Genomic DNA, 55589 nt, shown 5'->3' with positions numbered 1-55589 from the left:
GACCGTCGAGTCCGTCAAGCCGGCAACCGCCCCGACCGCGGAGCAGCACGAGCCGCCCCGGGCGGGCGGCGGAGTCCCCGTCCTCGGCCACGGCTGGCGACTGGCGCGCGACCCGCTGGGGTTCATGTCCCGGCTGCGCGAGCACGGCGACGTGGTCCGCCTCAAGCTCGGCCCGAAGACCATCTACGCCGTCACCACACCGGACCTGACCGGCGCCCTCGCGCTGAGCAACGACTTCATCATCTCCGGGCCGCTGTGGGAGTCCCTGGAGGGCCTGCTCGGCAAGGAGGGCGTGGCCACGGCGAACGGTCCGCTCCACCGCCGCCAGCGGCGCACCATCCAGCCCGCGTTCCGGCTCGACGCGATACCCGCCTACGGGCCCATCATGGAGGAGGAGGCGCACGCCCTCACCGAGCGCTGGAAGCCCGGGGAGACCGTCGACTGCACCTCGGAGTCCTTCCGGGTGGCCGTGCGCATCGCGGCCCGCTGCCTGCTGCGCGGCGACTTCATGGACGAACGGGCGGAGCGGCTGTGCGTCGCCCTCGCCACCGTCTTCCGCGGCATGTACCGGCGGATGGTCATTCCGCTCGGGCCGCTCTACCGGCTGCCGCTGCCGGCCAACCGGGAATTCAACCGCGCCTTGGCCGATTTGCATCTCCTGGTCGACGAGATCATCGCCGAGCGCCGCGCAAGCGGTCAAAAGCCGGACGATTTGCTGACGGCATTGCTGGAGGCGAAGGACGAGAATGGCGACCCCATCGGGGAACAGGAGATCCACGATCAGGTCGTCGCGATCCTCACTCCGGGCAGCGAAACCATCGCCTCCACGATCATGTGGCTGCTGCACGTGCTCGCGGAACACCCGGAACACGCGGACCGGGTGCACGACGAAGTGCAAGAGGTCACCGGTGGGAGGCCCGTGGCATTCGCCGACGTCCGTGCTCTGCGGCACACCAACAATGTCGTGGTCGAGTCCATGCGTTTGAGTCCGGCCGTCTGGATTCTGACCCGGCGGGCGGTACGGGACACACATCTCGGCGAATACCGCATTCCGGCCGGGGCGGACATCATCTACAGTCCCTACGCGATCCAGCGGGACGCCAGGTCCTACGAACGGAATCTGGAGTTCGACCCCGACCGCTGGCTTCCGGAGCGGGCGAAGGCCGTGCCCAAGCACGCCATGAGCCCGTTCAGCGTCGGCAACCGCAAGTGCCCCAGCGACCACTTCTCGATGGCCCAACTGACCCTGGTGACGGCCGCGCTGGCCGCGAAGTACCGCTTCGAGCAGGTGGCCGGCTCGAACGCCAGTCCGCGCGTCGGCATCACCCTGCGGCCGCACGAGCTGAAGGTGCGGCCGGTGGCGAGGTGACCGCCGGGTCGGCCGTCAGGCCGCCTCGGGGCCCCTGAACGTCCGCCGGTAGGCGTTCGGTGTGGTCCCGACGGCCCGGACGAAGTGGTGGCGCAGCGTGGCCGCGTTGCCGAACCCCGTCCGGCCGGCGATCGCGTCCATGGTCTCGTCCGTCGCCTCCAGCAGCCGCTGGGCCTGCAGCACGCGCTGACGCAGGACCCAGCGGTAGGGCGTCGTCCCGGTCTCCTGGTGGAAGCGGCGGGCGAACGTACGCGGGGACATCAGCGCCCGGGCGGCGAGCTGCTCGACCGTGACCTCCTCGTCGAGGTGCCGCTCCATCCAGGCCAGCACGTCGCCGATGGAGTCGGCCTCGGAGTGCGGCAGCGGACGCTCGATGTACTGCGCCTGGCCGCCGTCCCGGTGCGGCGGCACCACCATCCGCCGGGCGATCTTGTTGGCGACCTCGGTGCCCTGCTCCTTGCGGACCAGGTGCAGGCAGGCGTCGATGCCGGCGGCCGTGCCGGCCGAGGTGATCACCGGGTCCTCGTCGACGTAGAGCACGTCCGGCTCGACGGCCACCCGGGGGTAGCGCCGGGCGAGGTCCCGCGCGTGCTTCCAGTGCACCGTGCAGCGGCGGTCGTCCAGCAGGCCGGCCGCGGCCAGGACGAAGACGCCGGAGCAGACGCTGAGCACCCGGGCGCCGCGGTCGACACCGCGGCGCAGGGCGTCGAGCAGCTCCGGCGGGAAGGCGCGGGTGGAGTAGCCGTCCCCGGCCGGGACGGCGATGAGGTCGGCCGTCTCCAGCCGCTCCAGGCCGTGCTCGACCTGCAGCGACAAGCCCGAGCTCATGCGCAGGGCGGGGCCCTCGGCCGAGGCGACGGCGAAGTCGTACACGGGCAGGCCGTCGTCACTGCGGTCGGTGCCGAAGACCTCGCACACCACGCCGAGTTCGAAGGGGGTCACACCGTCGAGCAGGGCGACGGCCACGTTCTGCAGCATGCGTCCAGTGTGCCTCGCCGTTGGCAGGAATTCGAGGGTTCACGGCAGTACTGCCACTGACGGTAAGGAGCATCCGGAGCGACAGTGGTGTCCATGGACACGAACCAGACGCAGACACTCATCGCCATGATCTTCGTACTCGGGACGCTGGTCCTCCTGGTCCTCCCGTCCGTGATCGGCCTGATGCACGACAGGCGCATCGACCGGCAGATCCGGGAGGCCCAGGAGGCCGGCGGGAACGCGCCGGCTCAGAAGTCCTCGTCCAGGTCGACGGTGCCCTCCACCGCCACCTGGTACGCGGAGGGCCGGCGCTCGAAGAAGTTGGTCAACTCCTGAACCCCCTGGAGCTCCATGAAGGAGAAGGGGTTCTCGGAGCCGTAGACCGGAGCGAAGCCCAGGCGGGTCAGCCGCTGGTCGGCGACGCACTCCAGGTACTGCCGCATCGACTCGGTGTTCATGCCCGGGAGACCGTCACCGCACAGGTCGCGCGCGAACTGCAGCTCGGCCTCGACGGCTTCCCGGAGCATGTCCGTCACCTCCTGCCGCAGGCGGTCGTCGAACAGCTCCGGCTCCTCCTTGCGGACGGTGTCGACCACGTCGAACGCGAACGACATGTGCATCGTCTCGTCGCGGAACACCCAGTTGGTGCCGGTCGCCAGGCCGTGCAGCAGGCCGCGGCTGCGGAACCAGTACACGTAGGCGAAGGCACCGTAGAAGAACAGGCCCTCGATGCAGGCCGCGAAGCAGATCAGGTTGAGCAGGAAGCGGCGCCGGTCCGCCTGTGACTCCAGCCGGTCCAGCTTCTCGACCGAGTCCATCCACCTGAAGCAGAACTCCGCCTTCTCGCGGATGGACGGGATGTTCTCCACCGCCGCGAAGGCCGCCGCACGGTCCTCCGGGTCGGGCAGGTAGGTGTCGAGCAGCGTCAGATAGAACTGGACGTGCACGGCCTCCTCGAACAGCTGGCGGCTCAGGTACAGCCGCGCCTCGGGGGAGTTGATGTGCTTGTACAGCGTGAGCACCAGGTTGTTCGCGACGATCGAGTCGCCCGTGGCGAAGAACGCCACCAGCCGGCCGATGAGGTGCTGCTCCGCGGGGGAGAGCTTGGCGAGGTCGGCGACGTCGGAGTGGAGGTCGACCTCCTCCACGGTCCAGGTGTTCTTGATGGCGTCCCGGTAGCGCTCGTAGAAGTCCGGGTAGCGCATGGGGCGCAGCGTCAGCTCGAAGCCGGGGTCGAGAAGGTTCTGGTTGCTGGGCATTACTGGCAGGCCTCGCAGGACTCGGGGTTCTCCAGGGAGCAGGCGACCGCGTCGGGGTCCGGGGCGGCCTGCACGGGGACGGCGGCGCGGGCGGCCCGGGCGATGCGGGTGGCCGGGCGCGAGCGCAGGTAGTAGGTGGTCTTCAGCCCGGACTTCCAGGCGTAGGCGTACATCGAGGAGAGCTTGCCGATGGTCGGCGTCTCCAGGAACAGGTTCAGGGACTGGGACTGGTCCAGGAACGGGGTCCTGGCCGCCGCCATGTCGATCAGGCCGCGCTGCGGGATCTCCCAGGCCGTGCGGTACAGGGCGCGGACGTCCTCGGGGATCCAGGTGAAGTCCTGCACCGAGCCGTTCGCCTCCCGCAGGGCCTCCCGGGTGCGGGCGTCCCACACGCCGAGCCGCTTCAGCTCCTCGACGAGGTAGGAGTTGACCTGGAGGAACTCGCCCGACAGCGTCTCGCGCTTGAACAGGTTGGACACCTGCGGCTCGATGCACTCGTACACGCCCGCGATCGAGGCGATGGTGGCCGTGGGCGCGATGGCGAGGAGCAGGGAGTTGCGCAGGCCGGTCGTGGCGATCCGCCGGCGCAGGGCCGCCCAGCGCTCCGGCCAGGTCAGGTCCACGTCGTAGTGGTCGGGGTGCAGCACGCCCCGGGCCGTACGGGTCTTCTCCCAGGCGGGCAGCGGGCCGCTGCGCTCGGCGAGGTCGGCGGAGGCCTCGTAGGCGGCGAGCATGATGCGTTCGGCGATCCGGGTGGACAGGGCCTTCGCCTCGGGCGAGTCGAAGGGCAGGCGCAGCCGGAAGAAGACGTCCTGCAGGCCCATCGCGCCGAGGCCGACCGGGCGCCAGCGGGCGTTGGAGCGGCCCGCCTGCTCGGTGGGGTAGAAGTTGATGTCGACGACCCGGTCGAGGAACGTCACGGCCGTGCGGACGGTCTCGTCCAGGCGCTCCCAGTCGATGTCCCCGCCGGTCACGAACGCGCCGAGGTTGACCGAGCCGAGGTTGCAGACCGCCGTCTCGCCGTCGCTGGTGACCTCGAGGATCTCCGTGCAGAGGTTGGACGAGTGGACGACGTGGCCCGGCTCGGCGGTCTGGTTGGCGGTGCGGTTGGCGGCGTCCTTGAAGGTCATCCAGCCGTTGCCGGTCTGTGCCAGGGTGCGCATCATGCGGCCGTACAGCTCGCGGGCGGGCAGGGTCCTCCGGGCGAGCCCCGCCGCCTCCGCCCTGCGGTACGCGGCGTCGAACTCCTCGCCCCACAGGTCGACCAGCTCCGGTACGTCCGAGGGCGAGAAGAGCGACCACTGCGCGTCGGCGTTCACGCGGCGCATGAACTCGTCCGGGATCCAGTGCGCCAGATTCAGGTTGTGCGTGCGCCGGGCGTCCTCGCCGGTGTTGTCCCGCAGCTCCAGGAACTCCTCGATGTCCGCGTGCCAGGTCTCCAGGTAGACCGCGGCGGCTCCCTTGCGGCGCCCGCCCTGGTTCACGGCGGCGACCGAGGCGTCGAGGGTCTTCAGGAACGGGACGATGCCGTTGGAGTGGCCGTTGGTGCCGCGGATCAGCGAACCGCGGGCGCGGATGCGGGAGTAGGCGAGGCCGATGCCGCCGGCGTGCTTGGACAGGCGCGCGACCTGGTGGTAGCGGTCGTAGATGGAGTCCAGCTCGTCCCGGGGGGAGTCGAGCAGGTAGCAGGACGACATCTGGGGATGCCGGGTGCCGGAGTTGAACAGGGTGGGGGAGGAGGGGAGGTAGTCGAGGCGGCTCATCAGCCGGTAGAGCGCCGCGACCTCGTCCACGGCCCGTGCGGTGTCGTCCTCGGCGAGGCCGCTCGCCACGCGCAGCAGGAAGTGCTGGGGTGTCTCGATCACCTTGCGGGTGATCGGGTGCCGCAGCAGGTAGCGGCTGTGCAGCGTGCGCAGGCCGAAGTAGCCGAAGCGGTCGTCGGCGGCGGTGTCGACCAGCGCGTCGAGCCGGTCCCCGTGCAGTTCGACGAACGCGGCGGTGCGGTCGGCGATGAGCCCTTCCCGGTGCCCGGCGGCGACGGACCCGGTGAAGGAGGTGACCCCCTGCGAGGCGGCCTCGTCGCGGATGCCGACGGTCAGCAGGCGCGCGGCCAGCCGGGAGTAGGCGGGGTCCTCCGAGATGAGGCCGGCCGCGGCCTCCGTCGCCAGGTCCCGCAGCTCCCGCTCGTCCGCCCGCGCGGACCGGCCGCGCAGCGCGGCGGCCGCGACCCGGCCGGGGTCGGCGTCGGGGAGGTCGGCGGTCAGTTCGCTCAGGGTCCGCAGCAGAGCGGCACCGGGCCCGTCCTGCTCCTGTTCGGCGGCTGAGACCGGATCCGCTGGCGCGATGGTCACGTGGGGGCTCTCCCTCGCTCGGCACGGGGCCTCGCCGAGGGCAGGGGGCAGCACACGGACGCACACGGCGTCGCGCGTCCACCGGCCCATTCCACGAGGCCCGGACGTCAGGGCACACCGGCCGGCGGCCGGGTGCACTGTCGGCAGGTCCTCGGACTGACGCCCATGCGCACACAGGGGCATGGGTACACCGTTGCGGGACAGTTCCGGATTCGCACCGGATTCCCCTGCGGCGACAGCGAGCACGAGCATACATCTTGTGCCGGGTCCGGGTGGCACCCCCAGATGTAGTGTCGCGGTGGTGCCGGAGCGTCGGTTCCCCATGACGGCGGGCCGCCGTGACGAGTGGTCACGGCGGCCCGCTGCGGGTGGTTCACGGCTGGTCGCGTCCACGCGGCGGGGCCGCACGTCGGTGCGGCCCCGCGCCCCGGGTCAGTGCGACGAACCGGCGGTCGCAGGCGGGAGTTCCACCTGGACCCCGGGGTCGCCCGCGTCGGCCGTGTAGTCCTCCGGCTTGGTCTCGTCGACGCCGTCGGGGGCCTTCACGGCCTTGAGGACGAAGGTCAGGACGACTGTCACGATCACGTTCAGCACGAACGCCGTCAGGCCGATGTAGCCGATCTCGCCGATGCCGGGGATCTCCTTCGACGAGCCGCCGAAGTGCTTCTGCGTCGGGGAGGCCACACCGTAGGCGGCGGCCGTGCCGTAGATCATGCCGACCGCCCAGCCCGCGAGCAGGGCCCAGCGGTGGAACCAGCGTGTGAACAGGCCGCCGACCAGGGCCGGGAAGGTCTGCAGGATCCAGATGCCGCCCAGCAGCTGGAAGTTGATGGCGACCGTCTTGTCCATGGTGAGGACGAAGACCAGCGCGCCCACCTTCACCAGCAGCGAGACCACCTTGGAGACCTTGGTCTCCTGCGCGGGGGTGGCGTCCGGCTTGATGAAGTCCTTGTAGATGTTGCGGGTGAACAGGTTCGCGGCCGCGATGGACATGATGGCCGCGGGCACGAGCGCGCCGATGCCGATGGCCGCGAACGCCACACCGGCGAACCAGTCCGGGAACATCGTCTCGAACAGCTGCGGGATCGCCAGCTGGCCGTTCTGCACCTTGATGCCGGCCGCGATGGCCATGAAGCCGAGCAGCGCCAGCAGGCCCAGCATCAGCGAGTACAGCGGCAGGATCGTGGTGTTGCGGCGGATCACCTCACGGCTCTTGGAGGACAGCGTCGCCGTGATGGAGTGCGGGTACATGAACAGCGCCAGGGCGGAGCCCAGCGCCAGCGTGGCGTACGTCCACTGGCCCGTCTCCGGCGGCGTCAGCGCGCCGCGCGGCGCGCCGGTGGCCGGGTTGGTCTGGCTGAACGCGTCGCCGGCCTTGGCGAAGATGTCGTCGAAGCCACCCAGCTTGATCGGGATGTAGATGATCGCCACCGCGATCACGAGGTAGATCAGCGTGTCCTTCACGAACGCGATCAGCGCCGGCGCCCGCAGGCCCGAGGAATAGGTGTACGCCGCCAGCACGCCGAACGCGATGAGCAGCGGCAGGTCCTTGATGAACCAGTTGGTGTCCTCGCCGCCACCGACGCCCATCACGTCCAGCACGGCCTGGATGCCGACCAGCTGCAGCGCGATGTACGGCATCGTCGCCAGGATGCCGGTGAGGGCCACGGCCAGGGACAGGCCCTTGGAGCCGAAGCGTCCGCGCACGAAGTCGGAGGTCGTCACGTACCCGTGCTTGTGCGACACCGACCACAGGCGGGGGAGGAAGGTGAAGATCAGCGGGTACACCAGGATCGTGTACGGCACGGCGAAGAAGCCGGCCGCGCCGGCCGCGTAGATCGCCGCGGGCACCGCGACGAACGTGTACGCCGTGTACAGGTCGCCGCCGAGCAGGAACCAGGTGACCCAGGTGCCGAACGAGCGGCCACCCAGGCCCCATTCGTCCAGGCTGTGCTCGTTCTCGGCCTTGCGCCAGCGCGCGGCCAGGAAGCCCATGACCGTCACGAGCAGGAAGAAGAAGATGAAGACGGCGAGCGCGACGCCGTTCACGCCGTCCTTCACCGCGACGCACCGCCCTTCGCGGCCGAGCGGGAGCGCTGGTCACGCTGCCACAGCTTGTAGGCGACCATCGTCAGGATGGTGGAGATCAGCACCCACGCCATCTGGTACCAGTAGAAGAACGGGATCCCGATGAAGGCCGGGTCGGTCTTCGCGTACGAGCCGACCCACAGCATGGCCACGAAGGGTGCGACGAGGCAGAGGCCGATGACGACGCGCACAGGCGTCACCACCGGACCTCTGCTGGATTCTGGGGCTTGCGACATCAGGCGGCTCCGTCCCCTCAGTGATCACCTGTGCGATGCGCAGGCAATCTAGGTCAGGGCGCGGCGCAAGCGGAACCCCTCGTCCGCAATGCGGTACCCAAAAGAAACCGGGTCCCGGCCGCCGCCGCGTCAGTCCTGGGGCCGCTTGAGACGGGCCACGAACTTGTACCGGTCGCCCCGGTAGACCGAGCGCACCCACTCCACCGGCTGGCCGTCCCGGTCCAGCGAGTGCCGGGACAGCATCAGCATCGGCAGACCGACGTCCGTGCCGAGCAGTCCCGCCTCGCGCGGGGTCGCCAGCGACGTCTCGATGGTCTCCTCCGCCTCCGCGAGGTGGACGTCGTAGACCTCGGCGAGCGCGGTGTAGAGGGAGGTGTACTTCACCAGCGACCGGCGCAGCGCAGGGAAGCGCTTGGCGCTCAGGTGGGTGGTCTCGATGGCCATCGGCTCGCCGTTGGCCATGCGCAGCCGCTCGATGCGCAGCACCCGTCCGCCCGGGGTGATGTCGAGCAGTCCGGCGAGGCGGTCGTCGGCGGTGATGTAGCCGATGTCGAGCAGTTGCGAGGTGGGCTCGAGCCCCTGCGCGCGCATGTCCTCGGTGTACGAGGTGAGCTGCAGGGCCTGCGAGACCTTCGGCTTGGCCACGAACGTGCCCTTGCCCTGGATGCGTTCCAGCCGGCCCTCGACCACCAGTTCCTGCAGCGCCTGGCGCACGGTGGTGCGCGAGGTGTCGAACTCCGCCGCCAGGGTGCGCTCCGGCGGGACCGGGGTGCCGGGCGCCTGGGTCTCGGTCATGTCGAGCAGGTGCTTCTTCAGGCGGTAGTACTTGGGCACGCGTGCGGTACGGACGGGTGCCCCTGTCTCGTTCTCCGCACTGCTGACGTCGGTGCTCATGCTCCGCCTTCCCGGCTCGGTCCGCCGACACGATCTCACTTGTATACCGTCGGCGCCTCTTTTGGTCTAGTCCAGCCAATGCTGTGGTCTACCCGCAGTATGCCGTGTCCACCAGGGTTTTCGCTGGCTTCTTACTTAAAGGTTCCTGCATATGTAGGTCGCATAACGGCTGGTCAGGGCCATCTCGGGACCCTTGACAGGCCTGCTGGTCTGGTCCAAGCTCCCCGTACTGGTCTACACCATTGGTCCAGGTCCTGGCGCCCCACGTCTCACCGCGGGGAGCAGGGGGGTTTGTGGCATCCCTGAGGAGGGTGGCGTGAAGCGCAAGCTGATATCCGCGATCGGTATCGCGGGCATGATGGTCTCCATCGCGGCGTGCGGGGGCGAGGGTGACGGGGGTTCCGACAAGGGTGCGGACGCCAAGGAGCTGACGGTCTGGCTCACCGTCGACGCCCAGAACAACTGGCCGGAGCTGGTGAAGGCCGCCGACGCCGCGGTGAAGAAGAAGCACCCCGGCGTCAAGATCAACCACGAGTACTACGGCTGGCCCGACAAGAACGCCAAACTCGACGCCGTCCTCGCCACGGACAAGGTCCCCGACGTGGTCGAGATGGGCAACACCGAGATGCTCGGCTACATGGTCAAGGGCGCCTTCGCCCCCCTCGACCAGGGCAAGTTCGACAACTCGGACGCCTGGCTGGACGGCCTCAAGGCCTCGGTGACCTACGAGGGCAAGACCTACGGCGTCCCCTACTACGCAGGCGGCCGCGTCGCCAACTGGCGCAAGGACGTGGCGGCCTCGGTCGGCCTGAAGACGCCCCCGAAGACCTACGACGAGCTGACCGACGCCCTGGACAAGATCCAGAGCAAGCAGGGCGACAAGTTCAGCGCCTGGTACCAGCCCACCCGTGACTGGTACGCGGCGATGTCCTTCGTCTACGACGCCGGCGGCGCCATCGCCACCGAGTCCGGCGGCAAGTGGAAGGCCTCCCTCTCCTCGCCCGAGTCGCTCAAGGGCCTCAAGGAGTTCAAGAACGTCGTCGACAAGTACATGCACGGCGACAAGACCAAGGACGAGTCCGACCGCTACATCGTCTACGGCCAGGGCAAGTCCGCCATGATCTTCGCGGCGGCCTGGGAGGGCGCGACCGCCGAGGACCCGAAGAACGACAAGTCCGGCAAGCTCAAGGGCAACCTCGAGAACTTCGTGATGCCCGGCCCGTCCGGCAAGAACATGCCCGTTTTCCTGGGCGGCTCCGACCTCGCCGTGCCGGTGAAGTCCGACGCCCAGGCCCTGGCCGCCGAGTGGATCAACGCGTTCACCGGCTCCTCCGGCCAGAAGGGCCTGATGGCCAAGGGCAACCTGCCCAACAACAAGACGGACCTCGCGACGCTGAAGAACGACCCGAAGACCGCCGTGCCCGCCACCGCGGCCGAGTCCAGCTGGTTCGTCCCGATGGCCCCCGGCTGGGGCCAGGTCGAGAAGGCGCAGGTCCTGCAGACGATGCTGCAGAGCATCGGCACCGGCAAGAAGTCCGTCGAGGCCGCCGCCAAGGAGGCGGACGCCGCGATCGACAAGGTCATCAACACCAAGTGACCTGCGGGTCCGTCGTCCGGGCCGAACCACGCCACGGTGCCTCCCCGCGTCCGCGGCGCGACCCGGACGACAGACCCACGGGCGGGGCTCCCGGCAGCGGAGCCCCGCCGTTCGTCAGAGCTGAGGGACCGCCGAGGAGCGCGCGATGAGTGCCGCAGACACCCACATTCCCGCCAAGGTGCCGCCACCGCGGCAGGTACCACCGCCGCCTCCGGAGGTGCGGCGGCGCCCGCGCGGCCGGCGCACCTCGGGCGGGGCCGCCGCTCCCTGGCTGCTCCTCGCGCCCTGCCTGGTCATCCTGGCCCTGGTCATGGGCTATCCGCTGGCCCGCCTGGTCACCCTGTCCTTCCAGAAGTTCGGCCAGTCCCAGCTGTGGGGCTTCCAGCCCGCGGAGTCGGTCGGCTTCGACAACTTCGCCAAGGTGCTGGGCGACGGCGAGTTCTGGGCCGTCGTCGTGCGGACGATCGTCTTCGCGGCCGGCGCCGTCGTCCTGACCATGGTCATCGGCATGGCGCTCGCCCTGCTGCTCCAGCGGGTCTCGGGCTGGCTGAAGGTGCTCATCAACATCGTGCTGGTGGCCAGCTGGGGCATGCCGGTCATCGTGGCGACCACCGTCTTCAAGTGGCTCTTCGACTCCGACTACGGCGTCTTCAACGCGCTGCTCAGCAAACTGCCGGGCGTCGACATGATCGGCCACAACTGGTTCGCCAGCGGACCCGAGGGCCTCGCCGTGATCATGCTGCTGGTCATCTGGGGCGCCGTGCCCTTCGTGGTCATCACCCTCAGCGCCGGCCTCACCCAGGTCCCCAAGGAGCTGGAGGAGGCCGCCCGGCTGGACGGCGCCAGCTCCTGGGGCGTCTTCCGCTTCGTCACCCTGCCCGTCCTGAAGCCGATCATCGTGATGCTCACGACCCTGTCGGTCATCTGGGACATGGGCGTCTTCCCCCAGGTGTTCGTCATGCGCAACGGCCATCCCGAGCCGGAGTTCCAGGTCCTCAACACCTACTCCTACGACCGCGCCTTCGTGGTCAACGACTACGCCCAGGGCTCGGCCATCGCGCTGATCACCGTCCTGCTGCTGCTCGGCGTCGTCGCCGTCTACATGCGGCAGATGCTGAAGATCGGAGAGGTCGAATGAGCACGCTCGCCGGAACCAGCCGTCGCCGCAGGAACCCGCGGCTCGGCTGGAACCTCCTCGGCCTCCTGGTCTTCCTGGTCGCGGGCTTCCCCCTCTACTGGATGCTCAACACGGCGTTCAAGCCGGCGAAGGACGCCATCGACCCCGATCCCAGCCTGCTGCCGACCGGCCTGACCTTCGACAACTTCGGCCGGGCGCTGGACATCGCCGACTTCTGGGGCCCGGTGGGCCGCAGCCTCGTGGTGTCCCTGGCGGTCGTCGTCATCGGCATGGCCGTCGGGCTGCTGGCCGCCCTCGCCATCTCCCGCTTCGCCTTCCGGGGCCGCAAGGTCGTGATCGTCGGCATCCTCGCCGTCCAGATGGTCCCGCTGGTCGCCATGATCATCCCGGTGTTCCTGCTCCTGAACGACCTGGGCCAGTACGACCGGCTCACCGGCTTGATCATCACCTACCTGACCTTCGTCCTGCCCTTCACGGTCTGGACCCTGCGGGGCTTCATCGTCAACATCCCCAGGGAGCTGGAGGAGGCCGCCATGGTCGACGGCTGCTCCCGCACCAGCGCCTTCCTGCGGGTCGTCTTCCCCCTCCTGGCCCCCGGCATGGTCGCCACCTCGGTCTACGGCTTCATCCAGGCCTGGAACGAGTACCTCTACGCCCTGATGCTCCTCAGTCAGAAGAACCAGACCGCGACCGTCTGGCTCGGCAACTTCACCACCAAGCACGGCACCGAATACGCGCCGATGATGGCCGGAGCCACGATGATGGCCGTGCCGATCGTCGCCCTCTTCCTCCTCGTCCAGCGCAAGATGGCCGCGGGCCTGACCGCGGGCGCCGTGAAGGGATGACCTCACCCGATGACGACACTCGCCAGCGGTACCGACACGCTCACCCGCGACGCCCTCACCGTCCTCCAGCCCGGCTTCACCGGCACCACCGCCCCCGACTGGCTGCTGCGACGGCTCGGTGAAGGACTCGCCTCCGTCGGGCTCTTCGGCCGCAACATCGCCTCCCCCGGCCAACTCGCCGCCCTCACCGCCCAGCTGCGCGCCGAGCGGGACGACGTCCTCGTCGCGATCGACGAGGAGGGCGGCGACGTGACCCGGCTGGAGGTGCGCAGCGGCTCCTCCTTCCCCGGCAACCACGCCCTGGGCGCGGTCGACGACGTCGAGCTGACCCGGCAGGTCGCCCGGGAACTGGGCCGTCGCCTCGCCGCCTGCGGCGTCAACCTCAACTGGGCCCCCTCCGCCGACGTCAACTCCGACCCCCGCAACCCGGTCATCGGCGTCCGCTCCTTCGGCGCCGACACGGCCCTGGCCGCCCGGCACACCGCCGCCTACGTCACCGGCCTGCAGTCCGCCGGCGTCGCCGCCTGCACCAAGCACTTCCCGGGCCACGGCGACACCGCCGTCGACTCCCACCACGCCCTGCCGCGCATCGACGTCTCCGCCGAGGTCCTGGCCGAACGGGAACTGACCCCCTTCCGCGCCGCCATCGCCGCCGGCAGCCGGGCCGTCATGAGCGCCCACATCCTCGTCCCCGCCCTGGACCCCGAGCACCCGGCCACTCTCTCCCGCCGCATCCTCACCGGCCTGCTCCGCGACGACCTCGGCTACGACGGCCTCATCGTCACCGACGGCATGGAGATGCGGGCCATCGCCGGCACCTACGGCATCGAACGCGGCAGCGTCCTCGCCATCGCCGCGGGCGCCGACGCGATCTGCGTGGGTGGCGGACTGGCCGACGACGCGATCGTCCTGCGGCTGCGCGACGCCCTGGTCTCGGCCGTGCGCACCGGCGAACTCCCCGAGGAACGCCTGGCCGACGCGGCCGAACGCGTCCGCGCCCTGGCCCGCTGGACCGGCACGGCCGACCGCTCGCCCGACGGCGCCCACGGCACCGAGATCGGTCTGCAGGCGGCCCGCCGCGCCCTGACCGTGACCGCCGCGCCCGGCCTCGGCGACCCCGCGACCTTCGAAGCCCTCACGGAACCCCCTTACGTCGCCGCCCTCACCCCAATCGCCAACATCGCCGTCGGCGACGAGACACCCTGGGGCGTCGCCGCCGAACTGATCCACCTCCTGCCCGGCACCGTCACCGGCAGCTTCACCGCCGAGGACGCCGACGGGGGAGAGGCCGGACACCACGCGGGCCGGGCCGCCCTCCAGGCCGCCGGCACGCGCCGCATCGTCGCCGTCGTCCGCGACGAACACCGCCATCCCTGGATGACCGGCGCCCTCGACGTCCTGCTGTCGGCACGTCCCGACACCGTCGTCGTGGAGATGGGCGTCCCCCAGGCCACCCCGCGCGGCGCCCTGCACATCGCCACCCACGGCGCGGCCCGCGTCTGCGGCCGGGCGGCGGCCGAGGTGATCGCCGGGGCCACGGGCCGGTAGAGCCGCCCCTGGTGGGCGGCGTCCCCGCCGGGCCTGCTCGCCGACCTCGTCGGACCGGCTGGTTGCAACGCTGTTCAGGGATGTAGTAGTTCTTATACATGAGCGAGCAGGTGCACAACAGGCTGGCCGTGGTGCGCGCCGAACGGAAGGTGTCGCGCCAGAGCCTGGCCGAGGCGGTGGGGGCCCACTACCAGACCATCGGCTACATCGAGCGGGGGCAGTACAACCCGAGCCTCGACCTGGCGCTGAAGATCTCCAAGTTCTTCGGTCTCCCGGTCGAGGCGCTGTTCTCCCTCGAACCGTTCCGGCCGCTCACGGACGAGGTCTACGGGAGGAACCAGCCATGACGGAACCGGCCATGACGACCACACGCCTCAGCCGCTACGACCGGACCATGCTGCGGCTGATGAACGACCGCCGCGGAGCGGCCTGGTACGCCACCGCGGTGCGACGCCGCCTGGCCGTCACCGCGCACATCACCCTGACCGCGGTCATCGGCGGACTGATGACCGTCTTCTTCCTCACCGAGGGCGAGCCGCTGTGGCCGGTGGCCGTGGGCGCGGCCCTGTTCCTCCCCTGGATGGTCACCACGGGCGTGATCAACGGCGCCACCCGCGGCCTGCTGGAACTGCGCGAACGGGCCCTCGACGAGCGCCAGTCCGCCGAGCGCACCCGCGTCCTGGCCCTGGCCCACCGCGCGACGACCCTGCTCCTGACCGCCGGTGCGGCCGCCCTGCTGATCAGCGGCGGTCTCGACGGCGACGCCCCCAAGGCCTATGCCGCGCCCCTGCTCATCGCCGTCCTCGTCGTGCACTGGCTGATGCCCCTGTGGATGGCCGGCTGGCGCGCACAGGACGAGCCGGGCGACGACGACGTGGTGACGGAGGCCTGAGTTCCGGGGCGGTGGGCATACGGCCACCGGGGCCGTGGCCGGCTGGGGCGGCGGGTGCTCGTCAGCGGCGGCTGGGGCGACTGGCGTGGCCCCGGCGCGTCGGGCCGCTGTGGAGGGGCGCCGGGCGCCGGGGCTCGCTCGGTTCCCGGGTCCGTCCGCGGCTGAGGGGGTCTGCCCTCGGCCGGCGAGCCGGCTGACCCCGCCCCACCAGCCTCAGGGCCTCAGATCCCCTGCCACTCCGGCTTGTTGGCGTACGTGTGGCGGAAGTAGTCCGCCAGCTTCAGCTTCGACGCCGCGGCCTCGTCGACGACCACGGTCGCGTGCGGGTGGAGCTGCAGCGCCGATGCCGGGCACACCGCCGCGACCGGCCCCTCCACCGTCGCCGCGACCGCGTCGGCCTTGCCCTCGCCCGTGGCCAGCAGCACCAGGTGCCGGGCCTCCAGGATGGTGCCGATGCCCTGCGTGATCACGTGGTGCGGCACCTGGTCGATGTCCCCGTCGAAGAAGCGCGCGTTGTCGACCCTGGTCTGCTCGGTCAGGGTCTTGATGCGCGTCCGCGAGGCCAGCGACGAGCACGGCTCGTTGAAGCCTATGTGCCCGTCGGTCCCGATCCCGAGCAGCTGGAGGTCCACACCGCCGGCCTCCGCGAGTGCCCTGTCGTATGCCTCGCACGCCCCCTGCACGTCCTCCGCCGTACCGTCCGGGCCCGTGAACTTGTCCATGCCGATGCCGAGCGGTTCCAGCACCTCACGCCGCAGCACCGAGCGGTAGGACTCCGGATGATCGGCGGGCAGCCCCACGTACTCGTCGAGCTGGGCGATGCGCGCCCGCGTCACGTCCACGGCACCGGAGCGCACCTTGCCGGCCAGGGCCTCGTACACGGGCAACGGCGTCGAGCCGGTGGCCACGCCCAGCAGGGCGTCGGGCTTGCGCCGGAGCAGCTGCGCCATGGCCTCGGCGATGAGCTCGCCGCCCGCCTTGGCGTCCGGGACGATGACAACTTCCACGCTGGGCCTGCCGATCTGAGAGGGATGCTCGACTGGGAGGGGACCCGGGGGAGGGTCGTGTGGTTTAGACCAATCTAACAGAGCGGGTGCCTCCCTCCCAGGGCGACGGACGCCCCTGCGACGCGAGGCGGCCACCCGGTACCGGGCGGGTTTCCGGCGGGGGAACGGCTGCCGGGCGTCGGTGGGTCCGGAACGGCCACGGTCGTGCGTGGGCGTGTGCGGAACTGCCACGGTCGTGCGTGGGCGTGTCCGGTCTCCGCCCAGTGAGCACGGCGCGGAAGCACCGGCCGCGGAGGTGTCCTCCTCGTGTCCAGTGAACGCCCTGCCCGAGGGGACGGCCATGCGAGCCCGGGCCTCCGCGCCGCACGGCTAGGTCAGCGATCCCCCTGTCGCGTCCACCCAGCTCCCCGTCACCCACCGCCCGGCGTCCGAGACCAGGAAGGCCACCACGTCCGCCACCTCGGCCGGCTCGCCCACGCCCCCCAACGCCGATATCGCCTCGGCCCGCCGCCGGCCGTCGGGGCTGCCCAGCAGCGGCGCCGTGTTGTCGGTGTCGATGATCCCCGGAGCCACCGAGTTCACCGTGATGCCCCGCGGCCCCAGCACCTTGGACAGGTCGCGGGAGAGGACGTCCAGCGCACCCTTGGTCATGGCGTAGGCCACGTTGTCCGGCATCGCCGCCGTCCGTGCCAGCCCCGACGAGATGTTGACGACGCGGCCACCGTCCCGCAGCCGGGTCATGCCGTGCTTGAGGATGAAGAAGGGCGCCTTCACGTTCACCGCGAAGAGCGCGTCGAACTCCCGCTCCTCCAGCTGCCCGATGGGGCGGCTGTTGCCGATCCCCGCGTTGTTCACCAGGACGTCCAGGCCTTCAGCGTGCCGGTCGAACTCCTCCCACAGCGCCTCGGCATCCCCAGGGACCCCCAGTTCGGCGCCCAGTGCGAACGCCGAGCCGCCCTCCCTCTGGATCGCCGCGACCGTCTCCTTCGCCGCCGTCTCGTTCCTGCCGTAGTGCACCGCGACCCGCGCCCCGTCGCGGGCCAGCCGCTCGGCGATGCCGCGTCCGATCCCCCGGCTCGCCCCCGTGACGAGTGCCGTCCTGCCGGTGAGCACGCCCATGGCGGCTCCCCCTCCCTATTTCCGTAGTGGTCGCTACAGAAAGACCGTACAGCAGTCCGCGGACAATTCTCTAGTGCCCGCTATAAAATGCACCCCATGGTGGACGATCAGGGATCGACGGAGGGTTCGAAGGGGACGAAGGCGCCGGGCGCCGCCGTGGACGGCCCCGGGAAGGGCAGGCCCCGTGGCCGCCCCCGGTCCTTCGACCGCGAGACCGCACTGGAGAAGGCCCTGCTGGCGTTCTGGGAGCACGGTTACGAGGCCACCTCGGTCTCCGACCTCACCCGCGTGATGGACATCGGCGCCCCGAGCCTCTATGCGGCCTTCGGCGACAAACGGTCCCTCTTCGACGAGGTCGTCCAGGTCTACGGCGCGCGGTACGGCTCCTTCGCCGACCGGGCCCTCGCCGAGGAGCCGACCGCCCGCGCCGCCGTGGAACGCACGCTGCGCGAGGCCGCTGCCGCGTACACGGAGCCGGGACGTCCGCACGGCTGCCTCGTCGTCCACGCCGCCGCCAACTGCTCCACCCCGGAGGTCGAGCAGTCGCTGCGCGAACGCCGCAACGCCGACATCGCCGCGTTCGAGCGCCGGATCGGCGCCGACGTCGCCGCGGGCGTCCTGCCCGCGGGCACCGATGCGGCCGCCCTGGCCCGCCACACCGGCGCCATGATCCAGGGCATGTCGCAACAGGCACGGGACGGGGCGAGCCGGGAGGAACTGGAAGCCGTCGCGGAAATTGCCATGACCGTCTGGCCCCGCACAGGAACCCACACGGGTTAGGCTGCCTGCTGGGCGCCGAAGCGCCCGGCACGTCGGAGAAAAAGACAACAACGAACAGCCTCCCACGCATGGACACCCGCGAGTGGTCTAGTCCACAATGCGTGACGAGAGCGCGTGTCGCAGCGCGCAGCCAGCCTCCGTCTTCCCCGCACAGGAAGACGGACCGAGGATCCGAGGCTCTCTGCCCTGACTGCCCCGGTTCCTCATCCTTCGGCCGACCGGGACCGCACACCCCACGGCCGATACAGCTCCGGGCTGCGGTGCCGGGAGGGTTGAGGGTCCCTCTCAGGCGCCGCGGCCCGCGGGTGTTTCAGGGCCGTACAAACCGCCGGGTACGCTCGCACACGTGCCCTCCATGAACGAACTCGTACGCCAGCACACCGCGCTCGACGACACCGATCTCGAGTGGCTCCATCTGCTGGTCTCGGAGTGGCAGCTGCTCTCCGACCTCTCCTTCGCCGACCTGGTCCTGTGGGTCCCCACCAGCGACGGCACCCGGTACGTGTCGGTCGCCCAGATGCGCCCCAACACCGGACCGACCTCCTACCAGGACGACATGGTCGGCCATCTCGTCCCGCGCGGCCGCCGCCCGATGCTGGACGCCGCTCTGGACGAGGGCCGCATCGTGCGCGAGGGAGACCCCGAGTGGCGTGAGGAGGTCCCCGTCCGGGTCGAGTCGATCCCCGTACGGCGGGAGGGCCGCGTCCTCGGCGTCATCGCCCGCAACACCAACCTGCTCACGGTGCGCACCCCGAGCCGTCTCGAACTGACCTACCTGCAGAGCGCCTCGGACCTCGCGCAGATGATCGCGGCGGGTTCCTTCCCGTTCGCGAACCAGCAGCTCGACATGGACGCCTCGCCCCGCGTGGGCGACGGCCTGATCCGCCTCGACGCCGACGGCCTCGTCCAGTACGCCTCCCCGAACGCCCTGTCCGCCTACCACCGGCTCGGGCTCGCCTCCGACCTCGTCGGCCAGCACCTCGGCAGGACGACCGCCGAACTCGCCCCCACCCGGGGGCCGGTGGACGAGGCGCTGGCCAAGGTCGCCAGCGGCTGGGCGCCCCGCGAGTTCGAGATCGAGGCCAGCGACGGGGTCATCCAGTTCCGCGCGATCCCGCTCAAGCCCAAAGGCACCCGCATCGGTTCCCTCGTACTGCTGCGCGACGTCACCGAACTGCGTCGGCGTGAACGCGAGTTGATCACCAAGGACGCGACGATCCGGGAGATCCACCACCGGGTCAAGAACAATCTGCAGACCGTCGCCGCCCTGCTCCGCCTGCAGGCCCGGCGCATCGAGTCCGACCGCGGGAGGGAGGCCCTGGAGGAGGCGGTGCGGCGCGTCGGATCGATCGCGATCGTGCACGAGACGCTCTCCCAGAACCTGGACGAACGCGTGGAGTTCGACGACATCGCCGACCGCGTCCTCGCGATGGTGGCGGAGATCTCCCCCGGCAAGGTCACCGGCCGGCGCACCGGACGCTTCGGCATCCTCGACGCCGAGGTCGCCACGCCACTGTCGATGGTGCTGACCGAGGTGCTGCAGAACGCCCTGGAGCACGGCTTCCGTGAGGGCGACACCGGCAGTGTCGAGGTGTCGGCGGTCCGCGGCGGCACCACCAAGGAGGCCCGGCTGCTGGTCACGGTCCAGGACGACGGGGTGGGACTCCCGGCGGGGTTCGATCCGCACACGGCCGGCAACCTGGGCCTGCAGATCGTACGCACGCTGGTGGAAGGCGAATTGGGCGGCACCTTCGACATGGTCCCGGCCCCGGAGCACGGCACCCGGGTGATCCTGGACATCCCGGTGCGCGGCGAGAAGTGACCCGCAGCGGGCACCCTCCGACGAGCCGGCCGCGCGTCCGGCGCCGTGACCCGCGCGCTGGAAAGCGGAGCTTCCGTGGCCGAGGGGACGATGGAGCGCCGCAAGCCCGGGAACGGCTCGGAAAAGCATTGAGCCCCGGGCCGTCAACCGGCCCGGGGCTAAAGCTCGTTGTCGCTTGACTAAGCGCATCGGGGGAACTGCGCGCTGCGGCTCGGGGGCGGGAGATGCGTACGCGGTGTACGCGCCGCCAAGCTCAGGCTGTCAGCAGGGGTGGGTTGTCAGGCGGAGGCCTGACGGGCCCGGTTGCGAGCGGCGCGGCGCTTCATGGCGCGGCGCTCGTCCTCGCTGAGACCACCCCAGACGCCGGAGTCCTGACCGGACTCGAGCGCCCACTGCAGACACTGCTCGATCACCGGGCAGCGACGGCAGACGGCCTTGGCTTCCTCGATCTGCAGCAGCGCAGGACCGGTGTTGCCGATGGGGAAGAAGAGCTCGGGGTCTTCCTCGCGGCAAACGGCGTTGTGACGCCAGTCCATGGCTGCTACCTCTCCTTGGTATTACGTGCAGGTGCTTGTGAATGTGAACGCTTTCACGAATCCCTCAACAAGTGAAGGGCCGACCGCCAGGTTCCCTGGCGTGGGTCCTGTGAGTTGATGAGGGGTTCTGGTGATCAGTGGAGGCCGATCCTGCGGGCCGTCCCGATCGCCACGTAGAGACTCGCAAACCTCAGCGGCGGATACAACCCCTTCTGGAAAGTTTTTTTTGATTCTTCGGTGTCGACTAGGTCACAGCCGTACTTCCATGGGGTGGATCCTGGCCTAAACGTTCGAGTGAAAGGACTTTAGCCAGTTCTGCTCACACAATCACACGCAGTGCACGGCGTACGCCTGTGAACGTCACGCTGGTTCGCAGCCCCAGGTGGTCACCGTCCATCTGGAGGGGGAGCGGGACCTTCGAATGCAAGGTGAACTGTGTCAAGTCGTGCAGCGAAGTGGCGTGCTTCCCATGGGGGCCGCGCTCGGGGGACGAAGTGAGCAACTGGGTGCCATACCGGGCAACCGCCGCGGTCGAGAGGCGGCTGAGGGCGAAGACGTCGAGGCCGGTATCGAACGAGGCCTTAGGTGCCGCGTAGACCGGGCGATTCCCCAGAAACGTCCACGGAGAGGTGTTCGAGGCTATGGACAGGACCAGATCGGTGATCGGCTCCTCGCCGGCCCGCTCCAGCGTGATCGTCCCGTGCCGGCGGTTCGGCTCGCCGAAGAGCTGGCGCACCACCTGGCGCACGTACAGCGCGTGGGTGGACTTGCGGCCCCGTTCCCGGTGCTGCTCCACCCGCCCCACCACGCCGGCGTCGAAGCCGAGCCCGGCGTTGAAGGTGAACCAGCGCGACGGCACCGACTCGTCCTCCGTGCCGGCCGTGCCCGAGGTGAGACCGAGGCCGACCGTCCTCTCCCTGCCCTCGCGCAGGGCGTCCAGCAGGACACCCGTCGCCTCCACCGCGTCGTTGGGCAGGCCCAGGGCCCGGGCGAAGACGTTCGTGGAGCCGCCCGGGACCACGGCCAGGCCGGGGAGGTGCCCGGGGTTCGGGCCCGCGTGGAGCAGGCCGTTGACCACCTCGTTGACCGTGCCGTCGCCGCCGAGAGCCACCACCAGGTCGATGTCGTCGCTGTCCGCGGCGTGCCGGCCGAGGTCGCGGGCGTGGCCGCGGTACTCGGTGGTGACCGCCTCCAGCTTCATCTCGCTGGCGAGCGCGTGGATCAGTACGTCGCGTGTGCGCGCACTTGTGGTGGTTGCCGCCGGATTGACCACGAGAAGTGCACGCATGACTGGCAGCGTACCTACTGGGTGGTACCTGGCCCAGACCGAGGTGGGGATCCGGTAAGAGAGCAGGGGCGAACCTGGCCACGGGGGGCGCGCGCGGCGAGGGCTACCCTGCAGGGGTGAGCAGTGAGCAGACCCCCACCACCGAGGAAAGCGCCGGCCCCCGCCCCAGGCGTCTGACGTACGCCGCGCTGCTGGCGGCGCTGGAAGGGCTCGCGCTGGTCGTCGGCGGCGTCTGGATCCTCGTCCTCGGCCTGGGCGGGCACCCGGACGACAGGCAGCAGGCCGTGACCGGTGGGATCACCCTGGTCATGCTCGCACTGCTGCCGCTGCTCGCGGCGCGCGGGCTGCTCGCCCGCCGCAGCTGGAGCCGCGGACCGGCCGTCATCACGCAGCTCCTGGCGCTGCCGGTGGCCTACAACCTGCTGCAGGCCGACAGCATGGCCATCCCGGGCGGCATCGCCCTGGCCGTCGTCGCCGTCGCGGCGCTCGTGCTGCTGGTGAACCCCGAGACGACCCGGGCCCTCGGGATCCGCGGGCCCGGCGACACCGGCGGGAAGTAGCCGTCACTCCTCGACGAGGAGCTTCTCCCGCAGCTGGGCCAGGGTGCGCGCCAGCAGCCGGGAGACGTGCATCTGGGAGATGCCGACCTCCTGCGCGATCTGCGACTGGGTCATGTTCCCGAAGAAACGCAGCAGCAGGATCCGCTTCTCGCGCGGCGGGAGGTCCTCCAGCAGCGGCTTGAGGGACTCCCGGTACTCGACGCCCTCCAGCGCCTCGTCCTCCGCGCCCAGGGTGTCCGCGACCGCCGGCGACTCGTCGTCGGTGTCGGGGACGTCCAGGGACAGCGTGGAGTAGGCGTTGGCCGACTCCAGGCCCTCCAGGACCTCCTCCTCCGAGATCGCCAGCTTCTCGGCGAGCTCGTGGACCGTGGGGGAGCGGCCGTGCAGCTGCGACAGCTCGGCCGTGGCGGTCGTCAGCGACAGGCGCAGCTCCTGCAGCCGGCGCGGGACGCGCACCGCCCAGCCCTTGTCGCGGAAGTGCCGCTTGATCTCGCCGACGACCGTCGGGGTCGCGTACGTGGAGAACTCCACCCCGCGGTCCGGGTCGAAGCGGTCGACCGACTTGATCAGGCCGATCGTGGCGACCTGGGTGAGGTCGTCCAGCGGCTCGCCCCGGTTGCGGAAGCGCCGGGCCAGATGCTCCACGAGCGGCAGGTGCATGCGGACCAGCTGGTTGCGCAGCTCCGCGTACTCGGGGCTGCCGCTGCCCAGGGTGCGCAGCTTGAGGAACATCTCGCGCGCCCCGCTGCGGTCCGGGGAGGCGTGCTGCGCGCGGTGCGCGTTCGGCGTCTCGTCCTCGGAGTGTCGCTCGTGCTCGCTCATCGTCCCGCCCGTCGCCCTTCCCCGAGCCCTCGCCTCCTCCGCCACCCTCGACCGCTCGGGGGTGACGGGACCCCCCTGGGCCGGGGGTGCGGTGACCTCCCCGCCCGGAGGCGCGCTCCGCACGGCACTGTCCCGCTCCGGCCCCGCACCGCCCGGGAGGACGGCCCCCGCGGCGTCGTCCTCCGGGTGCGGGCGGGCCTGCTCGGGAATGCCGTCGATACCGTCCGCCATGCGCCGGGCCCCGCTCGGACCGCTCGTGCCCGTGCCCTCGGCCGGCAGCTCTCGTGTGCTGCGCTCTTCGTCCCGCACCGGCCCGTCCCCGTTCCTCACGCCGGCCCGGGTCCCGCGCCGCGCTGTTTGTAGAGGCTGATCGAAACGGTTCTGTCCTCGTCCACGGCGGAGGAGACCTTGCCCGCGAGAGCGGACAGGACGGTCCAGGCGAAGGTGTCCCGCGAGGGGGCGTGCCCGTCCGTGGTCGGCGCCGAGACGGTGACCTCGAGTGAGTCGTCGACGAGGCGGAAGACGCAACTGAGCACCGAGCCGGGCACGGCCTGCTGCAGCAGGATCGCGCAGGCCTCGTCCACCGCGATGCGCAGGTCCTCGATCTCGTCGAGGGTGAAGTCCAAACGGGCCGCGAGACCGGCCGTGGCCGTACGCAGCACCGACAGGTAGGCACCCGCGGCCGGCAGCCGGACTTCCACGAAGTCCTGGGTCGCGGGCTCGCCTGCGATCTGGGACACCCTCACCTCCATGGTGGTACAAGCGTTATAGGGCCGAGGGTCGCTCCCCCGGAAGTAACGCGCTACGTGGTTCAGCGGTGACGCTATCGCGCTCTCAACGGTCCTGTCCCCGGGACCCCGACCCCTGCCGTCACTCACAGTAAACCTGTGGACACGCTCCGTGTCTAGAGGTCGGGCGGGCCCAAATGGGAAGAGCGTGCGCCGGGTTGACGTACCCAGACGTCAGACGGTCGAACCGTCCTGCGGCGGGGTCCTGCGGCGTCACACCAGGACATGGTCGACGAAGCACCACCGCCACGTCTCACCGGGCTCGTGGGTCCGCATCACGGGGTGGCCGGACTCCTTGTGGTGCCGCGCCGCGTGCCGCCCGGGCGAGGAGTCGCAGCAGCCGACGTGACCACAGCTGAGGCACAGCCTCAGCTGCACCGGATCCGTGCCTTCCGCCAGGCACTCCGGGCAGGTCTCGGTGAGCGGACCCGGTTCGGGGTGCGGCAGCGCGTCGGCGTGCGTGCACTGTTTCATGATTGCCAGGTTACGACGGTCGAGCCGAAGACCGCGTGGAAAAAGAGGGCGGGCGAGAACGATGGACGTGATGCCACTGCTGCTCCTGGTGGCGGGCAGCGCCGCGATCGCCGCGGCCGCGCGGCGCACACCGGTGCCGGCGCCGCTGCTGCTGGTGGCGGCCGGACTGGCGGTGAGCTACGTCCCGGGGGTGCCCGACTACACGCTCGACCCCCACATCGTGCTGCCGCTCATCCTGCCCCCGCTGCTGCACACGGCCGCCAGCGACAGCTCCTACCTCGACCTGCGGGCACAGCTGCGGCCGGTGGCGATGCTGTCCGTCGGGTACGTGCTGTTCGCGACGTTCGTCGTCGGCTGGGCCCTGTACGTGATCGTGCCGGACATGCCGCTGACGGCCGCCCTGGTCTTCGGCGCGGTCGTCGCGCCCCCGGACGCGGTCGCGGCGACGGCGGTGGCCCGCCGGGTCGGACTGCCCTCCCGGATCACCACCATCCTCCAGGGCGAGTCCCTGCTGAACGACGCCACCGCCATCACCGCCTACCGGGTCGCCCTCGCGGCCGCCGTCGGCGAGGGCGCGACCTGGGCCGGGGGCATCGGCGAGTTCCTGCTCGCCGCCGTGGGCGGTGTCGTGGTGGGACTCGTGCTGATGGCGCCGATCCACTGGCTGCGCACGCACGTGAAGGAGGCGCTGCTGCAGAACACCCTGTCCCTGCTCATCCCGTTCGTCGCCTACGCCGTCGCCGAGCAGGTGCACGCCTCCGGCGTCCTCGCCGTCGTGGTCGTCGCGCTCTACCTCGGGCACCGCGCGTGGGAGGTCGACTTCGCCACGCGCCTGCAGGAGGAAGCCGTCTGGAAGATGGTCGCCTTCGTCCTGGAGTCGGCGGTGTTCGCGCTGATCGGCCTGCAGCTGCCGATCGTCCTGAGAGGGCTCGGGGAGTACGAGGGCCCCGAGGCCGCCTGGTACGCCGTCGCGATCTTCCTGGTGGTGGTGGCGGCCCGGTTCGTGTGGGTGTACCCGTCCGCCTTCCTGCCGCGGCTGCTGTCGGCCCGGATCCGCGAACGCGAGGAGAGGCTCACCTGGAAGGCGCCCTTCGTGGTCGGCTGGGCCGGGATGCGGGGCGTGGTGTCACTGGCCATCGCCTTCTCCATCCCGCTCACCCTGCACGACGGCGAGGAACCCTTCCCGCAGCGCAACCTGATCCTCTTCCTGACCTTCACCACCGTCATCGGCACCCTCGTCGTGCAGGGCCTGACCCTGCCCCCGCTGATCCGGCTGCTGAAGTTCCCCGGGCGCGACACCCAGGCCGAGACACTCGCCGAGGCCAACGCCCAGGCCCAGGCCTCCCGGGCCGCCGAGCGGCGCCTGGACGAACTGCTCGCCGACGAGCGCAACACCCTGCCCGGCCCGCTCGCCGAGCGGCTGCGCACGGTCCTGGAACGCCGCCGCAACGCCGTCTGGGAACGGCTCGGGCAGGCCAACCCGATCACCGGGGAGTCCGTCGACGACACGTACCGGCGGCTGTCGCGGGAGATGATCGGCGCCGAGCGCGAGGTGTTCGTCAAGCTGCGCGACGGCCGCTACATCGACGACGAGATGCTGCGGACCCTGCTGCGCAGGCTGGACCTGGAGGAGGCGGCCGCCTTCCGCGAGACGGCCTGACGGCCGGGGCGGTCCGGGACGGTGTCACGGGAAGGGGCGGCCCGTGATCACGGCCGCCACCGTCGTCCCGCGGGGGAAGGCGCCTTCCTCGGCCAGGGTGACGAGCCCGTACAGCAGCTTGGCGACGTAGAGGCGTTCGACCGGGAGGCCGTGGCGCTGCTCGAAGTCGGCGGCGAAGGCGTCCAGCCCGGCGGGCACGCGCGCGTAACCGCCGAAGTGGAAACGGTCGTCCAGCGTCCAGGTGCCGCGCCGGCCGCCGAAGGCCCGTCGTTGCAGGGCCTCGGTCTCCGCGGCCAGGAAACCGCCCTTGAGCACCGGTACGCCCAGGGCGCGCTGCCGGGGGGTGAGACCGGCGGCCAGGCCTGCCAGGGTCCCCCCGGTGCCGCAGGCCACGGCGACGGTGTCGGCCTCGGCGCGCAGTTCGGCCCCCAGTTCGCGGCAGCCGCGCACGGCCTGTGTGTTGCTGCCGCCCTCGGGCACGACGTACCCCTCCTCGGCCCGTGCCGCGCGCAGCACGGCGGCCAGGGTCGCGGGCTCGGCCTTGCGGCGATAGGTCGTGCGGTCGACGAAGTGCAGCCGCATCCCGTCGGCCGTGCAGCGCGCCAGGGAGCGGTTCAGCGGCCGGCCGGCCAGTTCGTCGCCGCGTACGACACCGACCGTGGGGACGCCGAGCAGCCGGCCGGCCGCCGCGGTGGCGCGCAGATGGTTGGACCAGGCGCCACCGAACGTGACGACGGTCCGGCCGGCCGCCGCCGCGAGATTCGGCGCCAGCTTGCGCCACTTGTTGCCGATCAGCTCCGGATGGATCAGGTCGTCCCGCTTCAGCAGCAGCCGCACGCCCCGCCGCTCGAAGCGGTCGTCCACGACCTCCTGCACCGGCGAGGGGAGCCGGGGACGCAGTGAGGCGAGGCCGGGGGGCTCGGGGCTGGTCACCGCGCCATTGTCACCCGGGAGTGGCGGTTCCGGGGTTGCGCTGACGGTGGGCGACGATCACCCGGCGACGGTTCCGCCATCGACGGGCGGCACTCACCCGGCACCGGTTCCCGGCCGTCGGCGCGCGTCACCGGCGGTTCCCCGGGACCCGCCGCCCCGGTCCGCCCCGGCACCGGGCCCCACCGGCCGGTCCGAGAGCCGCGGTGGCGTTTTTCGAACGCCGGTCACCCCGGAAACGGCCCCCTGCCCAGCGCGGCGAAGATCCATTCCCGCTCTTTCGGGTAATAGCACCGCGACGCGGCGTGAGGAAGGCTTGCCCGTGCACAGCGATGCCCGAGGCATGTGGGCGTCGGTCACAAGACGGGGAGGCAGTTCTCTATGTCGGTAGGCGAAGAGGTCCGCACGGAGCAGACCAAGCCGCAGCAGAGTCTCGGCACGGCGGCCGCGCGGAACCTGGCCACCACGACCAAGTCCGTGCCGCAGATGCAGGAGATCAGCTCGCGCTGGCTGCTGCGCATGCTGCCCTGGGTCGACGTCAAGGGCGGTACGTACCGGGTGAACCGGCGGCTCACGTTCGCCGTGGGCGACGGCCGGCTGACGTTCGTCAAGACCGGCGACCGTGTCGAGATCATCCCCGCGGAGCTGGGCGAACTGCCGGCGCTGCGGAACTACGAGGACGAGGAGGTCCTCCTCGAGATCGCCCGCCGGTGCGAGCAGCGGGAGTTCGCGGCCGGTGAGGTGATCACCTCGTTCGGCGGACCGTCCGACGAGGTGTACCTGCTGGCGCACGGCCGGGTCGAGAAGGTCGGCACCGGCCCGTACGGGGAGGACGAGTCGCTCGGCATCCTCGCCGACGGCGCCTACTTCGGCGACAGCGCGCTGCTCGACGAGGACGCGATCTGGGAGTACACGGCCCGTGCGCTCACCGCCTGCACGGTCCTGGTCCTGCCCCGAGCGGACTTCCAGCAGATCGCGGAGCGTTCCGACACCCTGCGCGAGCACCTGCAGCAGGTCCGCTCCATCCCCGCCCAGCGCTCCAACAAGTACGGCGAGAAGGAGATCGACCTCTCCGCCGGCCACTCGGGCGAGCCGGACATCCCGCACACGTTCGTCGACTACGAGGCCCGGCCGCGCGAGTACGAACTGAGCGTCGCCCAGACCGTCCTGCGCATCCACACGCGCGTGGCCGACCTGTACAACCAGCCCATGAACCAGACCGAGCAGCAGATCCGGCTGACGGTCGAGGCCCTCAAGGAGCGCCAGGAGCACGAGCTCGTCAACAACCGCGACTTCGGACTGCTGCACAACTGCGAGTACGACCAGCGGATCCAGCCGCACGACGGCGTCCCCGGCCCGGACGACATGGACGAGCTGCTCAGCCGGCGCCGCGGCACCAAGCTGCTCCTCGCGCACCCGCGGGCCATCTCCGCGTTCGGCCGCGAGCTCAACAAGCGGGGCCTGGTGCCCGAGACCATCGACATGGCCGGCAACCGCATCCCCACCTGGCGCGGCGTGCCGATCTTCCCGTGCAACAAGATCCCGGTGACCGAGGCGCGTACGACCTCGATCATCGCCCTGCGTACCGGCGAGGCCGACCAGGGTGTCATCGGTCTGCGGGCCTCCGGCATCCCGGACGAGATCGAGCCGAGCCTGTCCGTGCGCTTCATGGGCATCAACGAACAGGCCATCATCAAGTACCTGGTCACGGCCTACTACTCGGCCGCGGTGCTGGTGCCGGACGCGCTCGGCGTCCTGGAGAACGTCGAGATCGGCCGCTGGCAGTGACGCTCCCGGTGTGCCTCCCGTGTCCCCGTCCGCCGGGACGGGTACACCCTCGGGGTACGCGCCCAGTGGCGGCGGAAGCCTCACCGTCCGCTCATCCTCCGAGGCGGTCCCATGGGTGATTCCCTCACGGAGTCCAGGACGGAGCCGACGCTGCCCGCCCCGGGCGGGCCGCTCAAGCCCGAGTCCCGGCCCCCGGCCGGGACGCCGGAGAGACGGGGGCCGATCGGGACGCAGCGGGACGGCCGGCCCGAACCGGCCGAAGGGCACGAAGCGGTGACGCTGCTGGAGCGGGCCCGCGCGGAGGTCGATCCGGTCCTGCGGGCCGCGCTCGGCACGCTGCCCGCGCCGATGCGCCGGGTCGCGCTCTACCACTTCGGCTGGGAGCAGGCCGACGGCAGCCCTGCCGACGGCGGCTCGGGCAAGGCCATCCGCCCCGCCCTGGTCCTCGCGGCGGCGTCCGCCCTCGGCGGTGCCGAGGCACGGGCCGGAGCGGCCACGGCGGCAGCCGCGGTGGAACTGGTCCACAACTTCACGCTGTTGCACGACGACGTGATGGACCGGGACGCCACCCGCCGTCACCGGCCCACCGCCTGGAGCGTGTTCGGTGACGCGGACGCGATCCTGGCCGGTGACGCCCTGCAGGCCCTGGCGCTGAGGCTGCTGGCCGAGGACCCGCGTCCGGTCTCCAGGGCGGCGGCCGCGCGGCTTGCGGACTGTGTGGTCGAACTGTGCGCGGGCCAGCACGCGGACACGGCCCTGGAGCGCTGTGCCCCCGGCGAGGTCACGCTCGACGAGGTGGTCGCCATGGCGGAGGCCAAGACGGGTGCACTGCTCGGCAGCGCCTGCGCGATCGGCGGACTCTACGCGGGTGCCTCGGCCGACGAAGTGGCGGCGCTGGACGCCTTCGGCCGGGAGGCCGGGCTCGCCTTCCAGCTCATCGACGACATCATCGGCATATGGGGCGACCCGCGTCGCACCGGCAAGCCCGTCGGCGCGGATCTGGTCGCCCGCAAGAAGTCCCTGCCCGTCGTCGCGGCCTTGGTCTCCGGCACTCCGGAGTCCGCCGAACTGGCCGAACTGTACGCACGGCCCGGGGAGAAGGAGGACCTGGACCACATCGCTGCGACCGTGGAGCGTGCCGGCGGCCGGGACTGGGCACAGATCCAGGCGTCCGACCGCATGGCCCGGGCCATGCAGCAGCTCTCCCGCGCCGTGCCGGACCCGGAGGCGGCGGGCGGGCTGCTGGCCCTCGCCGAGTTCGTGACGCGGCGCAGCAGTTGACGGCCGACGCCCGTCGGCGGTCAGCGATCGGCGCCGGTGGGAACCGGCCGTCGGCATCTGACGGCCCTTCGGGCGATCGAAGGGCAGGACCCCGGAGCGCCGGGGCCGTGCGGCTCCTGACCCCGCACGGTCACCGGACTCCGGCCGGCGGGTCCCGCACTGCCCCACGGTGTGCGGGGCCCGCCCCTTACGCGTGTCACGTGGGGGAGGCGGGGCAGGCGTTCGACTGATTTGCGCCAAGCTCGGTCTCGGCTCGCCACGGAGATCCTCGACGCCCCTACGATCAACGCCGATCGGACGAGCGAAGGGGCGGAGCATGGGTGTGGTGATCCGGACGGCGGGCGAAGGGGACAGGGACCTGATCGTCCGTCTGCTCGACGAGGCGTTCCACGACGACCCCGTGAGCGGCTGGGTCTTCCCCGACGTGCAGGACCGCCGGGCGCACCACCCCATGCTCATGGCCGCCTTCACCGACATCGTGTTCGGGGCCGGCCGCATCGACGTCACGGAGGACGGCTCGGCCTGCGCCCTGTGGCTGTCCGTGCCCGACGGCGATCCGCACCGCGGCGACGACGCCGAGGACGACGGCCCGGCTCGGGTGCGGAAGGCCGTCGACCCCGGCAACGAGCGCATCGAGCTGATCAGCCGGCTCACCGCGGGGATCCACCCCTCGGGGCGGGCCCACGAGTACCTGTGGATGATCGGCGTCGCCCCTGGCCGGCAGGGCGAAGGGCTCGGCACCGCGCTCATGGAGTCGGTCCTCGACCGCTGCGACCGCGAGGGGACCGCGGCGTACCTGGAGGCCAGCAGCGCGCGCAGCCGCACGTTGTACGAGCGTCTCGGGTTCGCGCTCTGCGGCTCGGCCCTCCGGCTCCCCGACGGCCCGGAAATGTGGCCGATGTGGCGCGAACCGGCCTCGCGCACGGCGTGACCGCCGGCCCTCTCCGCCCCCGGCCGGCCGGCGGCCCGGTGATGCCCCGCCCGCGCACGGCTCGGGGCACGCCCCGTGTCCGGCCCCGGCGTCGCGGTTGCGCGCGTACAGCGGGGAGCGCCGACGCCCGGACCGGCCTACCCTGAGGACATGGGCAGCAGCGAAGAGCACGTCTGTCCCACCTGCGGACAGCCGGTGGAAACGGTCGTCCGGCGGCACAAGACGCTGGGCGCATGGGTCCCGCGATGGGTGGCGGGTCCCTGCCGGAACCCGGACTGCGGGGTCCGGGAGCGCGAGGGCGCGGACACCGCGGCCGCCCGCCCCGAGGGGCAGCCGGCCGGGTCCCCCACCACCACGGCGACGGCCCCACCCGGGACCGCGCCGCCAGGAACCACCCCGCGCGGGAGGGTGCCCTAGGGGACCGGCGCACGACGCCCCTGAGCGCGCTCGCCGGCCGCGGCCCGGCTCACCTCGGGCCACCCGCGCAGGCCCCGGCGACGGCCCCACCCGGGACCGCGCCGCCAGGAACCACCCCGCGCGGGAGGGTGCCCTAGGGGACCGGCGCACGACGCCCCTGAGCGCGCTCGCCGGCCGCGGCCCGGCTCACCTCGGGCCACCCGCGCAGGCCCCGGCGACGGCCCCACCCGGGACCGCGCCGCCAGGAACCACCCCGCCCGGGAGGGTGCCCTAGGGGACCGGCGCACGACGCCCCTGAGCGCGCCCGCCGGCCGCGGCCCGGCTCACCTCGGGCCACCCGCGCAGGCCCCGGCGACGGCCCCACCCGGGACCGTGCCGCCAGGAGCCACCCCGCCCGGGGGGAGGGTGTCCTAGGGGACCGGCGCACGACGCCCCTGAGCGCGCCCGCCGGCCGCGGCCCGGTTCACCTCGGGCCACCCGCGCAGGCCCCGGCGACGGCCCCACCCGGGACCGCGCCGCCGGGAGCCATCCCGCCCGGGAGGGTGCCCTAGGGGACCGGCGCACGACGCCCCTGAGCGCGCCCGCCGGCCGCGGCCCGGCTCACCTCGGGCCACCCGCGCAGGCCCCGGGTGAGGGGTTAACGTGTGATCCATGGGCTTACCAGGGGAGCGGCGCCGCCGTGCATGGCGCGCCATGGTGATCGTGTGGGTACTGCTCGTGACCGTGGCGGCCGCGCTCACCCTGTGGATGCGGGACTCGGCGGACCCCGGCGGGCCGTACGTCTGGCTGGATGCCGAGCCCGGGGAGACCTACGACCTGCCTCCCTGCCCGACGCCCCAGGGAGGCGGGCCCGCCTCCTGCGCGTACGTCCGCTCGCCCTGACGTCAGGCCGTCTCCGCGGACCGGGCCCGCACCCCGCCCGTCGCCGGGTCGCGGGACGTCAGGCAGTACAGGCCGCCCGCAGGGTCGCGCATCACCGTCCAGCCGGGGAAAGCCGCCACGAAGGCGGCTCCGAGGGCCTCGTGCCGCTCCCGGGTCCCGGCCGGGTCCGCGCAGGCCAGGTCGAGGTGGGCGGAGACCGGCCGCTCCTCGTCGAGGCGCTGCAGCAGCAGACGGACCGGCAGGCCGGACGGCGGCTCGATCACATGGAACTCGGGCAGGGACCCGGCCCGCGACTCCCAGCCGGCCAGCAGCGCGCTCCAGAAGGCGACTTCGGCGTCGTACGCCGACGGCGGGAGGTCCACACACACCTGGTCGAGCCGGCTGCCCCGCACCACGCCCGGCCGTGAGGCCTGGCCGCGCCACGGGTCCGCGCAGAACGACTGACCGCCCGGTGAGCGCAGGACGACGAGCGAGCCGAGGTCCGTCACCACGCTCGCGCCGAGCCGGACCGCCGCGGCGGCGAACCCCGCCACGTCGTCGACGCAGAAGTCGAGATGCGCGCCGCCCGGCCCCGACCGCACCGCCTGCGCCTTCACGCAGGCGTCGGCGCCGTCCGGGAGCAGGGTGACGAACTCCCGGTGCTCGCCCCGCGGTTCGGACAGCCGGGTGTCCGTGACCGCGGTCCAGAAGCCACAGGCGGCGCGGAAGCCGGGGTGTGGGCGGTCGATGAAGGCGTAGGTCCAGCGGATCGTCATGGGCGCGATCGTAGAGGGCCCGCCACGGCCACCTGCGTGAACCTTGGGCCCGCCCCGCCTCGCCGGTCCCGCCCGTCGGCCCGGACTTGTTTGCATGCTGCAATGGACCACATCACGTTCCTCGTGGCGGCCGTGATCGTCACGGCCCTCGTCTTCGACTTCACCAACGGTTTCCACGACACGGCGAACGCGATGGCCACCTCCATCGCCACCGGCGCGCTCGCTCCCCGGACGGCGGTCCTCATCAGCGGTGTCCTCAACGTCGCGGGCGCGTTCCTGTCCACCGAGGTCGCCCGGACGATCTCGGGCGGCATCGTGGACGACGGCCTCGTGACACCCGGCATGATCTTCGCCGGGCTGGTCGGGGCGATCCTGTGGAACCTGCTGACCTGGCTCCTCGGGCTGCCGTCCAGCTCCTCGCACGCCCTGTTCGGGGGGCTGATCGGGGCGGTGGTCGCGGGGGCGGGCAGCCAGGGCGTGCACGCCGGCAAGGTCGTCGAGAAGGTGCTGGTACCGGCGGTGGCCTCACCGCTCGTGGCGGGAGTGGCCGCGCTGCTGGCCACCGGCCTCGCCTACCGGCTCACCCGCCGGGCCCGCCGGGAGACCGTGGCCAAGGGCTTCCGCATCGGCCAGATCGCCTCCGCCTCGCTGGTCTCCCTCGCCCACGGCACGAACGACGCGCAGAAGACCATGGGCGTCATCACCCTCACCCTCGTCTCCGCCGGAGCGCTCGGCGCGGACGCCGGGCCGCCCCTGTGGGTGGTCGCCTCCGCGGGGCTGGCCATGGGGCTCGGCACCTACCTCGGCGGCTGGCGGATCATCCGCACCATGGGCAAGGGCCTGACGGAGATCCGCTCACCGCAGGGCTTCGCGGCGGAGACCGCCTCCACGGCCGTCATCCTCACCTCCGCCCACCTCGGCTTCGCCCTGTCCACCACTCAGGTGGCCTCGGGCAGCATCCTCGGCGCGGGGCTCGGCCGCCGGGTCGCGGAGGTCCGCTGGGGCGTGGCGGGCCGTATGGCGGTGGCCTGGGCGATCACCCTGCCCGCGGCCGGGCTGATCGGCGCTCTGGCCGCCGTCGTCGTCCGTCTCGGCGGCGACCTCGGTACGGCCGCGGTGGGGCTCGCGGGTGCCGCCCTCGCCGCCGGCATGGTGCTCCTCTCGCGCCGCAATCCGGTGGACGCCCACAACGTCAACGACGCGCACGAGGTCACACTGCACGGAGAACGGCCGGCCAAGGTCGGCTCGGCCGCGTGAGACGGCACGTACGGCGAAGGGGCCCGGCCGCCGATCCGGCCGGGCCCCTTCACCGCAGGTGGCGATCAGGCCTTCTTGGTCTCCCAGAAGATCTTGTCGATCTGCGCGATGTAGTCCAGCGCCTTCTGGCCGGTGGCCGGGTCGGTCGACGCCTTGGCGGCCGACAGGGCCTTCAGGGTGTCGTTGACCAGCTGGTGCAGCTCCGGGTACTTCTCGAAGTGCGGGGGCTTGAAGTAGTCGCTCCAGAGCACCGAGACGTGGTGCTTGGCAAGCTCCGCGCGCTGCTCCTTGATGACGGTGGCGCGGGCCTGGAAGTGCGGGTCGTCGTTTCCGGCCATCTTCTCCTGGACGGCCTTGACCGACTCCGCCTCGATGCGGGCCTGGGCGGGGTCGTAGACACCGCAGGGAAGGTCGCAGTGCGCGCTGACCTTGACCTTGGGTGCAAACAGGCGGGAAAGCATGGAGCATTCCTTCCTCGTGATCGTCTTCTCACAGGGGACATTACTCCGTGGCGGAGGGGTTTTGGCGGGTGCCCCCTTGGGCTTAGGACAAAAGTCCGGGGTGAGACTGGGACTGGTGGAGGAAAGAACCGGGGAGGTGTCGGGTGATGCCGGAGCTGTCGCAGGAGTCCGAGCGGGGAGGGTCGGCCCCGCCCTTCGGAGTCGCCGAGGTGACGGGCCCGTCCATGGTGCCCACGCTGTACCACGGCGACCGGCTCCTGGTGCACTACGGGGCCCGGATCAGGGCCGGTGACGTCGTCGTGCTGAGGCACCCCTTCCAGCAGGACCTGCTCGTGGTGAAGCGGGCCGCCCAGCGCCGCGGCGACGGCTGGTGGGTGCTGGGGGACAACGCCCACGCCGGCGGCGACAGCACCGACTACGGCGTGGTGCCCGACGAACTGGTGCTGGGCCGGGTGCGGTTGCGCTACCGCCCGCTCAAGCCCGGCCGGCGCTCGCCCTGGGCGCTGCTCGGCTGGGTGCTCTCCGCGGTCAGGCCCGTCGTCTCGGGCAGGCCGGGCCTGGCCGTCTCCAGGCGCTTGCGGGCCCGGTAGGCCGCCACGTTGGCCCGGGTCGCGCAGCGGTCGGAGCAGTAGCGCCGGGAGCGGTTGGTGGAGGTGTCCAGGTAGGCGTTGCGGCAGGGGGCGGCCTCGCACAGGCCGAGGCGGTCCACGCCGTACTCGGTCAGGTGGAAGGCCAGGCCCATCGCGGCGATCGCCGCGTAGCCGGCCGTCGCGTTGGACGGGTGGTCCGCCAGGTGCATGTGCCACAGGGGACGGCCGTCGTCGTCGCGGAAGTCGTGCCCGGAGATCTGGGGACTGACCGGGAACTCCAGCAGCAAGGAGTTGAGCAGGTCGACGGCGAGCGTCTCGTCGCCGGCGTCGGCCGCCTCGAAGACCGCGCGCAGCCGGGCTCGGATCGAGCGGAACCGCGTCACGTCCGCCTCCGTGGCGCGCCGGGCAGCCGACTGGCTGGTGCCGAACAGGTCGCGAACGGCCTCGACCGACGTCAGGGCGTCCTTGCCCCGGACCGGCTCCTCGGTGTTGACGAGACGCACGGCGTAGTCCGAGTAATAGGCCAGTTCCACTTGTAGTCCTTACGGAGGGGCTTCATCGTCGCGAACGTGCACTGGTAAGAGCTGATGGTGCTCCCAGGGTATTACGAGGCAAGGGCTCGACGACGGATGCCGACGGCGTCCGGCCGGTCCCCGGCCGACGAGACGACGGGCCGATGCGGCACGGCAGAAGGGGCGGTACGGAGATCCCGTACCGCCCCTTCGCCATGCGTACCGGTCAGCGCACCCCGGACAGGTCGAGCACCTCGGACAGGTCAGAGCACCTTGGACAGGAAGGACTTCGTCCGCTCGTGCTGCGGGTTGGTGAGCACCTCGCGCGGGTTGCCCGCCTCGACCACCACACCGCCGTCCATGAAGACCAGGCTGTCGCCCACCTCACGGGCGAAGCCCATCTCGTGGGTGACGACGACCATCGTCATGCCGGACTCGGCCAGGTCGCGCATGACGTCCAGGACGTCACCCACCAGCTCCGGGTCGAGGGCCGAGGTCGGCTCGTCGAACAGCATCAGCTTCGGGTCCATGGCCAGGGCCCGGGCGATGGCGACGCGCTGCTGCTGGCCGCCGGAGAGCTGGGAGGGGTAGTTGCCCGCCTTGTCGGCCAGGCCCACCCGGTCCAGCAGCTCCAGGGCGCGCTGCCGCGCCTGGCCCCTGTTGACGCCCTTGACCTGGACGGGCGCCTCCATGACGTTCTCCACGGCCGTCATGTGCGGGAACAGGTTGAAGCGCTGGAAGACCATGCCGATGTCCCGGCGCTTGAGGGCGACCTCGCTGTCCTTCAGCTCGTAGAGCTTGTCGCCCTTCTGCCGGTAGCCCACCAGCTCGCCGTCGACGTAGAGGCGGCCGGCGTTGATCTTCTCCAGGTGGTTGATGCACCTCAGGAAGGTCGACTTGCCGGAGCCGGAGGGGCCGATGAGGCAGAACACCTCGCCGGACTTCACCTCCAGGTCGATGCCCTTGAGGACCTCCACCGGACCGAAGGACTTGTGGACGCCCTCGGCCTTCACCATGGCGGTCATGCGGTGCCTCCCGTCGTCGACGAGCGGTTGGACAGGGACAGCACGTTGGCCTTGATCTTCTGGAACGGCGTGGCCGGGAGCGACCGGCTCGAACCACGCGCGTAGTAGCGCTCCAGGTAGTACTGGCCGACGCTGAAGACCGACGTCAGCAGCAGGTACCAGGCCGCGGCCAGGAACAGCATCTCGGCGGGGGCGCCGGAGGTCTGGCCGATGTCCTGGGCGGCGCGGAGCAGCTCGGGGTACTGGACGACGGAGACCAGCGAGGTCGTCTTCAGCATGTTGATGACCTCGTTGCCCGTCGGCGGCACGATCACGCGCATCGCCTGCGGGATGACGATGCGGCGCAGCGTCTTGGAGTGGCTCATGCCGAGGGCGTGCGACGCCTCGGTCTGGCCCTCGTCGACCGAGAGCAGACCGGCACGGCAGATCTCCGCCATGTACGCGGCCTCGTTCAGGCCGAGGCCCAGCAGCGCCGTCAGGAACGGGGTCATGAAGTCCGACCACTCGTCCTTGTAGAACGGCCCGAGGTTGATGTACTCGAAGACCAGGCCCAGGTTGAACCAGACGATCAGCTGGACCAGGACCGGGGTGCCGCGGAAGAACCAGATGTAGAACCACGCGATCGACGAGGTCACCGGGTTCTTCGACAGGCGCATCACGGCGAGCAGGACGCCGCCGACGATGCCGATCGCCATGGACAGCACGGTCAGCAGCAGCGTCTTGCCGACGCCGTCGAGGATACGGTCGTCGAAGAAGTAGTCCGGGATCGCGTCCCAGTTGATCTTGCCCTGGGCGAACGCGAAGACGATGCCGCCCAGCAGGGCGAGCGCGACGACGGCGGAGACGTACCGGCCGTAGTGCCGCACCGGGATGGCCTTGATGGCCTCCGGTCCGGCCGGGGGCGTGTCGCCCGCCGTCTTCTCGATGTCAACAGTCACGGGTAGTGCCTTTCAGTGCCGCTGCGCTGCGGTCACTTGCCGCCGTTGATGGTGGCCGCCTCGATGGAGCCGTCCTCGACGCCCCACTTCTTCATGATCTTCTCGTACTCGCCGTTCTCGATGATGGCGTCGAGGGCGGCCTTGAGCGCGTCGCGCAGCTGCGTCTGGTTCTTGGCGACCGCGATGCCGTAGGGAGCGGCCTCGACCTGCTCGCCGACCAGCTGGAAGTCCTTGCCGCCGCCGGAGGTCTTCACGGCGTACGCGGCGACCGGGAAGTCGGACGAGCCGGCGTCGGCACCACCCGCGCGCAGACGGGTCTGGGCCTGCTGGTCGTTGTCGAAGGCCTCGATGGCGATCTTCTTGCCGGCCGGGCACTTCTTCGACTCCGCCTTGGCGAGGTCCTCGGAGACCGTGCCGCGCTGCAGCACGATCTTCTTGCCGCACAGGTCCGACCAGGTCTTGATGCCCTGGTCGTCGCCCTTCTTGGTGTAGATCGACACACCGGCGGTGAAGTAGTCGACGAAGTCGACGCCCTCGCCGACCTTCTTGCCGGTGTCGGAGTCGATGCCCTCCTGACGGTCCTTGGTGTCGGTCATCGCGGACATGGCGATGTCGTACCGCTTGGACCGCAGACCGGTGATCAGCGTGTCGAAGGTGCCGTTCTCGAACTGGAAGTCGACACCGAGCTGCTTGCCCATGGCGGCGGCGATGTCCGGGTCGATGCCGACGACCTTGCCGGAGCTGTCCTTGAACTCGACCGGGGCGTAGGCGATGTCCGAACCGACCTTGATGACGCCCTTGTCGCGGACGGCCTGGGGCAGCTTGCCGGCGAGCGGGGCGGTGGAGGCGGTGTCGCTCTCCGAGCCGCTGTCCTTGGTCTGGTCACCGCATCCGGTGAGCATCAGCGCGCCTGCGACCGCGATCGCACCGACCGCTGCTAGCCGGGAGCGGGCGGCGGTCGTACGACGGGTGGAGCTTGCGGTCATGGTGGGTTCCTCCGGCGGATGGGTGGAGTTGCCGATGGGGCTGTGCGCCGCCGATGGGACCGGCAGCGCGCGCACTGCCGACGGTGCCGGCAGAGCCGCAGGTCGACGGGAGCACACGTCTTCGAGTGTCGCGACCTCGTGTGATTACGGCATCTTGCCATTCGGACTGCGCCATTCTGGGGGCCAGCCATGTCAAAATCGGATAACGGGCGATCCCCGAACCGCACCACTCCGGTACATCACGGCCGGACCTTCTGTGGGAATCTTTCGTTCCGGCCGGAAGATCTTCGGTGCATCCCGGGATTTCGAGACAGGGCCCACCGGCTTCGCCGCCGCTTGAGTGGTTCTCCCCGGATTGTCCAGCCCTTGTACCGATATTGGACGAAGAGTCGGGGCACCGTCATGTGACCTTGGCGTTATGGACTCGTCCCAGGTGCCTTCCGTCCGGTAAGAAGGGTCTTTACACCCCTCATCCGGGGCTCAGGGCGCGTGTGCGGCGCGCCCGTCGCGCACGCGCCCGTACGTATCACGTACAGAGCACGACCACGGCCGTGCGCGGTCCCGCCCACCCCTCACCAGGAGTGGCCACCCTCAAACCGATGAAGATTTAAGGGGTAAAAGAAAGTGGCAGCGGAGATCGTCAATCCTCGCAGCGAGAGCAAGACCGGCGATACGGATCCCGAGGGCGGTGCGGAGCCCCTCGACTCCTTCGATCCGGCGTTCGCGTTGCACCGCGGCGGCAAGATGGCCGTGCAGGCCACCGTGCCGGTCCGCGACAAGGACGACCTGTCCCTGGCGTACACGCCCGGCGTCGCGAAGGTGTGCAGCGCGATCGCGGAGCAGCCGGAGCTGGTGCACGACTACACGTGGAAGTCGTCGGTCGTGGCCGTCGTGACGGACGGTACGGCCGTTCTGGGGCTCGGTGACATCGGGCCCGAGGCCTCCCTCCCGGTGATGGAGGGCAAGGCCATCCTGTTCAAGCAGTTCGGCGGTGTGGACGCCGTTCCGATCGCGCTGAACTGCACGGACGTCGACGAGATCGTCGAGACGGTGGTGCGGCTCGCGCCCTCGTTCGGCGGAGTCAACCTGGAGGACATCTCGGCGCCCCGGTGCTTCGAGATCGAGCGGAAGCTGCAGGAGCGGCTGGACATCCCGGTCTTCCACGACGACCAGCACGGCACGGCGGTCGTGACCCTAGCCGCCCTGCGCAACGCCGCGCGGCTGAGCGGACGGGCGGTGGGCGACCTGCGGGCCGTCATCTCCGGCGCCGGCGCGGCGGGTGTCGCGATCGCGAAGATGCTGGTGGAGGCCGGCATCGGGGACGTCGCGGTGGCCGACCGCAAGGGTGTCGTGTCGGCGGACCGCGAGGACCTCACCGCGGTGAAGCGGGAGCTGGCCGGGTTCACCAACAAGGCCGGGCTCACCGGCTCGCTGGAGTCGGCGCTGGCCGGTGCGGACGTGTTCATCGGCGTGTCCGGCGGGACCGTCCCGGAGTCCGCGGTCGCGACGATGGCCGAGGGGGCCTTCGTCTTCGCCATGGCGAACCCGAACCCCGAGGTGCATCCCGAGGTCGCGCACAGGTACGCGGCAGTCGTCGCCACCGGGCGGTCGGACTTCCCGAACCAGATCAACAACGTGCTGGCGTTCCCGGGGATCTTCGCGGGCGCCCTGCAGGTGCGGGCGTCCCGGATCACCGAGGGGATGAAGCTGGCCGCCGCCGAGGCGCTGGCCGCCGTGGTCGGGGACGACCTGGCCGCCGACTACGTCATCCCGTCGCCCTTCGACGAGCGTGTCGCACCGGCCGTGACCGCGGCGGTCGCGGCGGCGGCCCGGGCGGAGGGCGTGGCCCGGCGCTGACACCGCCGGCCGTGCCCTGAGGTGACCCCGTCCGCGTTCGGACGGGGTCATTTCTTTGCCGGGCGGTACGGCCGAACGGGTGGGGCGCGCCGGTGGCGGCCGCCGTGGCCCCCGTCCCGCCGTCGTCCCTGTCCCGCCGTCGTCCCTGTCCCCCCGTCGTCCCTGTCCCGCCGCCGTCCGACAGCGTGGTCCGGGCCCCGCACCCTCGCGGGCCGCGTGTGCCGGTCCTGCCGCGGTGGCCTCGGGCATCACCCGCGGGTTCCTGGCAAGAGGGTGTGTCTCACAGGGGCATGCGGTTCCTTCGCCACGGCGGGGAACCTATCGTCAAGGTCATGTTCGCCGTCTACGCCGCCCGAATCGACCGCGACCAGCCGCTCACCGGCCTGGAGTTGGGGGAGCGTCCCGCCCCCGAGGCCCGTCCCGGCTGGAGCACCGTCACCGTCAAGGCCGCCTCCCTCAACCACCACGACCTCTGGTCCCTGCGCGGGGTGGGCCTCGCCGAGGACAAACTGCCGATGATCCTCGGCTGCGACGCCGCCGGCGTCGACGAGGACGGCAACGAGGTCGTCCTGCACTCCGTCATCGGACAGAGCGGGCACGGGGTCGGCCCGAAGGAACCCCGCTCCATCCTCACCGAGCGCTACCAGGGGACGTTCGCCGAGGAGGTCGCCGTGCCGACCTGGAACATCCTGCCCAAGCCGAAGGAACTTTCTTTCGAGGAGGCCGCCTGCCTGCCCACGGCCTGGCTGACCGCCTACCGGATGCTGTTCACCAACGCGGGCGTCCGGCCCGGCGACTCCGTGCTCGTGCAGGGCGCCGGCGGCGGTGTCGCCACGGCCGCCATCGTGCTGGGCAAGGCCGCCGGCCTGAAGGTGTTCGCCACCAGCCGGGACGAGGCCCGGCGCAAGCGTGCCCTGGAGCTCGGGGCGGTGGAGGCGCTGGAGTCCGGAGCGCGGCTGCCCCAGCGGGTCGATGCCGTGATCGAGACGGTGGGCGCCGCCACCTGGTCGCACTCGGTGAAGTCGCTGAGGCCGGGCGGCACGCTCGTCATCTCGGGTGCCACGAGCGGTGACCGGCCCTCGCACGCCGAACTGACGCGGATCTTCTTCCTGGAGCTGAAGGTCGTCGGCTCGACGATGGGCACCAAGGATGAACTGGAGGACCTGCTGTCCTTCTGCGCCGCCACGGGGGTGCGGCCCGTCATCGACGAGGTGCTGACCATGGACCGGGCTCGTGAGGGCTTCGAGCGGCTGGCCGCGGGTGAGCAGTTCGGGAAGGTCGTGCTGACCAACCCCTGAACGATTGCCGCGCGCGAACGCGCTGCTCGACGGCCGGCCCGGGAACGGGCCGGCCGTTTCGTGTGTCAACTACGGTTGACGCATAGGTGATGTCAACGTAGGTTGACGTCATGACCGAAGCAACCGATCTGGCCGAGCGGGCCGGCGACCGGGACCCACGGGTCGGCTTGCGGGCCGTCGCCGCCCTGCGCCGGCTGCTGGAGCAGCTGGAGGCCGTGCAGGTGCGCAACGCGCGCAACCAGGGCTGGTCGTGGCAGGAGATCGCCGCCGAACTCGGCGTGAGCAGGCAGGCCGTGCACAAGAAGTACGGGAGGCATTGATGTTCGAGCGGTTCACCAAGGACGCACGGGACGTGGTGAAGGGCGCGTTCTCCCATGTGGAGGGCGGGCGGAGCGTGGAGCCGGAGCATCTGCTGCTGGCCCTGCTCGACCGGGAGGGCAGCCGCGGGTCGTTCGCGCTCGCCGCGCTGGGACTCGGGGAGGACCGGGAACCCGTGCGCGAGGCGCTGCGCCAGGCGCGGCGGCGGGCCGGGCTGTCCAGGGCCGAGAGCGACGCACTCGCCGGGCTGGGGATCGACGTGACCGAGATCGTCGCCCGGGTGGAGGACCTGCACGGAGTCGGGGCGATGTCCGGCGACGCGAAGGACGGCCGGTGGTGGTCCACCGGGCGTGCCTCCTTCGGGCGGGGCGCCAAGGACGTGCTCGAACGCTCCCTGCGGGCCGCCCTGGCCCAGCGCGACCGGCACATCGGCGACGAGCACATCCTGCTGGCCCTCACCGCCCGGCCCGGCGTGCCGGCCGAGGTCCTCGCCGACCACGGAGTGACGTACGAGTCCCTGGTGCGGGTGCTGTACGGACGCGGCGGCGAGGCCAAGGCCGGCTGAGCGGGCGGCCCGGCGGGGGCTTACGTCTTCGGGGTGCGCAGGAGCGCCCCTATGTGGGCCGCCGCTGTCGAGAGATGGCGGCGGGCGTCCCTCAGCTGGTCGGGAGTCACGCCGTTGTCCCGGGCCGCGTCCCGGATGTCGTCCCGGAACCGGTCGAGCAGGCGGTCCAGGTCGCGGGCGGGGTCGCCGGTGGAGTCCGCGGCGTCCTCATGGGCCCAGGCGGGTTCGTAGCCGGCCGGGAAGTCCTCCGCGGGCTGTGCGGGCGCCGGGTCCGGGGCCGGCGGGGCGGTCCTGCCCGTGCCGGACCAGTCGAAGCCGAAGTCCTTGCCGTAGTCCTTGCCGAACTCGCCCATCTCCTTGACCAGTTCGCTCAGGCCCTCGCGCAGTCCCGCCGGCCAGTCGCCGCGGGCGAAGCGGTCCTGCACCTGCTCCTGGACCCGGCGGGTGATGCGCTGCATCTGCTCCTGGGCCTGGGCCCGTGCCTGCTCCTGGGCCTCCTTCGCCTGGCGCCGGGCCCGCTGGGCGTCCTCGCGGGCCCGGCGGCTCTCGTCCTTGGCGCGCCGGGCCTGTTCCTTCCACTCCTGCCGGGCACGGCGCATCTCCTCCTTGGCGATGCGCCAGGCCTCCTTGTCGCCGAACGGCGGGGTGTCACCGGGTGAGGCGCCGCCCTCGGCGCCGGACGCGCCGGGGCCCCGGCGGGCCTCCGTCGCCGCCGCGCGCATCTCGCGGCGCAGATCGCCCGCGGCCCCGCGCACGTCCGCCTGGATTTCGGCGGCCAGCTCCGCGACCGACTCGCGGATCTCCAGCTCCAGATCGGCCAGCTCGCCGCTGCGGTCGGCCAGTTCGGCGCGGCCCGCGTCGGTGATCGAGTAGACCTTGCGGCCGCCCTCGGTGGTGTGCGTGACCAGGCCCTCGGCCTCCAGCTTGGCCAGCCGGGGGTAGACGGTGCCCGCCGACGGCGCGTACAGCCCCTGGAAGCGCTCTTCGAGGAGGCGGATCACCTCGTAGCCGTGGCGCGGGGCCTCGTCGAGCAGCTTCAGCAGGTACAGGCGGAGGCGGCCGTGGGCGAAGACGGGGGGCATGTCAGAGCACCTTCTTGTCGGTCGAGCCGTCGGCCGGGGCGCCGTCGGCGCCGGTGCCCCGGCCGGAGACGGAATTGTCTCCCGGGCCGGCCGGCGGGCCGCCCCGCGGGTCGGCGGGCGGGGTCCCGGGCCGGGTGTGCGCGGGGCCGGCGTCCTCGTCCTCCCGGGCCGGGCGGCGCAGCAGGGCGATGGACCCGGAGACGGTGGTGGCCCGCAGCCTGCCGGTGCCCGCGCCGAGCCTGCCGGCGATCTTGTGCGCGCCCCACTGGCCGTAGACCCGCAGGCCGTCGAAGGCGTTGGAGATGGCACCGCTGGCCGTGTTGGCCTCGATCTCCGCGTCCGCCGGATAGGGCAGGCGAATGGCGATCTCGCCCGAGACGCTGCTCAGCCGCACGTCCGTCGGGCCGTCCGGGTCGAGGTCGACGATCATGGAACCGCTGACCGAGTCGGCCCGTACGGAGGGGCCGGAGCCCTCGACCACGGTGAGGTCACCCGAGACGGAACTGAACCGGAGCTCACCCGTCACGTCCTGTGCCTCCAGGCTGCCGGAGACCGTGTCGGCCCGGACCGGACCGGACAGGCCCACCAGCGTCGTGTCGCCGGTGACGCCCCTGACCACCGACGGGCCGTGGATGCCGGAGATCACCGCCGCCGCGCCGACCACGCCCACCTCGACGCGGGTGCCGGTCGGCACGGCCAGGGACACCACCGCGCTGCGCTGCCAGCCCTTGCGGTCCAGCCACTTGAGGAAGCCCTTCCAGGGCAGGTCCTCGTACGCCACGGTGAGGGTGCCGTGCCGTTGGGTCACCACCAGGGGCGGTCCCTCGATCTCGGAGACCTCCAGTCGGGCGGAACCCTCGTCGGTGCCCACCACGTTCACCGTGCCGTTGACCAGGCGCACGTGGAGATCGCGCACGGGCTCGTCGAAGGTGAGCTTCACGGGCTCCGTGACGGACCACTCGGACATGGCAGACCTCCCTGATCCGACGCGCCATATCGCGTCCTCTCGCATTCACGATATATCGCGGCCGGGCAAAGTCAAGACACCCGTTCTGCGGACAGTCGACGGTCATAAGTGCTCATGAGCGGATGAATCGCCCTAACGTGTGACCATGCCGACGGATGCCGCCCCTACGGGCTCTGCCTCTGGGGCGCTGCTGCTGTGCCGGGCGGCGCCCGGGGCCGTCGCCGCCGTGGCCCCGCTGCTGCGCCAACCCATGCAGCTCACGCGCGCGGGTGACCGATGGAGCGTGCTGGTCCCTGAGGGCGGCCCTTGGCGGGACGGCGGCGAGCCCGTCGACCGGGTGGTCACCGGCTGGGCCGGCGCTCTCGCCGTCGGCGCGCCCTGGCCCGTCCTCGCGCTGTGGTGGGACGCGGACCACGCGGGCTTCACGCTGGCGTCCGGGTTCCGCCGCCCGGTCGGCTTCGTCTGGCTCGCCGACGGTGTCCCGGTGGGGGAGGACGAGGCGATGCGCACCTTCGCCGCGCGGGTGGGGCTGGATCCCGTCCTGGACGTCCAGGCCCTCGATCAGCTGACCAGGCCCGACGCGGCGGCCGACGCCCGGGCCCGGCTGCGCGGCCTGCTGGCGGTCCTCGCGCGCGTGGGCGTCTCGATGCCGCCGGAACTCGTGCCCGGACTGCCCGCCGACCGCCTCCGGGAAGCCGTGGCGCTCCAGCCGGACAGCCGGCCCGTCGAGTGGACCGGCCTGCGTGAGGCGGTGGTGGAGCGCGGCACCGTCGAGCACAGCCGCCTGGGTCCCTGGATGCCCGGGACCGGCGACCCCAGGGCCCACGCCCTGGCCCTGGCCCAGGTGGCGGCGGGCGTCCCCCTGCTGGTGTGGGGCCTGCGCCGGCACGGCGGAGGCTGGGGCTGGGTCACGGCCGGCGCACTGCTCCTCGCACACGGCACGCTGGGTCTGGCCTACGGCGTGACCCACCCGCGCGACTGAGGCGACACCGCGGCGCCGACAAGGCCGGGCGGGTGTTCCCGTGAGTGGCGAAGCCGAGGTGCGGCCGGTCGGGACACCCGTGCGCGGGCCGCCGCTCCCGGTGCGGAAGGGGCTCGTCCGCCTGCCGCAGGGAGGCCGGACGCCCGAGTGGGGAGAGGCTTCTCACGCCGCGTCGTCGACCTCGGGGTGGACCTGGGATCCCGAGCGGGGGAGCGGGGTTCTCACGCCGTGTCCTGGACCTCGCGTCCCGAGCCGGGCGCGACCGCCGTCTCACACCGCCTCGCGGGTCCTGCCGGCCGAACCACGGGGGCGGAGCCGGAGCCGCACCCTCTCAGGGGCCCGGGGCTGCCCTGAGCCGTCCGTCGAAGCTACTCGTCGTCCTCGTCGTCCAGCCGGGCCAGCCACGTCGCCAGGCGTTCGACCGGGACCTCGAAGTCGGGGTTGAGGTCCACGAACGTGCGCAGCTGCTCGGCCAGCCACTCGAAGGTGACCTCCTCCTCGCCGCGTCGCTTCTCCAGTTCCTCGATGCCACGGTCCGTGAAGTACATGCCGTCAAGGATAGGTGGGCGCGAAACGGCCGGGCCGCACCCCCGGAAGCGGGGATGCGGCCCGGCCGCACAGGACGCGCGAGGACGGTTACGCCTCGAACACCTCGCGCACCAGCTGCTCCTGCTCGGCCTGGTGCCGCTTGGCGGAACCGACGGCCGGGGACGAGGAGTGCGGACGCGAGATGCGGCGCAGGCGCTCGCCGTGCGGCACCTCCGCGCCGACCGCCAGGTCCAGGTGGTCGATCAGGTTGAGCGCGATGAACGGCCAGGCACCCTGGTTCGCCGGCTCCTCCTGGGCCCACAGGTACTTCTCGGCGTTCGGGTACTTCTTGATCTCCGCCTGGAGCTCGGCACCCGCCAGCGGGTACAGGCGCTCGATGCGGATGATCGCCGTGTCCGTCACACCGCGCTTCTGACGCTCGGCGTCCAGGTCGTAGTAGACCTTGCCGGCGCAGAAGACGACCTTCTTCACCGCGGCCGGGTCGACCGAGGCGTCGCCGATGACCGGCTGGAACTGGCCCGTCGTGAACTCCTCCGCCTTGGCCGCCGCCGCCTTCAGGCGCAGCATCGACTTCGGCGTGAAGACCACCAGCGGCTTGTGGTGCGGGTTGTGCACCTGCCACCGCAGGAGGTGGAAGTAGTTCGACGGCGACGTCGGCATGGCGACCGTCATGTTGTTCTGCGCGCACATCTGCAGGAAGCGCTCGGGGCGGGCCGAGGAGTGGTCCGGGCCCTGGCCCTCGTAGCCGTGCGGCAGCAGCAGGACGACACCGGAGGTCTGGGCCCACTTCTGCTCGGCCGAGGAGATGAACTCGTCCACGACCGTCTGGGCGCCGTTGACGAAGTCGCCGAACTGCGCCTCCCACATCACGAGCGCCTCGGGGCGGGCCAGCGAGTAGCCGTACTCGAAGCCCATCGCCGCGTACTCGGAGAGCAGGGAGTTGTAGACGTTCAGCCGCGCCTGGTCCTCGGAGAGGTACTGCAGCGGCGTGTACTCCTCGCCCGTGCTGCGGTCGATGATGACCGCGTGGCGCTGGCCGAACGTACCGCGCTGCGAGTCCTGGCCGGCCAGGCGGACCGGGACGCCCTCCAGCAGGAGGGAACCGATCGCGAGGGTCTCGCCCATGCCCCAGTCGATGGTGCCGTCCTCGACCATCGCCGCTCGGCGCTGGAGCTGCGGCAGCAGACGCGGGTGGACGGTGATGTGGTCGGGGATGTTGACCTGCGACTCGGCGATCCGCTTGACGACCTCCGTGGTCACCGCGGTGTTCACGGCGACCGGGAACTCGGCCTGCGGGTCCGACGTCTGCACGATGTTCGGCTGCGAGGTGGCCTCGCGGACCTCCGTGAAGACCTTCTCCAGCTGGCCCTGGTAGTCCTGCAGCGCCTGCTCGGCCTCTTCCAGGGTGATGTCGCCGCGACCGATGAGGGACTCGGTGTACAGCTTGCGCACCGAGCGCTTCTTGTCGATCAGGTCGTACATCAGCGGCTGGGTGAAGGCCGGGTTGTCCGACTCGTTGTGACCGCGGCGGCGGTAGCAGATGAGGTCGATCACCACGTCCTTGTTGAACGCCTGGCGGAACTCGAAGGCGAGCCGCGCCACGCGGACGACGGCCTCGGGGTCGTCGCCGTTCACGTGGAAGATCGGGGCCTCGATCATGCGGGCGACGTCCGTCGCGTACATGGAGGAGCGCGAGGACTCGGGGGCCGCGGTGAAGCCGACCTGGTTGTTGATGACGATGTGGACCGTGCCGCCGGTGCGGTAGCCGCGCAGCTGCGACATGTTCAGGGTCTCGGCCACCACGCCCTGGCCCGCGAAGGCCGCGTCGCCGTGGATCGCCACCGGCAGGACCGTGAAGTCCGTGCCGCCCTTGTTGATGATGTCCTGCTTGGCGCGCGAGACGCCCTCCAGGACCGGGTCCACCGCCTCCAGGTGCGAGGGGTTGGCGACCAGGGAGACCTTGATCTGCTCGCCGTCGAGGCCGGTGAAGGTGCCCTCGGCGCCCAGGTGGTACTTCACGTCGCCGGAGCCGTGCATCGACTTCGGGTCGAGGTTGCCCTCGAACTCGCGGAAGATCTGGGCGTACGACTTGCCGACGATGTTCGCCAGGACGTTCAGGCGGCCGCGGTGGGCCATGCCGATGACGACCTCGTCCAGGCGGGACTCGGCGGCCGAGTCCAGCACGGCGTCCAGCAGCGGGATGACGGACTCGCCGCCCTCCAGCGAGAAGCGCTTCTGGCCGACGTACTTGGTCTGCAGGAACGTCTCGAACGCCTCGGCCGCGTTCAGCCGGCGCAGGATGCGCAGCTGCTCCTCGCGCTCCGGCTTGGAGTGCGGGCGCTCCACGCGGTCCTGGATCCACTTGCGCTGCTTCGGGTCCTGGATGTGCATGAACTCGATGCCGGTGGTGCGGCAGTACGAGTCGCGCAGGACGCCGAGGATGTCGCGCAGCTTCATCATCGACTTGCCGGCGAAGCCGCCGACGGCGAACTCGCGCTCCAGGTCCCAGAGCGTGAGGCCGTGCTCGGTGATGTCCAGGTCGGGGTGCTTGCGCTGCTGGTACTCCAGCGGGTCGGTGTCGGCCATGACGTGGCCGCGGACCCGGTAGGAGTGGATCAGCTCGAAGACGCGGGCGGCCTTGGTGACGTCGTCGTCGTGGCTGGCGTCGATGTCCTTGAGCCAGCGGACCGGCTCGTAGGGGATGCGCAGCGCCTCGAAGATGTCGTCGTAGAAGCCGTTCTCGCCGAGCAGCAGGTTGGCGACCTGGCGGAGGAACTCGCCGGAGGCGGCGCCCTGGATGACCCGGTGGTCGTAGGTCGACGTGAGCGTCATGACCTTCGAGATGCCGAGCTTGTTCAGGGTGTCCTGGGAGGTTCCCTGGAACTCCGCGGGGTAGTCCATGGAGCCGACGCCCATGATCACGGACTGGCCGGGCATCAGGCGGGGCACCGAGTGGACCGTGCCGAGGCCGCCGGGGTTGGTCAGGGAGACCGTGACGCCGGAGAAGTCGTCCATCGTCAGCTTGCCGTCGCGGGCGCGGCGGACGATGTCCTCGTAGGCCTGCCAGAACTCGAAGAAGTTCAGCGTCTCGGCCTTCTTGATCGCCGCGACGACGAGCTGGCGGTCGCCGTTGGGCTTGACCAGGTCGATGGCGAGACCGAGGTTGACGTGCTCCGGCTTGACCAGGGTGGGCTTGCCGTCCACCTTGGCGAACGAGTAGTTCATCGCCGGCATGGCCTTGATGGCCTGGACCATCGCGTAGCCGATGAGGTGCGTGAAGGAGATCTTCCCGCCCCGCGCCCGCTTCAGGTGGTTGTTGATGACGATGCGGTTGTCGAACAGCAGCTTCACCGGCACCGCGCGCACGGACGTGGCCGTGGGCAGTTCCAGCGAGGCGTCCATGTTCTTCGCGACCGCGGCGGCCGGGCCGCGCAGCACGACCTGCTCGGGGCCCGCGGGGGCCTCGGCGGCGGGCTCCGCCTTCTTCGCGGGGGCGGCCTGCTTGGCGGCGGCCGGCTTCGAGGCGGCCGGCTTCGCGGGGGCCGGAGCGGCCTTCGCGGGGGCGGCGGCCTGGGCCGGGGCCTGCGCGGCCGGCTTCGGCTGGGCCGGCGCCTGAGCCTGGGCGGGAGCCGGCGCCGCAGCGGCGGCGGGCTTGTCGGCCTTCTCGGCCTTCTCGGCCTTCTCGGCCGCAGGCGCGGGGGCCTGGGCGGGAGCGGCCGGAGCCGCCTGCTGAGCGGTGGTGGTGGTCCCCGCGGCCCCCGCGGCCGCGGTACCCGCCGGAGCCGGTGCGCCAGCGGCGCCCGGCTTGTAGTCGGCGAAGAAGTCCCACCAGGCTCGGTCTACCGAATTCGGGTCCTGGAGGTACTGCTGATAGATCTCGTCGACGAGCCACTCGTTGGCACCGAACGACGCGGCGGGGTTCTTGCCCGCTTGGTCGGTGTCGGTCGAGATGCTCGAGTTACTGGGGGACTGTGGCGACACGGCGGCAACCGCCCTCTTCCGCTTCACAAGATGATGGACAGCGGGAATCAAGGCTACGCCTCCCCGGCGGGGAAGGTCAGGCCGGGCCCGTTCAACGTCGTGCAAGTCACATCTTGGAGCGTGTTTCGGGGCTTGAAATGGCGGGAAACAAGCGTGGTTCCGCTTCAGCAGGCAAGGGGGGAGCAGGGCCTGTCACGCCGATGGCGCGGGCCTGTGCCTGATCACACGTGCCCGTCAGCGCGGACGCTCGTGGATCTTGTGACTCCGGTCCGAACTTTACGTCAACTTGGCGTTGAGGTGACTCCCGGAAGAGTGACAAGAATCCGGCAACCCCGCTCGGATTCGGCCACTCCGATCCGGCCGCCGTGCAGATCGACCGCCCAGCGTGCGATCGCCAGCCCCAGCCCGGTGCCCCCGTCGCTGCCCGGCCCCTGCGGACGCTTGGCACTGCCGCGGTTGAACCGCTCGAACACGCGGTGCCACTCCGACTTGGGAATGCCCGGGCCCTCGTCCAGGACCTCCAGCTCCAGGGACTCCGGCAGCGCCCCGCGCCGCGCCTTGACCGTCACCCGGCCGTGCGGCGGGCTGTGCTTGACCGCGTTGTCGATGAGGTTGGCGACGACCTGGTGGATGCGCTCCGGGTCCGCGTGCGCGGTCAGCTCCGGTGGATGGACGTCGAGGTGCAGATGGACGTCCGTACGGGTGTGACTGCCCGAGCCGGTGGCGATGCCGGCGCGCACGGAGGCCACCATGTTGGCCTCCTTCAGTACGCCGGACAGATACGGCCACACCTCGAACCGCCGCTTCTTCAGCGGCACCACGCCGTTGTCCAGGCGGGACAGGTCCAGCAGCGTCTCCACCAGCCGGCCGAGCCGCTCGGTCTGCTTCAGTGCCGTGCGCATGGTCTCCGGGTCGGCCTGCGTGACGCCGTCGACGATGTTCTCCAGCACCGCGCGCAACCCCGCGATGGGGGTGCGCAGCTCGTGCGAGACGTTCGCGACCAGCTCCTTGCGCTGGCTGTCCTGCGCTTCCAGCTCGTCGGCCATGGCGTTGATCGTCACGGCCAGGTCGCCCAGCTCGTCACGGCGGTTCTCCCGCGTGCGGCGGGTGTAGTCGCCCTGGGAGATGGAGCGGGCCACCGCCGTCATCTCGTCCAGCGGCGCGGTGAGCGAATGGGCCACGAACTGCGTGATGAGCAGTGTGGCGATCATCGAGAAGACCGTGATGAAGCGCAGTTCGGTCTTGGTGTGCACCGCGATCACCGACAGGCCGGTGGTGATCAGGACCGAGATGACGACCAGCGCGCCCAGCTTCGTCTTGATCGAGAACGGGCTCACCCCGCCCCGGGGCTCCGGCTCCCGGGGGTTCCTCCGTGCGGCCGGCCCGCGGCTCATGGCGTCGGGGTCTCCAGGGCGTAGCCCACGCCGTGCACCGTGCGGATCCGCTCGGCGCCGATCTTCCGGCGCAGCGCCTTGATGTGGCTGTCGACCGTGCGGGTGCCGGAGGCGTCCGCCCAGTCCCAGACCTCGGCCAGCAGCTGCTCGCGCGAGAGGACCGCGCGCGGGGTGTTCGCCAGGCACACCAGCAGGTCGAACTCGGTGGGTGTGAGGTGGACGTCCTCACTGCGCACCCGGACGCGGCGCTGGGCGTGGTCGATCTCCAGTTCGCCCAGGCGCAGGATGCCGGAGCGGGGGGTGGCCGCCGCGATGGCGGCCCGCTCCACGCGGCGCAGCAGCACGTGCACGCGCGCCGCCAGCTCCCGCATCGAGAACGGTTTGGTCATGTAGTCGTCGGCGCCGACGCCGAGCCCGACCAGCATGTCGGTCTCGTCGTCCCGCGCGGTCAGCATCAGCACCGGCACCGGACGGGCGGCCTGCACGCGACGGCAGACCTCCAGGCCGTCGAAGCCGGGCAGCATGATGTCGAGGATCAGCAGGTCGGGCTGCCATGCCTCGGCCGTGTCGACCGCGGACGGACCGTCGCCGGCGGTTTGCACGAGGAATCCCTCGGCTCGCAGACGGGTCGCGATGGCATCCACGATCGTGGCGTCGTCCTCGACGACGAGAACCCGGCGCTGTGCACCGGGTGCAGCCGTCGCCGAACCGTTGTGGGAGGTGTGTGTCTGCTCCATCGCCCGCCCCTGGGGTGTGCTTTCCGGAATCAGTGGGGTGATTCCTTCTGACTGGCTGTGCCTGCGCATGCTTGCGATTGACGCTTGAATGATCGGCGCCAGGGGAGCAGCGTACGGGGATGCGGCAGGCCTTTGCTATCCAGGGCGGATGCCGAGGTGGACGACGTCCGGAACGCCCCGGGCAACGGGGATCTCTTCGGTACGCACCTGCTGGAACCCGGCATTCCGCAAGGTTCCCTCGAATTCCGGGGACGGCTGCGCGGACCACACCGCGAGCACTCCGCCGGGCCTCAACACCCGGGCGCAGGCGGCCAGTCCGGTCTCCCCGTAGAGCGCGCCGTTGTCCTCCGTGACGATCCAGCCCGGCCCGTTGTCGATGTCGAGACACAGGGCGTCGTACGTGGCGGATGTCTCATGGAGGTGGGCCACCAGGTCCGCTTCGACGATGTCGGTGCGCGGGTCCGCGAGGGCCTCGGCGGAGAGGGCCGCGAGCGGGCCGGAGCGGTGCCACTCGACGATCGCGTGCTCGCGCTCCACCACGGTGATCCGTCCCCAGCGCGGGTCCGCCGCTGCGTGGGCGAGGGAGAAGCCGACGCCGAGCCCGCCGATCAGCACGTCGGGGTGGTCACGGCCGGGCAGGGCGTCCAGCGCGGCGTCGACCAGCAGCCGCTCCGAGCGGCCGTCGGAGGTGTCCATCAGGAAGGTGCCGTTGGCGATGATCTCCAGCCGGTCGCCGTGCCGCCGCAGCACGACCTCGCCGTGCGGGCCCTCGCGCCGGTCCAGTACCTCAGGTGTGTCGTAGGAGGTGGGCATCGGATCATCCTGGCAGGTCCGGGGCGCCCGCGACGGGGAATTACCGGGGGACGCGACGGGCTCCGGCGCCGCCGCGGCTCCCGCGCGGCGCCCGCCGCGGACAACGCGACGTACGGGGCGCAGGCTGGGGACGACGGAAGGAGTGCCCGTGGTGGAACGCACCGCGCCGCCCGACGGGACGGCGTCGCCGATGGCGATGGGCCCGCCCGCGGGTGAGGTGCCCGCGTCGTCCGGCCCGACGACCTCACCGTCGCCGGCCGGCGCGCCCGTCGGTGAGGTGCCGGTGTCGTCGCGTGGGACGGCTTCAGCGCCGCCGGTCGGCGCGCCCGCGGGTGAGGTGCTGGTGTCGTCGGGTGGGAAGGCCTTTCCGTCGCCGGTCGGCGCGCCCGTAGGTGAGGTGCCTGCGTCGCCTGGGGGGAGGGCCTCACCGGCGCCGGCTGGCCCGCGCGCGGGTGAGGTGCCTGCGCCGTCCGACGGGACGGCCTCGCCGTCGCCGGGCGGCGCGCCCGCGGGTGAGGTGCCGGTGTCGCCTGGGGAGAGGGTCTCGCTGCCGCCGCCGGTTGGCCCGCGCGCGGGTGAGGTGCCTGCGCCGTCCGATGGGACGGCCTCGCCGTCGCCGGTCGGTGCGCCCGCGGGTGAGGTGCCGGTGTCGCCTGGGGGGAGGGTCTCGCTGCCGCCGCCGGTTGGCCCGCGCGCGGGTGAGGTGTCTGCGTCGTCCGATGGGACGGCCTCGCCGTCGCCGGTCGGTGCGCCCGCGGGTGAGGTGCCGGTGTCGTCGCGTGGGACGGCTTCAGCGTCGCCGGTCGGCGCGCCCGCGGGTGAGGTGCCGGTGCCGTCGGGTGGGACGGCCCCGCCGTCGCCGGTCGGCGCGGTCGCACGTGAGGTGCCCGTGCCGGTCGACGGAGTGCCGCGCCGGTGGTGCCCGCGCGGGACCCCGGACGCGGGCGTTCCCGGGACGCTCCACGGGCATGCGGGGGAGACCCCGGCAGCGGGCCCGCGCGGGACCGCGGCGGCGGACGCGCGCCGGTTCGCGGCGCGCGGCGTGCGGCCCTGGCGGCTGCTGCCCACGCCCGCCGGGACGCCGTTCACCTTCTGGTACACCGTCCTGCTCTGCGTCACCGCGCTGATCGCCGAGCGGGCGGACCCCGCCCTCGTGCACGCGCTGCTCCAGGGATCCAGCACCGACGTGGCCCACCTGGTGCGCACGCCGGAACGGGTGCTGGTGGGCAGCGCGCTGTGGGTCGCGGGCGGGGTGGCCTCACCGTTCACCGCCGGCTTCGTGCTGGTGCTGACGGCGCTGGAGCGGCGGGTCGGCGGACTGCGCACGGCCGGCGTCTTCCTGCTCGGGCACGTCCTGGCCACTCTGGCGACCGAGGTGCCCGTGGGCCTCGCGGTGCTGGCCGGGGACCTCCCCGGCTCCTCGCTGCACCGCCTCGACTACGGCGTCAGCTTCGGCGTCGCGGCCGCGTGCGGCGCCCTGGCCGGACTGCTGCCGCTGTGGCTGCGCGTGCCGCTGCTGACCGCCTTCGGCGGCATGCTGGTGCAGGACCTGCTGGCCTTCACCGACCCGATGACCGAGTGGGGGCACCTGATCGCCCTGCTGGTCGGCATCGCGACCTGGCCGCCGGTGCGCCGGTGGCACGCGGCCCGGCAGCCCCCGCCCCTGGCCCGGCCGCTCCTCAGGCCGGAGCGGAGGGCGGCGGGCCGTACCGGGCGCTGGTGAGCGGGGCCGCGACCGCCCAGCCCAGCGCCTCGTAGAGGCCGCGGCCCGCGGGGCTGCCGGCCAGGACGCCGGTGTGCGCGCCCCGCCGGACCGCGACCTGCTGCAGCGTCCGCATCACGAGACTGCCCAGGCCCCTGCGGCGGTGCGCGGCGGCCGTCTCGATCTGGTCGACGACGGCGGTGCCGCCCGTCGGGGCGATCTGGCCGCGCGCGGCGAGGGACCCGTCGGGCGCGGCCACCATCAGCCGCGTCACCCCGCCGCGCGACCAGGTGCGCAGCCGGTAGCCGTCGGGAACCTCCGGGACGTCGCCCTCCGTCAGCGGCACGGTCATCAGCCAGCCGGGCTCCGGATCGACCCACCAGTCGCCGCCGAGCCAGCGCGAGACCACCTCCGGGTCCCGGAACGCCTTGAGCCACACGCCGTTCCCGGTCACCGCGCCCGCCACCTTGCGGACCGTCGTCTCGTCGAGGGCGTCGCCCTTGGTGCCGAGGACGTGCCGGGTGACGTGCCCGTACAGGC

At 71.5% G+C, this 55589-nt stretch carries 53 protein-coding genes, 1 pseudogene and 1 riboswitch (3 of these 55 running past the window's edge); of the genes and pseudogenes, 26 read left to right on the top strand and 28 right to left on the bottom strand.

Annotation, left to right across the window (positions count from 1 at the left end):
- Positions 1-2, top strand: a 2-nt sliver of a protein-coding gene (gene cyc1 / locus Q5694_RS17710; protein ID WP_333934063.1) for an epi-isozizaene synthase. 1084 nt of this gene lie to the left of the window's left edge; only 2 of the gene's 1086 nt are visible here; the start codon falls outside the window, past its left edge; the stop codon is cut by the window's left edge — 2 of its three bases fall inside, at positions 1-2.
- A protein-coding gene (locus Q5694_RS17705; RefSeq protein ID WP_333934062.1) for a bifunctional albaflavenone monooxygenase/terpene synthase crosses the window boundary here: on the top strand, positions 1-1369 show its 3' portion. Its footprint begins 2 nt before the window's first position; 1369 of the gene's 1371 nt are visible here — the last part of the coding sequence; the start codon is cut by the window's left edge — 1 of its three bases falls inside, at position 1; it ends in the stop codon at positions 1367-1369. The genes cyc1 and Q5694_RS17705 overlap by 4 nt, the downstream gene beginning before the upstream one ends.
- 15 nt (positions 1370-1384) lie before the next feature.
- Here the strand turns inward: Q5694_RS17705 and Q5694_RS17700 are convergent, their stop codons facing one another.
- A complete protein-coding gene (locus Q5694_RS17700; protein ID WP_333934060.1) occupies positions 1385-2347 on the bottom strand; it encodes a GlxA family transcriptional regulator in 963 nt (320 codons plus the stop codon).
- A 93-nt stretch (positions 2348-2440) separates the two neighbouring features.
- Here Q5694_RS17700 and Q5694_RS17695 point away from each other — a divergent pair, with 93 nt between their 5' ends.
- Positions 2441-2683, top strand: coding sequence for a hypothetical protein (locus Q5694_RS17695; RefSeq protein ID WP_333934059.1), 243 nt, complete (start codon positions 2441-2443; stop codon positions 2681-2683).
- On the opposite strand, the gene Q5694_RS17690 is transcribed toward Q5694_RS17695, so the two are convergent.
- The 5 genes from Q5694_RS17690 to Q5694_RS17670 form a co-directional block, all read right to left on the bottom strand.
- Positions 2596-3606 carry a ribonucleotide-diphosphate reductase subunit beta gene (locus Q5694_RS17690; protein WP_333934058.1) on the bottom strand — a complete coding sequence of 337 codons (1011 nt, stop codon included), beginning with the start codon at positions 3604-3606 and terminating at the stop codon, positions 2596-2598. The two genes, Q5694_RS17695 and Q5694_RS17690, sit on opposite strands and share 88 nt — an antisense overlap.
- Positions 3606-5957, bottom strand: a complete 2352-nt coding sequence (locus Q5694_RS17685) for a ribonucleoside-diphosphate reductase subunit alpha (RefSeq protein WP_333934057.1) — start codon at positions 5955-5957, stop codon at positions 3606-3608. The genes Q5694_RS17690 and Q5694_RS17685 overlap by 1 nt, the downstream gene beginning before the upstream one ends.
- Before the next feature lie 125 nt (positions 5958-6082).
- Positions 6083-6209, bottom strand: a riboswitch (cobalamin riboswitch).
- A 180-nt stretch (positions 6210-6389) separates the two neighbouring features.
- Positions 6390-8018 (bottom strand): monocarboxylate uptake permease MctP, encoded by a 1629-nt coding sequence (mctP, locus tag Q5694_RS17680; RefSeq protein ID WP_333934056.1) that lies wholly within the window; start codon positions 8016-8018, stop codon positions 6390-6392.
- Positions 8015-8281 carry a DUF3311 domain-containing protein gene (locus Q5694_RS17675; protein ID WP_333934055.1) on the bottom strand — a complete coding sequence of 89 codons (267 nt, stop codon included), beginning with the start codon at positions 8279-8281 and terminating at the stop codon, positions 8015-8017. Before Q5694_RS17675 ends, mctP begins: the two co-directional genes overlap by 4 nt.
- 129 nt (positions 8282-8410) lie before the next feature.
- Positions 8411-9175: a GntR family transcriptional regulator gene (locus tag Q5694_RS17670; protein ID WP_333934054.1), complete on the bottom strand. Its 765-nt coding sequence runs from the start codon at positions 9173-9175 to the stop codon at positions 8411-8413.
- A gap of 316 nt (positions 9176-9491) precedes the next feature.
- Here Q5694_RS17670 and Q5694_RS17665 point away from each other — a divergent pair, with 316 nt between their 5' ends.
- From Q5694_RS17665 to Q5694_RS17640, 6 genes are all read left to right on the top strand, one after another.
- Positions 9492-10772, top strand: a complete 1281-nt coding sequence (locus tag Q5694_RS17665; protein WP_333934053.1) for an extracellular solute-binding protein — start codon at positions 9492-9494, stop codon at positions 10770-10772.
- A 145-nt stretch (positions 10773-10917) separates the two neighbouring features.
- Positions 10918-11910 (top strand): carbohydrate ABC transporter permease, encoded by a 993-nt coding sequence (locus Q5694_RS17660; RefSeq protein WP_333934052.1) that lies wholly within the window; start codon positions 10918-10920, stop codon positions 11908-11910.
- Positions 11907-12755, top strand: a complete 849-nt coding sequence (locus tag Q5694_RS17655; RefSeq protein ID WP_333934051.1) for a carbohydrate ABC transporter permease — start codon at positions 11907-11909, stop codon at positions 12753-12755. The genes Q5694_RS17660 and Q5694_RS17655 overlap by 4 nt, the downstream gene beginning before the upstream one ends.
- A 9-nt stretch (positions 12756-12764) precedes the next feature.
- A complete protein-coding gene (locus tag Q5694_RS17650) occupies positions 12765-14303 on the top strand; it encodes a glycoside hydrolase family 3 protein (protein WP_333934050.1) in 1539 nt (512 codons plus the stop codon).
- A 98-nt stretch (positions 14304-14401) separates the two neighbouring features.
- Positions 14402-14650, top strand: coding sequence for a helix-turn-helix transcriptional regulator (locus Q5694_RS17645; protein ID WP_190049407.1), 249 nt, complete (start codon positions 14402-14404; stop codon positions 14648-14650).
- Positions 14651-14661: 11 nt separating this feature from the next.
- Entirely contained in the window at positions 14662-15195 is a 534-nt protein-coding gene (locus Q5694_RS17640; protein WP_333934049.1) for a hypothetical protein, read from the top strand.
- 221 nt (positions 15196-15416) lie between these two features.
- On the opposite strand, the gene nagB is transcribed toward Q5694_RS17640, so the two are convergent.
- Together nagB and Q5694_RS17630 are read right to left on the bottom strand one after the other, a co-directional pair.
- On the bottom strand, positions 15417-16202 hold the full coding sequence (gene nagB, locus Q5694_RS17635; protein ID WP_333934048.1) for a glucosamine-6-phosphate deaminase: 786 nt from the start codon (positions 16200-16202) through the stop codon (positions 15417-15419).
- Between the two features lie 369 nt (positions 16203-16571).
- Positions 16572-17321, bottom strand: a complete 750-nt coding sequence (locus Q5694_RS17630; protein WP_333934047.1) for an SDR family oxidoreductase — start codon at positions 17319-17321, stop codon at positions 16572-16574.
- 96 nt (positions 17322-17417) lie between these two features.
- Here Q5694_RS17630 and Q5694_RS17625 point away from each other — a divergent pair, with 96 nt between their 5' ends.
- Complete coding sequence (locus Q5694_RS17625; RefSeq protein WP_443040896.1) at positions 17418-18101, top strand: TetR/AcrR family transcriptional regulator; 684 nt, start codon at positions 17418-17420, stop codon at positions 18099-18101.
- Between the two features lie 355 nt (positions 18102-18456).
- Positions 18457-19923, top strand: coding sequence for a sensor histidine kinase (locus Q5694_RS17620; RefSeq protein WP_333934090.1), 1467 nt, complete (start codon positions 18457-18459; stop codon positions 19921-19923).
- Positions 19924-20201: 278 nt separating this feature from the next.
- Here the strand turns inward: Q5694_RS17620 and Q5694_RS17615 are convergent, their stop codons facing one another.
- Positions 20202-20459 carry a WhiB family transcriptional regulator gene (locus tag Q5694_RS17615; protein ID WP_003992873.1) on the bottom strand — a complete coding sequence of 86 codons (258 nt, stop codon included), beginning with the start codon at positions 20457-20459 and terminating at the stop codon, positions 20202-20204.
- A 319-nt stretch (positions 20460-20778) separates the two neighbouring features.
- On the bottom strand, positions 20779-21747 hold the full coding sequence (locus tag Q5694_RS17610) for a diacylglycerol/lipid kinase family protein (RefSeq protein WP_333934036.1): 969 nt from the start codon (positions 21745-21747) through the stop codon (positions 20779-20781).
- Positions 21748-21863: 116 nt separating this feature from the next.
- Between Q5694_RS17610 and Q5694_RS17605 the strand changes: the two genes are divergently transcribed.
- The gene (locus tag Q5694_RS17605) at positions 21864-22307 is read left to right on the top strand and encodes a hypothetical protein (RefSeq protein ID WP_333934035.1); all 444 of its coding nucleotides are present in this window, start codon (positions 21864-21866) and stop codon (positions 22305-22307) included.
- Between the two features lie 3 nt (positions 22308-22310).
- Here Q5694_RS17605 and Q5694_RS17600 read toward each other — a convergent pair whose 3' ends face one another.
- The 3 genes from Q5694_RS17600 to Q5694_RS17590 form a co-directional block, all read right to left on the bottom strand.
- Positions 22311-23438 (bottom strand): RNA polymerase sigma factor SigF, encoded by a 1128-nt coding sequence (locus Q5694_RS17600; RefSeq protein ID WP_333934034.1) that lies wholly within the window; start codon positions 23436-23438, stop codon positions 22311-22313.
- Between the two features lie 17 nt (positions 23439-23455).
- The gene (locus Q5694_RS17595; protein ID WP_006136266.1) at positions 23456-23869 is read right to left on the bottom strand and encodes an anti-sigma factor; all 414 of its coding nucleotides are present in this window, start codon (positions 23867-23869) and stop codon (positions 23456-23458) included.
- Between the two features lie 261 nt (positions 23870-24130).
- The gene (locus Q5694_RS17590; protein WP_333934030.1) at positions 24131-24391 is read right to left on the bottom strand and encodes a UBP-type zinc finger domain-containing protein; all 261 of its coding nucleotides are present in this window, start codon (positions 24389-24391) and stop codon (positions 24131-24133) included.
- Positions 24392-24452: 61 nt separating this feature from the next.
- Here Q5694_RS17590 and Q5694_RS17585 point away from each other — a divergent pair, with 61 nt between their 5' ends.
- A complete protein-coding gene (locus Q5694_RS17585) occupies positions 24453-26051 on the top strand; it encodes a Na+/H+ antiporter (RefSeq protein WP_333934029.1) in 1599 nt (532 codons plus the stop codon).
- A gap of 24 nt (positions 26052-26075) precedes the next feature.
- Here the strand turns inward: Q5694_RS17585 and Q5694_RS17580 are convergent, their stop codons facing one another.
- Positions 26076-26984 (bottom strand): 1-aminocyclopropane-1-carboxylate deaminase/D-cysteine desulfhydrase, encoded by a 909-nt coding sequence (locus Q5694_RS17580; protein WP_333934028.1) that lies wholly within the window; start codon positions 26982-26984, stop codon positions 26076-26078.
- Positions 26985-27362: 378 nt separating this feature from the next.
- On the opposite strand from Q5694_RS17580, the gene Q5694_RS17575 reads away from it, so the two are divergent.
- From Q5694_RS17575 to Q5694_RS17555, 5 genes are all read left to right on the top strand, one after another.
- Positions 27363-28769 (top strand): family 2B encapsulin nanocompartment shell protein, encoded by a 1407-nt coding sequence (locus Q5694_RS17575; protein WP_333934027.1) that lies wholly within the window; start codon positions 27363-27365, stop codon positions 28767-28769.
- Positions 28770-28880: 111 nt separating this feature from the next.
- Entirely contained in the window at positions 28881-30050 is a 1170-nt protein-coding gene (locus tag Q5694_RS17570) for a family 2 encapsulin nanocompartment cargo protein polyprenyl transferase (RefSeq protein WP_333934026.1), read from the top strand.
- Positions 30051-30366: 316 nt separating this feature from the next.
- Complete coding sequence (locus tag Q5694_RS17565; protein WP_333934025.1) at positions 30367-30981, top strand: GNAT family N-acetyltransferase; 615 nt, start codon at positions 30367-30369, stop codon at positions 30979-30981.
- A gap of 150 nt (positions 30982-31131) precedes the next feature.
- Entirely contained in the window at positions 31132-31398 is a 267-nt protein-coding gene (locus Q5694_RS17560; protein ID WP_333934024.1) for a hypothetical protein, read from the top strand.
- A gap of 651 nt (positions 31399-32049) precedes the next feature.
- Positions 32050-32280 carry a hypothetical protein gene (locus Q5694_RS17555; protein ID WP_333934023.1) on the top strand — a complete coding sequence of 77 codons (231 nt, stop codon included), beginning with the start codon at positions 32050-32052 and terminating at the stop codon, positions 32278-32280.
- A gap of 2 nt (positions 32281-32282) precedes the next feature.
- On the opposite strand, the gene Q5694_RS17550 is transcribed toward Q5694_RS17555, so the two are convergent.
- Complete coding sequence (locus Q5694_RS17550; protein ID WP_333934022.1) at positions 32283-33035, bottom strand: VOC family protein; 753 nt, start codon at positions 33033-33035, stop codon at positions 32283-32285.
- Positions 33036-33137: 102 nt separating this feature from the next.
- On the opposite strand from Q5694_RS17550, the gene Q5694_RS17545 reads away from it, so the two are divergent.
- Positions 33138-34292: an inorganic phosphate transporter gene (locus Q5694_RS17545; protein WP_333934021.1), complete on the top strand. Its 1155-nt coding sequence runs from the start codon at positions 33138-33140 to the stop codon at positions 34290-34292.
- Between the two features lie 65 nt (positions 34293-34357).
- Here Q5694_RS17545 and sodN read toward each other — a convergent pair whose 3' ends face one another.
- Positions 34358-34753 carry a superoxide dismutase, Ni gene (gene sodN / locus Q5694_RS17540; RefSeq protein ID WP_004983535.1) on the bottom strand — a complete coding sequence of 132 codons (396 nt, stop codon included), beginning with the start codon at positions 34751-34753 and terminating at the stop codon, positions 34358-34360.
- Positions 34754-34899: 146 nt separating this feature from the next.
- On the opposite strand from sodN, the pseudogene sodX reads away from it, so the two are divergent.
- Positions 34900-35151, top strand: a pseudogene (sodX, locus tag Q5694_RS17535) (nickel-type superoxide dismutase maturation protease); the annotation flags it as partial.
- Positions 35152-35216: 65 nt separating this feature from the next.
- Here the strand turns inward: sodX and Q5694_RS17530 are convergent.
- The 4 genes from Q5694_RS17530 to Q5694_RS17515 all read right to left on the bottom strand — a co-directional run bounded on the left by Q5694_RS17530 (position 35217) and on the right by Q5694_RS17515 (position 38804).
- A complete protein-coding gene (locus Q5694_RS17530) occupies positions 35217-35876 on the bottom strand; it encodes a CGNR zinc finger domain-containing protein (RefSeq protein WP_333934018.1) in 660 nt (219 codons plus the stop codon).
- Between the two features lie 242 nt (positions 35877-36118).
- Positions 36119-36880 (bottom strand): amino acid ABC transporter ATP-binding protein, encoded by a 762-nt coding sequence (locus Q5694_RS17525; protein ID WP_333934017.1) that lies wholly within the window; start codon positions 36878-36880, stop codon positions 36119-36121.
- The gene (locus tag Q5694_RS17520) at positions 36877-37818 is read right to left on the bottom strand and encodes an amino acid ABC transporter permease (RefSeq protein WP_333934016.1); all 942 of its coding nucleotides are present in this window, start codon (positions 37816-37818) and stop codon (positions 36877-36879) included. The genes Q5694_RS17525 and Q5694_RS17520 overlap by 4 nt, the downstream gene beginning before the upstream one ends.
- Positions 37819-37850: 32 nt before the next feature.
- Positions 37851-38804 (bottom strand): ABC transporter substrate-binding protein, encoded by a 954-nt coding sequence (locus Q5694_RS17515; protein WP_333934015.1) that lies wholly within the window; start codon positions 38802-38804, stop codon positions 37851-37853.
- Positions 38805-39428: 624 nt separating this feature from the next.
- Between Q5694_RS17515 and Q5694_RS17510 the strand changes: the two genes are divergently transcribed.
- From Q5694_RS17510 to Q5694_RS17495, 4 genes are all read left to right on the top strand, one after another.
- Positions 39429-40661, top strand: a complete 1233-nt coding sequence (locus Q5694_RS17510; protein WP_333934014.1) for an NAD(P)-dependent malic enzyme — start codon at positions 39429-39431, stop codon at positions 40659-40661.
- Positions 40662-40993: 332 nt separating this feature from the next.
- Entirely contained in the window at positions 40994-41959 is a 966-nt protein-coding gene (locus Q5694_RS17505; protein ID WP_333934013.1) for a zinc-binding dehydrogenase, read from the top strand.
- Positions 41960-42069: 110 nt separating this feature from the next.
- Positions 42070-42279: an HTH domain-containing protein gene (locus tag Q5694_RS17500; protein ID WP_004925761.1), complete on the top strand. Its 210-nt coding sequence runs from the start codon at positions 42070-42072 to the stop codon at positions 42277-42279.
- The gene (locus tag Q5694_RS17495; protein WP_333934011.1) at positions 42279-42842 is read left to right on the top strand and encodes a Clp protease N-terminal domain-containing protein; all 564 of its coding nucleotides are present in this window, start codon (positions 42279-42281) and stop codon (positions 42840-42842) included. Before Q5694_RS17500 ends, Q5694_RS17495 begins: the two co-directional genes overlap by 1 nt.
- A gap of 20 nt (positions 42843-42862) precedes the next feature.
- Here the strand turns inward: Q5694_RS17495 and Q5694_RS17490 are convergent, their stop codons facing one another.
- Positions 42863-43924, bottom strand: a complete 1062-nt coding sequence (locus Q5694_RS17490; protein ID WP_333934010.1) for a helix-turn-helix transcriptional regulator — start codon at positions 43922-43924, stop codon at positions 42863-42865.
- A 1-nt stretch (position 43925) separates the two neighbouring features.
- Complete coding sequence (locus Q5694_RS17485; RefSeq protein WP_333934009.1) at positions 43926-44891, bottom strand: DUF4097 family beta strand repeat-containing protein; 966 nt, start codon at positions 44889-44891, stop codon at positions 43926-43928.
- Positions 44892-45036: 145 nt separating this feature from the next.
- On the opposite strand from Q5694_RS17485, the gene Q5694_RS17480 reads away from it, so the two are divergent.
- The gene (locus Q5694_RS17480; RefSeq protein ID WP_333934008.1) at positions 45037-45873 is read left to right on the top strand and encodes a hypothetical protein; all 837 of its coding nucleotides are present in this window, start codon (positions 45037-45039) and stop codon (positions 45871-45873) included.
- Positions 45874-46241: 368 nt separating this feature from the next.
- Here Q5694_RS17480 and Q5694_RS17475 read toward each other — a convergent pair whose 3' ends face one another.
- The 5 genes from Q5694_RS17475 to Q5694_RS17455 all read right to left on the bottom strand — a co-directional run bounded on the left by Q5694_RS17475 (position 46242) and on the right by Q5694_RS17455 (position 53347).
- Positions 46242-46421, bottom strand: coding sequence for a DUF6104 family protein (locus tag Q5694_RS17475; RefSeq protein ID WP_003992906.1), 180 nt, complete (start codon positions 46419-46421; stop codon positions 46242-46244).
- 88 nt (positions 46422-46509) lie between these two features.
- Positions 46510-50403 carry a multifunctional oxoglutarate decarboxylase/oxoglutarate dehydrogenase thiamine pyrophosphate-binding subunit/dihydrolipoyllysine-residue succinyltransferase subunit gene (locus Q5694_RS17470; protein ID WP_333934001.1) on the bottom strand — a complete coding sequence of 1298 codons (3894 nt, stop codon included), beginning with the start codon at positions 50401-50403 and terminating at the stop codon, positions 46510-46512.
- A 281-nt stretch (positions 50404-50684) separates the two neighbouring features.
- Positions 50685-51797 carry a HAMP domain-containing sensor histidine kinase gene (locus Q5694_RS17465; RefSeq protein ID WP_333934000.1) on the bottom strand — a complete coding sequence of 371 codons (1113 nt, stop codon included), beginning with the start codon at positions 51795-51797 and terminating at the stop codon, positions 50685-50687.
- Complete coding sequence (locus Q5694_RS17460; RefSeq protein ID WP_333933999.1) at positions 51794-52534, bottom strand: response regulator transcription factor; 741 nt, start codon at positions 52532-52534, stop codon at positions 51794-51796. The genes Q5694_RS17465 and Q5694_RS17460 overlap by 4 nt, the downstream gene beginning before the upstream one ends.
- Positions 52535-52669: 135 nt before the next feature.
- Positions 52670-53347 carry a spermidine synthase gene (locus tag Q5694_RS17455; protein ID WP_333933998.1) on the bottom strand — a complete coding sequence of 226 codons (678 nt, stop codon included), beginning with the start codon at positions 53345-53347 and terminating at the stop codon, positions 52670-52672.
- 889 nt (positions 53348-54236) lie between these two features.
- Here Q5694_RS17455 and Q5694_RS17450 point away from each other — a divergent pair.
- The gene (locus Q5694_RS17450) at positions 54237-55070 is read left to right on the top strand and encodes a rhomboid-like protein (RefSeq protein WP_333933996.1); all 834 of its coding nucleotides are present in this window, start codon (positions 54237-54239) and stop codon (positions 55068-55070) included.
- On the opposite strand, the gene Q5694_RS17445 is transcribed toward Q5694_RS17450, so the two are convergent.
- Positions 55027-55589 carry the 3' portion of a GNAT family N-acetyltransferase gene (locus Q5694_RS17445; RefSeq protein WP_333933995.1) on the bottom strand. Its footprint extends 97 nt past the window's final position, so only the last 563 of its 660 coding nucleotides appear in the window; the start codon falls outside the window, past its right edge; its stop codon occupies positions 55027-55029. The two genes, Q5694_RS17450 and Q5694_RS17445, sit on opposite strands and share 44 nt — an antisense overlap.

The organism is Streptomyces sp. AHA2, assembly GCF_036857595.1.
In the GTDB taxonomy this organism is placed as follows: Bacteria; Actinomycetota; Actinomycetes; order Streptomycetales; family Streptomycetaceae; genus Streptomyces.
Note: the sequence above shows the minus strand (reverse complement) of the source record. Positions and strands in the feature narration are given on the sequence as shown.

What these genes read in the sequence shown, in the direction of transcription:
- Q5694_RS17550 (WP_333934022.1), bottom strand. Translation starts at nt 33,035, where the DNA reads ATGACGATCCGCTGGACCTACGCCTTCATCGACCGCCCACACCCCGGC.
- Q5694_RS17590 (WP_333934030.1), bottom strand. Translation starts at nt 24,391, where the DNA reads ATGAAACAGTGCACGCACGCCGACGCGCTGCCGCACCCCGAACCGGGT.
- Q5694_RS17555 (WP_333934023.1), top strand. Translation starts at nt 32,050, where the DNA reads ATGGGCTTACCAGGGGAGCGGCGCCGCCGTGCATGGCGCGCCATGGTG.
- Q5694_RS17570 (WP_333934026.1), top strand. Translation starts at nt 28,881, where the DNA reads ATGGGTGATTCCCTCACGGAGTCCAGGACGGAGCCGACGCTGCCCGCC.
- Q5694_RS17620 (WP_333934090.1), top strand. Translation starts at nt 18,457, where the DNA reads ATGAACGAACTCGTACGCCAGCACACCGCGCTCGACGACACCGATCTC.
- Q5694_RS17475 (WP_003992906.1), bottom strand. Translation starts at nt 46,421, where the DNA reads ATGTACTTCACGGACCGTGGCATCGAGGAACTGGAGAAGCGACGCGGC.
- Q5694_RS17460 (WP_333933999.1), bottom strand. Translation starts at nt 52,534, where the DNA reads ATGGAGCAGACACACACCTCCCACAACGGTTCGGCGACGGCTGCACCC.
- Q5694_RS17660 (WP_333934052.1), top strand. Translation starts at nt 10,918, where the DNA reads ATGAGTGCCGCAGACACCCACATTCCCGCCAAGGTGCCGCCACCGCGG.
- Q5694_RS17645 (WP_190049407.1), top strand. Translation starts at nt 14,402, where the DNA reads ATGAGCGAGCAGGTGCACAACAGGCTGGCCGTGGTGCGCGCCGAACGG.
- Q5694_RS17640 (WP_333934049.1), top strand. Translation starts at nt 14,662, where the DNA reads ATGACGACCACACGCCTCAGCCGCTACGACCGGACCATGCTGCGGCTG.
- Q5694_RS17455 (WP_333933998.1), bottom strand. Translation starts at nt 53,347, where the DNA reads ATGCCCACCTCCTACGACACACCTGAGGTACTGGACCGGCGCGAGGGC.
- Q5694_RS17480 (WP_333934008.1), top strand. Translation starts at nt 45,037, where the DNA reads ATGCCGACGGATGCCGCCCCTACGGGCTCTGCCTCTGGGGCGCTGCTG.
- Q5694_RS17505 (WP_333934013.1), top strand. Translation starts at nt 40,994, where the DNA reads ATGTTCGCCGTCTACGCCGCCCGAATCGACCGCGACCAGCCGCTCACC.
- Q5694_RS17515 (WP_333934015.1), bottom strand. Translation starts at nt 38,804, where the DNA reads ATGACCGCAAGCTCCACCCGTCGTACGACCGCCGCCCGCTCCCGGCTA.
- Q5694_RS17500 (WP_004925761.1), top strand. Translation starts at nt 42,070, where the DNA reads ATGACCGAAGCAACCGATCTGGCCGAGCGGGCCGGCGACCGGGACCCA.
- Q5694_RS17585 (WP_333934029.1), top strand. Translation starts at nt 24,453, where the DNA reads ATGGACGTGATGCCACTGCTGCTCCTGGTGGCGGGCAGCGCCGCGATC.
- Q5694_RS17655 (WP_333934051.1), top strand. Translation starts at nt 11,907, where the DNA reads ATGAGCACGCTCGCCGGAACCAGCCGTCGCCGCAGGAACCCGCGGCTC.
- Q5694_RS17615 (WP_003992873.1), bottom strand. Translation starts at nt 20,459, where the DNA reads ATGGACTGGCGTCACAACGCCGTTTGCCGCGAGGAAGACCCCGAGCTC.
- Q5694_RS17565 (WP_333934025.1), top strand. Translation starts at nt 30,367, where the DNA reads ATGGGTGTGGTGATCCGGACGGCGGGCGAAGGGGACAGGGACCTGATC.
- Q5694_RS17610 (WP_333934036.1), bottom strand. Translation starts at nt 21,747, where the DNA reads ATGCGTGCACTTCTCGTGGTCAATCCGGCGGCAACCACCACAAGTGCG.
- Q5694_RS17625 (WP_443040896.1), top strand. Translation starts at nt 17,418, where the DNA reads ATGGTGGACGATCAGGGATCGACGGAGGGTTCGAAGGGGACGAAGGCG.
- Q5694_RS17465 (WP_333934000.1), bottom strand. Translation starts at nt 51,797, where the DNA reads ATGAGCCGCGGGCCGGCCGCACGGAGGAACCCCCGGGAGCCGGAGCCC.
- Q5694_RS17690 (WP_333934058.1), bottom strand. Translation starts at nt 3,606, where the DNA reads ATGCCCAGCAACCAGAACCTTCTCGACCCCGGCTTCGAGCTGACGCTG.
- Q5694_RS17650 (WP_333934050.1), top strand. Translation starts at nt 12,765, where the DNA reads ATGACGACACTCGCCAGCGGTACCGACACGCTCACCCGCGACGCCCTC.
- sodN (WP_004983535.1), bottom strand. Translation starts at nt 34,753, where the DNA reads ATGCTTTCCCGCCTGTTTGCACCCAAGGTCAAGGTCAGCGCGCACTGC.
- Q5694_RS17525 (WP_333934017.1), bottom strand. Translation starts at nt 36,880, where the DNA reads ATGACCGCCATGGTGAAGGCCGAGGGCGTCCACAAGTCCTTCGGTCCG.
- Q5694_RS17670 (WP_333934054.1), bottom strand. Translation starts at nt 9,175, where the DNA reads ATGAGCACCGACGTCAGCAGTGCGGAGAACGAGACAGGGGCACCCGTC.
- Q5694_RS17495 (WP_333934011.1), top strand. Translation starts at nt 42,279, where the DNA reads ATGTTCGAGCGGTTCACCAAGGACGCACGGGACGTGGTGAAGGGCGCG.
- Q5694_RS17560 (WP_333934024.1), top strand. Translation starts at nt 31,132, where the DNA reads ATGGGCAGCAGCGAAGAGCACGTCTGTCCCACCTGCGGACAGCCGGTG.
- Q5694_RS17695 (WP_333934059.1), top strand. Translation starts at nt 2,441, where the DNA reads ATGGACACGAACCAGACGCAGACACTCATCGCCATGATCTTCGTACTC.
- Q5694_RS17490 (WP_333934010.1), bottom strand. Translation starts at nt 43,924, where the DNA reads ATGCCCCCCGTCTTCGCCCACGGCCGCCTCCGCCTGTACCTGCTGAAG.
- Q5694_RS17675 (WP_333934055.1), bottom strand. Translation starts at nt 8,281, where the DNA reads ATGTCGCAAGCCCCAGAATCCAGCAGAGGTCCGGTGGTGACGCCTGTG.
- Q5694_RS17630 (WP_333934047.1), bottom strand. Translation starts at nt 17,321, where the DNA reads ATGGGCGTGCTCACCGGCAGGACGGCACTCGTCACGGGGGCGAGCCGG.
- Q5694_RS17545 (WP_333934021.1), top strand. Translation starts at nt 33,138, where the DNA reads ATGGACCACATCACGTTCCTCGTGGCGGCCGTGATCGTCACGGCCCTC.
- Q5694_RS17700 (WP_333934060.1), bottom strand. Translation starts at nt 2,347, where the DNA reads ATGCTGCAGAACGTGGCCGTCGCCCTGCTCGACGGTGTGACCCCCTTC.
- Q5694_RS17575 (WP_333934027.1), top strand. Translation starts at nt 27,363, where the DNA reads ATGTCGGTAGGCGAAGAGGTCCGCACGGAGCAGACCAAGCCGCAGCAG.
- Q5694_RS17485 (WP_333934009.1), bottom strand. Translation starts at nt 44,891, where the DNA reads ATGTCCGAGTGGTCCGTCACGGAGCCCGTGAAGCTCACCTTCGACGAG.